Source organism: Paraburkholderia steynii, from assembly GCF_900100565.1.
Taxonomy (GTDB): domain Bacteria; phylum Pseudomonadota; class Gammaproteobacteria; order Burkholderiales; family Burkholderiaceae; genus Paraburkholderia; species Paraburkholderia terrae.
The window spans coordinates 593,153-650,823 of sequence record NZ_FNDI01000001.1 but is presented as its reverse complement, the minus strand read 5'-3'; the positions used below and the strand labels follow the sequence as shown (position 1 = coordinate 650,823).

Here is a 57,671-nt window from a genome sequence, read left to right as displayed (position 1 = left end):
AGACGCGAACCGCTTCGCGTACAAGCTGTGGGCCGATACGAAAACGGGGCTGCTGCTACGCGCGCAGACGCTCGATCCGAGCGGCCAGGTGCTCGAGCAGATGTCGTTTTCGCAGATTCGCATCGGTGTGCCCGTGGACAAGGCGCCGATCGCCAGCGGCATCAAGAACACGTCGGGCTGGACGGTGGTACGCCCGCCCGTCGAGCCCGTCGATATGGAAGCGCAGGGCTGGCAGGTCACGTCGCCCGTCGCGGGTTTCCGCAAGATTCGTGAGCTGCGCCGGCCGATGGCGGCGCACGATCCATCCAATCCGCCCATTCCTGTCGACCAGATGGTGTTCTCCGACGGTCTCGCCGCGATCTCGATCTTCGTCGAGCCGGTCGAGAAGAGCACCCGCAAGGAGGGCGCGGGAAACAGCGGGGCAACGCACGTGCTGGTCAAGCGGCGCGGCGATTTCTGGATCACCTTGCTCGGGGAAGTGCCTCAGACCACGTTGCAGCAATTTGCGGCTGCCATAGAATACAAGCCTTCCAGGTAATCCTTCGGTCCCCTACGACATGACGATTCTTTCGGTGCGCAAATTCTTCGCGGCCGCAGTGCTGGTGGCTTGCCTGCCCCTCGCGCCGCATGCGGCGTCGGCGGCGCCTGCTGCCAATCTGCCCGATTTCACCGATCTGGTCGACAAGGTCGGGCCGGCCGTCGTCAACATCCGCACCACGGCGCGCGTGTCCAATAGCACGCGCGGATTGCCGCCAGGCATGGACGACGGCGACATGTCGGAGTTTTTCCGGCGTTTCTTCGGCATTCCGATGCCTAACTCCCCGCAGTCGCCGCAATCGCCGGGTACGCCGAATTCTCCCAATTCCCCGCGTGGCGGCAACAACGACCAGGACCAGTCGCCGGATAGCGGCGGCAGCGATTCCGAGCAGAACAGCGGCGTCGGCTCGGGCTTCATCCTGTCGGCGGATGGCTACGTGATGACCAACGCGCACGTGATCGACGACGCGGACACGATTTACGTCACGCTCACCGACAAGCGCGAGTTCAAGGCCAAGCTGATTGGCGTCGACGACCGCACGGACGTGGCCGTCGTGAAGATCAACGCGACGAATCTGCCGACCGTGCCGATCGGCGATTCGAACAAGGTGCGCGTCGGCGAATGGGTCGTCGCGATCGGTTCGCCGTTCGGTCTCGAGAACACGGTGACGGCGGGCATCGTCAGCGCGAAGGGGCGCGACACGGGCGACTATTTGCCGTTCATCCAGACCGACGTCGCGGTGAATCCCGGCAACTCGGGCGGCCCGCTGATCAACATGCAGGGCGAGGTGATCGGTATCAACTCGCAGATTTATAGCCGCACGGGCGGTTTCATGGGCATCTCGTTCGCGATTCCCATCGACGAAGCGATGCGCGTGGCCGAGCAGCTGAAAACGTCGGGCAAGGTCACACGTGGCCGGATTGCCGTCGCGATCGGCGAAGTGACGAAGGACGTGGCTGATTCGCTCGGTCTGCCGAAAGCGCAGGGCGCGCTCGTCAGCAGCGTCGAGCCGGGCGGTCCGGCCGACAAGGCTGGCGTGCAGCCGGGCGACATCATCCTGAAGTTCAACGGTCACAATGTGGATACGGCGACGGACCTGCCGCGCATGGTCGGCGACACGAAGCCGGGCACGAAGGCGACGATCACGCTGTGGCGCAAGGGCCAGACGCGCGAATTGCCTGTGACCGTGGCCGAAATGCAGCCCGACAAGACGGCGAAGGTCGACCCGAAGAAGGCGCCGACGCCGAAGCCGCGTGCGTCGAACGCGCTGGGCGTGGCCGTCAGCGACATTCCGGCCGACCAGATGAAGACGCTCAAGCTGCGCAACGGCGTCCAGGTCGACGCCGTCGACGGTCCGGCCGCGCGTGTTGGCCTGCAGCGCGGCGACATCATTCTGCGTGTCGGCGACACGGACGTCACGAGCGCGAAGCAGTTCGACGAAGTAACCGCACATCTCGACCCGTCGAAGATGGTCGCGTTGCTGGTCCGTCGCGGCGAGAACACGCAGTTCGTGCCGGTTCGCCCGCGCGCGCAGAAGTAAGCAAGGTGGTCAACGCGATGGCATCGCTCACGCTCTATGGACGCGCGTGGTGCCACCTCTGCGACGACATGCGCACCGCGCTCGCGCCTTTGCTGGTCGAGTACGGCGCGCAACTCGAAGTGATCGACATCGACGCCGATCCTTCGCTCGAAGCGCGTTACAACGATTGGGTTCCCGTGCTGGTTCATGAGGGCGTCGAGTTGTGTCATTACCATCTCGACGAAGCGCGGGTCCGTGCGGCGCTGGCGGGGCATCACGCAACGCCGCCCCGTTGAACGCAGTCGACGCGCCATCGAACCTGCAGGCCGAAAGCGGGCGGCCAGATAGCATGAATAACGCCCGCTACCCGTAAGTCCCGCCCGCCGACCCCCTTTTCGGCTAAAATAAATAGGTTTTTCACTTACTTACAAGGCGTGCTCCGCTATCGTCAGAGCGCGCCTTTTTCGCTTGATCGGCACTGAATGGATCATATTCGTAACTTTTCGATCATTGCGCACATCGACCATGGCAAGTCGACGCTCGCCGATCGCATCATCCAGCTTTGCGGCGGTCTGTCGGACCGCGAGATGGAATCGCAGGTCCTCGACTCGATGGACCTCGAACGCGAGCGTGGCATCACCATCAAGGCACAAACTGCCGCGCTGTCGTACCGCGCGCGCGACGGCAAGCTGTACAACCTGAACATGATCGACACGCCCGGGCACGTCGACTTCTCGTACGAGGTCAGCCGCTCGCTCTCCGCGTGTGAAGGCGCGCTGCTGGTCGTCGACGCGAGTCAGGGCGTCGAGGCGCAAACGGTCGCCAACTGCTACACGGCCATCGAACTTGGCGTGGAAGTTGTGCCCGTGCTCAACAAGATCGACCTGCCGGCCGCGAACCCCGAAAACGCAATCACCGAGATCGAAGATGTCATCGGCATCGACGCCACCGACGCGACGCATTGCAGCGCGAAGACGGGCTTGGGCGTCCAGGATGTGCTCGAAGCGCTGATCGCGAAAGTGCCACCGCCGAAGGGCAGCCCGGACGAGCCGCTGCAGGCGCTGATCATCGACTCGTGGTTCGATAACTACGTCGGCGTCGTGATGCTGGTGCGTATCGTCAACGGTACGCTGCGTCCGAAAGACAAGATCCGGATGATGGCGACGGGCGCGGAATATCCCGTCGAACACGTCGGCGTGTTCACGCCGAAATCGAAGAATCTGGAAGAACTGTCGGCAGGGCAGGTGGGTTTCATCATCGCCGGCATCAAGGAACTGACGGCGGCGAAGGTCGGTGACACCGTCACCATCGTCAAGCGTCCCGCGGCCGAACCGCTGCCCGGCTTCAAGGAAGTGAAGCCGCAGGTGTTCGCCGGTCTCTACCCTGTTGAAGCGAACCAGTACGACGCGCTGCGCGAATCGCTGGAAAAACTCAAGCTCAACGACGCATCGCTGATGTACGAGCCGGAAGTGTCTCAGGCTCTCGGCTTCGGTTTCCGTTGCGGCTTCCTTGGTCTGTTGCACATGGAGATCGTCCAGGAACGTCTCGAGCGCGAGTTCGACATGGACCTGATCACCACCGCGCCGACCGTGGTCTATGAAGTCGTGCAGCGTGACGGCTCGATCATGACGGTCGAGAATCCGGCGAAGATGCCGGACCCGTCGAAGATCGAAGAAGTGCGCGAGCCTATCGTCACCGTGAACCTGTACATGCCGCAAGATTATGTCGGCTCGGTGATCACGCTGTGTACGCAAAAGCGCGGTTCACAGATCAACATGCAGTATCACGGCCGCCAGGTGCAGCTGACGTACGAAATCCCGATGGGCGAAATCGTGCTCGACTTCTTCGATCGGCTGAAGTCGGTGTCGCGCGGTTATGCGTCGATGGACTATGAGTTCAAGGAATATCGCGCGTCGGACGTCGTGAAGGTCGACATGCTGATCAACGGCGACAAGGTCGACGCGTTGTCGGTGATCGTTCACCGTTCGCAGAGCCAATATCGCGGCCGCGAAGTCGCTGCGAAGATGCGTGAAATCATTCCGCGTCAGATGTATGACGTCGCCATTCAGGCAACCATCGGTGCGCACATCATTGCGCGCGAGAACATCAAAGCACTTCGTAAGAACGTTCTGGCAAAGTGCTACGGCGGCGACATTACGCGTAAGAAGAAGCTGTTGGAAAAGCAGAAGGAAGGTAAGAAGCGGATGAAGCAGGTCGGCTCCGTCGAGATTCCGCAAGAAGCTTTCCTCGCGATTCTGCGCGTCGAAGACAAATAAGACTAAGAACTGGAACCTTATGAATTTTGCGCTGATTCTTTTTGTGCTCGTGATCATTACGGGCGTGGCATGGGTCGCGGACAAACTGGTTTTCCTGCCAAAGCGGCGCCGCGCAGCGGAAGCCGCCGTAGCCGAGTTCGACAATCAGCAGGCGCGCGTCGGCGAGCGCTTCGCCGATGAGAATGCGCCCGCCACACGCGCGCGCCTGCGTGACGAAAAACTGCGCCAGCCGTGGTGGCTTGAATATACGGCGAGTTTTTTCCCGGTGATTCTCGTCGTGTTCGTCGTGCGTTCGTTCGTCGTCGAGCCGTTCAAGATTCCGTCGGGTTCGATGGTGCCGACGCTGCTCGTCGGCGACTTCATCCTCGTCAACAAGTTCGACTACGGCATCCGTCTGCCCATCACGAATACGAAGGTCACGGAAGGCCGTCCGCTGCAACGTGGCGATGTCGTTGTGTTCCGCTACCCGAAGGACGAATCGGTCGACTACATCAAGCGCGTGATCGGCCTGCCTGGCGACGTCGTCTCGTACGAGGACAAGCAGCTCACGATCAACGGCAAGCCCGTGCCCGAGACGGCGCTGCCCGATTACTTCGATGAAGAGCGCATCGGCTACGCGAAGCAGTTCGAAGAAGACCTCGACGGGCGCAAGAACCGCATTCTCAATAACCCGGCTGTGCCGCCGTTCATTGTCGGCGCGGAAGACTTCCCTTATCGCGATAACTGCAAGTACGACGCACGCGGTGTCACGTGCAAGGTGCCGCCGGGCAACTACTTCATGATGGGCGATAACCGCGACAACAGTGCCGACAGCCGCTACTGGGGCTTCGCGCCGGACAAGAACATCGTCGGTCGCGCGTTCTTCATCTGGATGAACTTCAGCAATTTGAAACGCATCGGCGGCTTCCATTGATCGCCACTCGCGCATCGCAAGACGATGCGCGCTGAACCCGCGCAACACGTCGCGCATTGAGCGCGACGTGTTATCACGCTACTTTAACAACGCGCGGTAACGTCGCTACAACACGCTTTTTCGGCGCCGGGGCTGCCAGACTCGCACTCTCCGCCCCGTGGTGCGCCCGCGTTATACTCTGCACATGCCCCTATCTCCGTTGGAAAGCCGTTTGCGCTACGAATTTCGCAATGCGGAATTGTTGCGTCAGGCTTTAACTCACCGCAGTCACAGTGCCACGCATAACGAGCGGCTGGAATTTCTCGGCGACTCCGTTCTGAACTGCGCGGTGGCTGCGCTTTTGTTCCAACGTTTCGGGAAACTGGACGAGGGTGATCTGTCCCGCGTTCGCGCGAATCTGGTCAAACAACAGTCGCTGTACGAGATTGCTCAGGCCCTGAATATTTCCGAGAGCCTGCGGCTCGGCGAAGGCGAATTGCGCAGCGGCGGTTTCCGCCGCCCGTCCATTCTCGCTGACACGCTGGAAGCCATTCTGGGCGCGATCTTTCTCGATAGCGGGTTCGAGGCGGCGCAGACGGTCATCAAGCGCCTGTACGTGCCGATTCTCGATCACATCGACCCGCGCACCCTCGGCAAGGATGCCAAGACCTTGCTGCAAGAGTATCTGCAGGGCCACAAGATTCCGCTGCCTACCTACACCGTGGTCGCCACGCATGGTGCGGCGCACAATCAGCAGTTCGAAGTCGAATGCACCGTGCCGAAACTGGACGTGAAGGTCTCCGGTTCTGGCGCGAGCCGCCGTGCGGCCGAGCAGGCTGCGGCAAAGAAGGCGCTCGACGAGGTGATGGCGGCGGCGCCCGCCATGGTGGCCAAGCCGAAGCGCTCGAAGAGCGCGCGCGCGGCCAAGCAGGCCGAGACCGAAATCGTGCCGGGCGTGACAGGCGTTCAGGCGGCGCTCGATCTGCGCGCGCCCGATACGCGCAGGTCCGATCGAGCGTCACGCGCCGCCGAGGCGAAGCTGATGACGCCCGAGGTGCCGTCGGCGGGACAGGTGGCTGCGGCGGCGCCGCTCGCGGTCATACGCGCGGCGCATGTCGAGTACAGCCAGGAATCCGCGGGCGGCGACAAGACCGAGCGCGCCACGCGCGTGGCAGACAAACCAGAAACGGTACTGAAACTGGCCGACCGTCCGGCAGAGCGCCAGAATCAGGACAGGCCCGATACGCCGGCGCGTGCAGCGGAAAAGACATCTGAGAAGCCTGTCGAAAAACCGGCTGACAAGGCGTCGGACAAACCCGCCGACAAATCTGCGGAAAAGCCCGCCGAAAAACCCGACACCAACACTCGCGGCACGGACAAAACCGCGTCGCGTGCCCGCGAGGCCGCTCCCGGCGCAAGCGCGGGCGATCTCGAACCCGGCGTCGCTGGCGCGGTGCATAGCCGCGTGGCCGATGCCGGTCATTGAACGCTATACGACGTGGATGCGCTCGACCTGACGCGCGTCCACACGAACCTGCCGTAGTACGAATATGAACGCTCCCACTCCCACTGGTTTTCGCTGCGGCATGGTCGCAATCGTCGGCCGCCCGAACGTCGGCAAGTCGACGTTGATGAACGCGCTGGTCGGCCAGAAAGTCAGCATCACGTCGCGCAAGGCGCAGACGACCCGCCACCGCATCACGGGCATCAACACGATCGACGACGCGCAGTACATTTTCGTCGACACGCCCGGCTTCCAGACGCGTCACAGCACCGCGCTGAACCGTTCGCTGAATCGCGCGGTGACGTCTACGCTGTCATCTGTCGATGCCGTGCTGTTCGTGATCGAAGCCGGCCGCTTCGGTCCTGACGACCAGAAGGTGCTGGACCTGATCCCGAAGTCCGCGCCGACGCTGCTCATCGCGAACAAGCTCGACCGCGTGAACGACAAGGATTCGCTGTTCCCGTTCATGCAGCAGATGAGCGCGCTGCGCGAGTTCAGGGAAATCGTGCCGCTGTCGGCGAAGAATCCCGACGACATCAAGCGCCTGCTGGCGACCGTCAAGCCGTATCTGCCCGAAGGCCAGCCGATCTACGGCGAAGACGATCTGACCGATCGCAGCGAGCGCTTCCTCGCCGCCGAAATCCTGCGCGAGAAAGTGTTCCGGTGGACGGGCGATGAACTGCCGTACACGAGCACGGTGCTGATCGACAAGTTCGAGACGGAAGGGCGTTTGCGCCGCATTTTCGCGACGATCCTCGTCGAGCGCGATATGCACAAGGCGATGATCATCGGCCAGAAGGGCGCGAAGCTGAAGCAGATCAGCACGGAAGCGCGCCTCGACATGGAGAAGCTGTTCGACGGCCCCGTGTATCTCGAGACGTTCATCAAGGTGAAGAGTGGCTGGGCCGACAATGAAGCCGGACTCCGCGCCTATGGTTACGAATGACGGCGCACTGGACACCCAATCTGACGCGTGGATGACGCCGCCGAACGAAACTCACCCTGACGCCGATCCCGACGACGCCTCCGCTCACGACGAGCAGCCGGCTTCGTTCGCGCCGCCGCCACGCGCAAAGCCGGCGCGTCCCGCACGTTCGACGAAACGCAGCGCACCGCGCCAGGACGGCGACGACTTCGGCGAAGGCGGCGATCACGCCGAAGCCGCGTTGCGCAAGACATCAGGCCGTCGTTCGACGTCGCGCGTGCCGCGTGCGCCAGCTTCCGACTTCCGCATCTCCGAGCAGCCCGCGTTCGTGCTGCATAGCTATCCGTATCGCGAGACGAGCCTGATCGTCGACGTGCTGTCGCGCGATCACGGCCGCATTGCCCTCGTCGCGAAGGGCGCGAAGCGTCCGCATTCCGCGCTGCGCGGCGTGCTGCAGACATTCCAGCCGTTGTCGCTCGCGTGGTCCGGCAAGTCTGAGATGCGTACGCTGACGGGCGCCGAGTGGGTCGGCGGCATGTTGCCGCTCGGTGGCGACGCGCTGCTGTGCGGCTTCTACGTGAACGAATTGCTCGTCAAGTTTCTCGCGCGCGAAGATCCGCATCCGCAACTGTTCCATCACTACGTCGTCACGCTGACGCGCCTTGCGCACGACGAGCCGCCCGTGCAGGTGCTACGTTCGTTTGAGCGCGTATTGCTGCGCGAAACCGGCTACGCGATGTCGCTCAACCGCACGGTGGCGCGCAAGGCCGTGGTGCCGGAGGGCCGCTACGTGTTCGATCCCGAGCGCGGCGTGCGCGAAGCATCCGACGAGTATCCTTCGAACTGGCCTGTGATCAGCGGACAGACCTTGCTCGACATGGAGCAGGACGATTACCATCGAGCGCAGACCGTCGCGCAAAGCAAGACGCTGATGCGCTTTTTGCTCAACACCTATCTGGGCGGCACGCCGCTCGCGACCCGCCAGATCCTGATCGACCTGCAGAATCTATGAGCTTCTTTCTGACTTCTCCGACTGTGATCGACCTCGGCGTGAACATCGATCACGTTGCCACGCTGCGCAACGTGCGCGGCACGTCCTATCCCGATCCGATCCGCGCCGCGTTGCAGGCTGAAGAAGCGGGCGCCGATGCGATCACGCTGCATCTGCGCGAAGACCGCCGCCATATCGTCGATGCCGACGTGCGCGCGCTGCGCTCGCAACTGAAGACGCGCATGAACCTCGAATGCGCGGTGACGCAGGAAATGCTCGACATCGCGTGCGAAGTGCAGCCGCACGACGTCTGTCTCGTGCCGGAAAAGCGTCAGGAACTGACGACGGAAGGCGGCCTCGACGTCGTCGGGCACTTCGAGGCAGTGCGTGCCGCTTGCAAGCAACTGGCTGACGCTGGCTCGCGCGTGTCGCTCTTCATCGATGCCGACGAAACGCAGATTCGCGCCGCGCACGAAGCGGGTGCGCCCGTGATCGAACTGCACACGGGTGCTTACGCGGAAGTGCATGACGCGAGCGAACAGCAGCGCGAGTACGAGCGCATCGTACGCGGCGTGGAGTTTGGCGCGTCGCTGGGGCTGAAGGTCAACGCGGGTCACGGCCTGCATTACACGAACGTCCAGCAGATTGCGGCGATCGAAGGCATCGTCGAACTGAACATCGGCCACGCGATCGTTGCGCACGCGATCTTCGCGGGCTGGGACAACGCCGTGCGCGAGATGAAGGCGATCATGGTCGCCGCGCGTCTCGCAGCGCGTGCTTAACCAGACACGGCAACACTGATAAACGGATAGCGACGGTACACGTATGGCGATCTACGGCATTGGCACCGACGTCGTTCAGGTAAGCCGCGTCGCGGCGGTGATGCAGCGCACCAACGGACGCTTCGCCGAGAAAGTGCTCGGCCCCGATGAGTTGCGCATCTATCACGCGCGTAATGCACGCTCGCAAGTGCGTGGCCTCGCGTTTCTCGCGACGCGTTTCTCCGTCAAGGAAGCGTTCTCGAAAGCGATCGGACTCGGCATGCGCTGGCCGATGACATGGCGCGCGTTGCAGACGCTGAACGAACCGAGCGGCCGTCCGATGTGCGTCGCGTCGGGCGAACTCGCCGACTGGCTGGCCGAGCGCGGGATCACGTCGAAAGTGACTTTGTCCGATGAGCGCGATTACGCGGTGTCGTTTGTGATTGCCGAGACTGCTGACCCTTCTGCCTGATTCTTTCTACGCGGCGCGAAAACTGCGCCGCGTTCTTCCTTTTCCTTCACGAACCCGATGAAACTGACTCCTGGCCCGGTGATGCTCGACGTCGTCGGCAAGACCTTGAACGCCGACGACGAGCGCCGCCTCGCACATCCGATGACGGGCGGCGTGATCCTGTTCGCGCGCCACTTCGAGAGTCGCGCGCAACTCGTCGCGCTGACGGACGCGATCCGAAACATACGCGAGGATCTCCTGATCGCCGTCGATCACGAAGGCGGCCGCGTGCAGCGCTTTCGCACTGACGGCTTCACAGTGCTGCCCGCGATGGGCAGGCTCGGCGCGCTGTGGGACGACGACGTGCTGCGCGCGACCAAGGTGACGACGGCCGTCGGCTACGTGCTCGCGTCCGAGCTGCGCGCGTGCGGTATCGACATGAGCTTCACGCCCGTGCTCGATCTGAACTATGGCCACTCGCAGGTGATCGGCGACCGCGCGTTCCATCGCGATCCGCGCGTCGTGACGATGCTCGCGAAGAGCCTCAATCACGGTCTCGCGCTTGCGGGCATGTCGAACTGCGGCAAACATTTTCCGGGACACGGGTTTGCTTCGGCGGATTCGCACGTCGCCGTGCCCGTCGACGAACGCACGCTCGACGAGATTCTCGGCGAAGACGTCACGCCCTACGACTGGCTCGGCTTGTCGCTCGCGTCGGTGCTGCCGGGGCACGTGATTTATCCGAAGGTCGACAGCAAGCCGGCGGGTTTCTCGCGCGTGTGGATTCAGGACATTCTGCGCACGAAGCTCGGCTTCGAAGGCGCGATTTTCAGCGACGATCTGTCGATGGAAGCGGCGCGCCAGGGCGGCACGCTGACGCAAGCCGCGACGGCCGCGCTCGAAGCCGGTATCGACATGGTGCTGATCTGCAATCAGCCCGACGAGGCAGGCAAGGTGCTCGACGCGCTGCGCTTCATGCCGTCGGAGGAATCGAGGCAGCGTCTCGAACGGATGCGGCCGCGCGGCGACGCGCTGTCGTGGACGCAGTTGATGGAGGAGCCGCAGTATCAGCAGGCGCAGGCGTTGTTGCGCGAGGCGTTCGCGGGCTGATCTTCGCTTCGCGGTCGAAATAAAAAAGGACGGGTCCAATCGGAGCCCGTCCTTTTGCTTTTGTGACTCGCGACTTCAGTTCAGACGCATGCGCTGCAGTTTGTTGTACAGCGTCTTCGGACTGATGCCGAGCAGCGACGCCGCGCGATGCCGCGTGCCGCCGACAGCGTCGAGCGTCGCGCGAATCAGCATTTCCTCGACGTCGGCGAGCGGCGTGCCCACGGTGACCTGCACGCGGCCCCCGTTCAGATCGCGGCCGCCTGCGCCGTTGCCTTCGTCGGCGCGCAGCGTCTCCAGCACGTCGCCGGATGCGTGATACGCGCGCCGCACGCGGTCCTGCAATTCCCGCACGTTGCCCGGCCATTCATACGCCAGACATTCGCGGACGAAATTCGGCCCGACCAGCTTGGTCGCATCCGCAACGCCGCGCGCGTTGGCTTCGTCGTTCAGTTCGTCGACGAGCGCCTGCGCGAAGAGAGCAGGGTCTTCGCCGCGCTCGCGCAGCGGCGGCAACGACAGCGCGGCCGCTTCAAGGCGCAAGCCGAGATCCTGATGCAGCGTGCCTTCGGCGACAGCCGAGCGCGGTGCCTTGCGTGTCGATGCGATCAGCCGGAAATCGGTCGCCACCTGATTCGTGCCGCCGACGCGCATGAACGTTTGCGAATCGAGCGCGCTCAGCAACGCTTCCTGCTGCGCGCGCGGCAGCATCGTGATCTCGTCGATGAAGAGCGTGCCGCCGCTCGCCTGTTCGAAGAGACCGGGCTCGCGTTGCTCCGCGCCGCCGAACGCGCCACGTTCGTGGCCGAACAGCAGACTGTCGAGCGGCCGGCCGCCCGCGACGGCTTGCGCCGAGCGGCAGTCGAGCACGACGAACGGGCCTTTGCGGCGCCGGCTCATCTCGTGCAGCGTGCGCGCGGCGACTTCCTTGCCGGCGCCCGCTTCGCCCGAAATCAGCACGGCCGCTTCTGTCGGCGCGACGTGCTCGATCGAATCGTAGATATGCTGGATCGCGCCGCTGCGACCGATCATCGGCCCAAAGCGGCCCATGCGGCGCAGCTTGGCGCGCAGCGTCTGTACTTCCTCGGTGAGTTCGTACGGACGCGGAATGCGCGCCAGCAGGCTGCGCAGGCGTGGAATGTTGACGGGCTTGAGCAGGTAGTCCCAGATGCCATGGCGCAAGCCTTCGATCGCGCTTTCGACCGTCGCGTTGCCCGTCATCACGATCACGGGCAATGCGCCGCCGGGCGGCTGCGCGGGCAGATGCTGGAGCAGGTCGAGGCCGCCGCCGTCGGGCAGATTCAGGTCGACCAGCACGACGTCGGGGATGAAGCGTGTCAGGGCTGCGCGTGCTTCGGAGAGCGTGATCGCGGTGTCGACTGAGAAACCGTCGGCGGCGAGAATCGCGGACAGGCCTGACAGGCTATTAGGATCGTCTTCGACAATCAGGGCATGTGGCATATCGAGCGCAACTGTTCAGATGGACGGATGCCCGACGCACGCGGCTCGCCGTAGGCGGCGCCGCACGCACGGACGCTTGATGAGTGAGCTTGAAGCGGCCAATGCTCCCTCCCGGTAGACGTGGCGGGCTGGACGCGACCCCGATCAGAAGGGCCGGTTGCTGTCGAAGAAACGGCGCACTTCGAGTTCCGCTTCGTCGCGGGTCTTGCCATAGCGTTCCTGGATCAGACCCGCCAGCTTGTCGGCGCGGCCTTCCGCCTTGGTCAGTTCGTCGTCCGTGAGTTCGCCCCACGCGGTTTTCGCCTTGCCGATCATCTGTTTCCACTTGCCTTCAGCGATATCGTTGTTCATGAAACCTCCCGTTTTCGAATGTACGAAAGCCTTATAGGCCTGAACTATTCCGTAAGCAGAAGGCGTGCCCAACCGGACTTTCCTGAAAAACCGACGTGAGCGCGGGCTAAAAACACCGGCCGCGCGAGCCGACCTGGCAAAATTGCATGACTGGCCGGTAAAGTTTTCCACCACCATACACGGTCGCGAAAAAAAGAAAAAGCGCCCCGAAGGGCGCTTTTTAATTCAAAAACCCTGAGTTGACTCAGGGCTTAAGACGAATGCAATGCGGCGCGATTCAAATTTATGCGCGGCTGCGATATTCGTTGGTACGCGTGTCGATTTCGATCTTGTCGCCGATGTTGCAGAAGAGCGGCACTTGCAGTTCGAAGCCGGTGTTCAGCTTGGCCGTCTTGAGCACCTTGCCCGACGACGTATCGCCCTTGACAGCCGGTTCCGTGTAGATGATTTCGCGGACCAGCGTGGTCGGCAGTTCGACCGAGATCGCCTTCTCGTTGTAGAACACGACTTCGCAAGCCATGCCGTCTTCGAGGTAGTTCAGCGCGTCGCCCATCATTTCGGCTTCGACTTCGAACTGGTTGTAGTCCGCGTCCATGAACACGTACATCGGGTCGGCGAAGTACGAGTACGTGACTTCCTTGCGGTCCAGCAAGACGACGTCGAACTTGTCGTCCGCCTTGTACACGCTTTCCATGCCCGCGCCCGTCAGCAGGTTCTTGAACTTCATCTTGACGACGGCGGAGTTACGGCCCGACTTGTTGTATTCGGCCTTCTGCACGACCATCGCGTCGGTGCCGATCATCACCACGTTGCCGGTGCGGAGTTCTTGAGCGATCTTCATAAAACTGTCCTGTACGAAATAAGGTGCTTCAACTTTTGCTCAACGGCATACGGCGTAAGCAGGTTCGGCGCCCGGCGCGCGCTTGACATCTCGTTCAGCAGCCTGAAGGCAGATCGAGCTGGAGTGCGCGGTGAGCGGGGCCGGTGCGTGCCGGAGTGGCGCCGATGTTCCCTGACGCCTTGTTCCGTGCTTCGTCCGTCTGCTTCTTTTACCCGAAGCGGGCGCGTACGCGTGTGACACTGGCTGACACAGCCGTGAAGGCAGACTTTCGATCCGCCGCCGGTCTGGCCGCTGTGCCGCGCTTGCGTCGTCGGCCGTTGGATAACCGCTTATTTTAACTGACTTTTTGCGAATCCGGCTAGATTTCCGGCGAGATCGCCGATCGACGCGAGTTCGCGAGCCCAGTCGGCTGCGCGTGCGTCGAGCAGCTGACGGTGGCGTTGCAGATCGGTCCAGTCGGGCGTGCCGTTGCCGTTCCATGCATGCCAGAAACGGCCGAGCGCAGCGCGGGCGGCGGCGGGAAGGCCGTGCGCGTAGTGCGCGAGGGCGGCGTCGAGCTTCGGCAGATGGGCGTCATCGGCCTGCGGGTAGATGTGCCAGACGAACGGCCGTGCGGCCCATTGCGCGCGCACGAACGAATCCTCGCCGCGTACGAAATTGATGTCGCTCGCCCACAGCAGTTCGTCGTAGCCGGGCTGGTCGGTGAACGCGAGCGCGTGCGCGCGCAGGCTGCCGCGCGACGTATGCGTGCCCCCCGCGAACGACGGCAGGCCGAAAAACCGCGCAACGGCGCCCGAAATGCGGCCTTCGGGCACGAGCAGCACGACTTCGCGTTCGGCGTCGCGCCATTGCTCGAGCAGGCTGTCGACGGCAGGGTTCTCGTAGGCGAACAGCGAGACGACGGTGGCGTCCCTGGATGGCGGCGCGCTGCCTGTCGTCGCTTGCCACCAGGCGGCGCGCACGTCGGGTGACGCTTCGAAGGCGGCGCGGCGCGTGTCGAGATCGCGCTCCTTCAGCACGCCGCCCGTGCCCTTGCCGAGCCCCGGGAAGAAGAACGTTTTGTTCAACGCGTGACGCGGATGCGGCGACGGCCGCAAATGAAAGTCCGCGACCCAGTCCTCGCCGCTCAGATACTCGAGGTTGAACCAGACGGGCACGCGCTCGCGCCGCGCCATCGCCTCCACATACACGTGCGGCAGCTCGCATGCGAACGCTTCGATCACGACGTCCGCCACCTGCAGGGTATCGCCAGCGTGCGCCGGTTCGTGCCAGTGCTCGACGACGATGCCGTCCACCGTCTGTCGCGCGCTTTTCACATCGACGGATGCATTGAGCTTGTGAAACGCATGCAGATCATCGACGAAGACGCGTACCTGCCAGCCATGCTCGCTCGCGAGCTGCCGCGCGAGCCGCCAACAGACGCCGATGTCGCCGAAGTTGTCGATCACCGCGCAGAAAATGTCGCACGCGATCGTCGACGGCTGCAACGCTTGAGGGGGAGCGGAAGACATGATGGCGGCGCCTGGGTTCGGGCGTGAGCGGAATGTTCTAAACTGGCGATTCTAAAGCACATCACCCACATGACGCGCCGTGCGTACGCGGCGTCCAATCCGATTCTGCATGACCCGATCCGATCCCACTCCCGCAGCCGGTTCCGTCGCGAAGCCCGGCGTGCCCGAAGTCGTCGCCGAAGACTTCGACCCGAAGAAGGTGTTGCGCCAGTTGCCGCACATGCCGGGCGTCTATCGCTATTACGATGCACAGGGCGCGGTGCTGTACGTGGGCAAGGCGCGCGATCTGAAGAAACGCGTGTCGAGCTACTTCACGAAGACGCTGCTGTCGCCGCGCATCGCGATGATGGTCACGCGGATCGCGAAGATCGAAACGACGGTCACGCGTTCCGAAGCCGAAGCGCTGTTGCTCGAGAACAATCTGATCAAGGCTTTGGCGCCGCGCTACAACATCCTGTTTCGCGACGACAAGTCATATCCGTATCTGAAGCTCACGGGCCATCAGTTTCCGCGCATGGCGTATTACCGCGGTTCGGTCGACAAGAAGAACCAGTACTTCGGACCGTTTCCAAGCGCGTGGGCAGTGCGTGAGAGCATTCAGATCCTGCAGCGCGTATTCCAGTTGCGCACGTGCGAAGACTCGGTGTTCAACAACCGCACGCGGCCGTGTTTGCTGCATCAGATCGGACGATGCACGGCCCCATGCGTCGCCGCGATCAGCGAAGAGGACTACGCACGCGATGTGTCGAACGCGTCGCGCTTCCTGCTCGGACGGCAGTCGGAAGTGATGAACGAGCTCGAGCAGAAGATGCACGCTTTCGCCAGCGAACTGAAGTTCGAGCAGGCAGCGGCTGTGCGCAATCAGATGAGCTCGCTGTCGACGGTGCTGCATCAGCAGGCCATCGAAGTGGGCGGCGAGAGTGACGTCGACATTCTGGCCGTCGTCGCGCTTGGCGGGCGCGTGTGCGTGAACCTCGCGATGGTGCGCGGCGGCCGGCATCTTGGCGACAAGGCGTATTTCCCGACGCATGTCGAAAGCGCGTTGACAGCGGAAGAGGGCGGTTTCGACGATGGCGATGAAATCGTGCGGGCTGAGCCTGCGACAGTGATCGATGTCGAGGCGGAATTGGGCGAGGAGTCCGATGAAGTCGTGAGTGTCGACGAAGGCGCGCCGGAGGAAAGCAGCGAAGAACCCGAAGTCGCTACTGGCGCAGATGCAGATGCAGATGCCGACTCCGGCAAGAAGCCGCGCCGCACGCTGGGCATCGAATCGGAAGTGCTCGAAGCGTTTATTGCCCAGCATTATCTGGGCAATCGCGTGCCGCCCGTGCTCGTGGTCAGCCACGCGCCCGCGAGCCGCGAACTCGTCGATCTGCTAATCGAGCAGGCCGGCCACAAGGTCACGCTGTTGCGCCAGCCGCAAGGCCAGAAGCGCGCCTGGCTCGCGATGGCCGAGCAGAACGCGAAGATCGCGCTCGCGCGGCTGTTGTCGGAGCAAGGCTCCCAGCAATCGCGTACGCGCGCGCTCACCGACACGTTGTCGCTCGAATTCGAAGACCTCGCGCATCTGCGCATCGAATGCTTCGACATCAGTCATACGATGGGCGAAGCGACGCAGGCGTCGTGCGTCGTTTATCACCATCACAAGATGCAGTCGTCCGAGTACCGGCGTTACAACATCACGGGCATTACGCCTGGCGACGACTACGCGGCCATGCGTCAGGTGCTCACGCGGCGCTACGAGAAGATGGTCGCGCAGGCCGCGGCAAACGCGAACGACGAAGCGGCCGAGCTGCAACCCGAAGCCGCCGCCGATCCGGCCGTTACGCCGGAAGGCGCGGAACCCGTTGCCGCGGGCGGGCTGTTGCCGAACATCGTGCTGATCGACGGCGGCAAAGGGCAGGTCGAGATCGCGCGCCAGGTATTCAACGAACTCGGGCTGGACCTCGGCATGCTGGTTGGCGTCGCAAAGGGAGAAGGGCGTAAGGTTGGCCTCGAGACGCTCGTCTTCGCGGACGGCCGGTCGTCGCTCGAACTCGGCAAGGAAAGCGCGGCGCTGATGCTGGTCGCGCAGATCCGCGACGAAGCGCACCGTTTCGCGATCACGGGCATGCGCGCCAAGCGCGGCAAGACGCGCCAGACGTCGCGGCTCGAGGAACTGGAAGGCGTCGGCGCGAAGCGGCGTCAGCGGCTGCTGGCGCGCTTCGGGGGCTTGCGCGGCGTGGTGGCCGCGAGTATCGACGACCTCGCGAGCGTCGAGGGCATTTCGCGCGCGCTTGCCGAGCAGATTTATCGTCAGTTGCATTGAACGCGTCGACATCTGCGTATGTCGCTGCGCCGTGCGCCCGGGCCTTGCTTGTGGCTCGCCCGGTGAAGCGGCACAATTGCATCTCTTATCTCAGAACGTAGCGCCTGCCCATGCCGTTTAATTTCCCGATCTTCCTGACGTGGCTGCGGATTGTGTTGATTCCGCTCGTCGTGGGCGTGTTCTATTTGCCGGACATGATGCTGAGTCCGGCGCACCGCAATCTGGCCGCCGCGACGATTTTCATCCTCGCCGCGCTGACCGACTGGTTCGACGGCTTTCTCGCGCGTAAGTGGAACCAGACGTCCGCGTTCGGTGCGTTTCTCGATCCCGTCGCCGACAAGCTGATGGTGACAGCTGCCTTGCTCGTGCTCGTGCAGTTGTCGCGTCTCGATTCGGCGATCGCGCTTGTGATCGTCGGTCGCGAAATTGCGATTTCGGCACTGCGCGAATGGATGGCGCAGATCGGCGCATCGAAGAGCGTCGCGGTGAACTCGCTCGGCAAGTTCAAGACGGCCTGCCAGATGACTGCGATTCCGATGCTGCTGTTCTATGGTCCGTTATCGCTCGGCGTGTTCTCGATCGACACGCGCGTGTGGGGTTTGTGGCTCATCTATCTTGCCGCGTTCCTCACGATCTGGTCGATGCTGTACTACATGAAGCTTGCGTGGCCGCAGATCCGCGAGCGCGGTGGTATGGCGTGACGTAGCGGTTGATGTCGCGGCGTCAGCGCGATGTGTCAGTAGATTTTTCAATCTCTCGTACAAAAAGAGTTGACACGATTCGGCGGCTTCTACATAATCTCGTTTCTCCGGTGAACGCGATGCTAATAAACAGCGCGAAACACTAGGAAGCAGTAGAAGCAAAACGCGGGAGTAGCTCAGTTGGTAGAGCGCAACCTTGCCAAGGTTGAGGTCGCGAGTTCGAGACTCGTCTCCCGCTCCAGATTTCGAAGCAGCGTTTTGCAGCAAGCAGTCAGCAGGGCGTTGTGAAGCAGTAAAGCGCAGGTTCATGCGGGAGTAGCTCAGTTGGTAGAGCGCAACCTTGCCAAGGTTGAGGTCGCGAGTTCGAGACTCGTCTCCCGCTCCACACATAGGGGGAAGCCAAGCTTCCCTTTTTGTTTGATGCTTCGGTAGAAGCGTCGAGCGCAGATGGCCGTGATGTCGTGTTTTTCAGGCCATCGCACAAAATCTGCGAGCCGTTGCAACTGCAACAAAGTACGGTTCGGTAGTCCGCTTTTGGCGCGATAGCAAAGCGGTTATGCAGCGGCCTGCAAAGCCGTTTAGACCGGTTCGACTCCGGTTCGCGCCTCCAGAAGCAAAGAAAAGCCCCGAGATTTCGGGGCTTTTCTTTTTTCAGCGCGTGGTTTCGCGCCCGAGCAACGTCACGACTGGACGGCAACGTATGCAAAGCAAAGAGACTTCTTCTATCGAATGGCGCTGGAAGGCTTTCGACGATCTGACGAACGTCGAGGTCTACGACATGCTCGCCGCTCGCGCAGCCGTCTTCGTGATCGAGCAGAACTGCTTGTATGGCGATGTCGATGGACTCGATATCGGCGCATGGCATCTGTTCGCGTACGGCTCGCAGCAGCCGTCCGGCACGCGCGCGAAACTGGCGGGCTATCTGCGCGTGCTGCTGCCTGATAACGAGGACGCCGATATCCGCATCGGCCGCGTGCTGACGACGGCCGATTTCCGCGGACAAGGCCTCGGCAGCGCGATGCTCGAAACGGTGCTCGGCCATATCCATGCGCAGTGGCCCCGCACGTCCATTCGTCTGCATGCGCAGGCGCATCTGCAGCCGTTCTATGGCGCGTTCGGCTTCGAGCCGATTTCAGACGTACACGAAGAGGACGGCATCCCGCATATCTGGATGCGTTCTGCCTGACGCTTGCTCTTGCTGCGTCTGAATGCAGATCAACGGTCGGCGTGCGCGACGATCTGCGCTCGCTCAGACGCAGGCACATGCGCATGGCGCTCATCACGCAGACGCGCTCGAGCCGACAGTCTCATCCAGTGACGCAGCGCGAGCACGGCGCCGATCACGCTCATCATCGAACCTGGAATCCATAGCAACAGTCCGCCGATCTGCTGATCGCGCATCGGACTGAGCCATGTGAATGCGCGTCCGCAGATCGAATAGACAGGATAGAGTTCGCGCGGCGAAAAGAAGATGAACGCGCCGAGCATGATCTGCGGCGGAATCGCAGCGACGACCAGCAGCACGCGTTTGCCGGGCGATAGCCGCGCGGGCGGCGCGGGCCGCGCATCGAGCACGAGCCACCAGAACATCAACCCGTCGATCACCATGCTCCAGTTCATCACGCGATACAGCCGCCAGTCGAGCATCGCGACGAAGTGAATCGGCGAGAGCAGCCAGAAATAGATCAGTCCAACGAACAGAACGACGGCGACGACGGGATGAAACAGAACATCGAGCGTCGTGCGCGCGTAACGCGTCTGTAGCGCGGGCCGCACGTAGCGTTGCCGCCACGCGAATGGAATGCCCGCACGCAGCGCCGCGCCGGGATAGGACAGCGCGATGAAGAACGGCCCGAGATGATGCAGCACCAGATGCTGCGCGCGATGCATGAAGAACTCATGCTCGAAGAAATAATCGAGCCGTGTGTGAAGCGCGACATAGAGCGCTGCCAGCCCGAACCAGAACGACAACTGTCGCGCCACCGACACCTTCGCCTTGCGCACGCCGCGCGCGAACAGCAGCGCGGCGAGCAGCATCACGATCACCACGGTCGGCGACGGCTCCCAGGGTTCGAGCCAGTAGAGCGAAGTCATCGCGGGTTCATCACCCGCCGTTACTTGGTCTGCGAAGGCGACTTGACGGCGAACGGCGCATCGAGCGTTTCGCCGTCGGAGAACTGCAGCTTCAGATGCACCGTGTCGCCCGGCGCGATCTTGCGCTTCGCTTCTTCGAGCATCACGTGATAGCCGCCCGGCGCGATCGACGCCTGGCCGTGTGCCGGCACCGTCAGCTTGTCGACCATCACCATTTTTTGCGTCGAACCATTCGACACTGTCTGATGCAGCATCGCGCTGCCGTAATCGGCGCTCGACACGTCGACGAGATCGATCGGCTTGTCGCTCGAGTTGGTCAGCGTGACGTACGCGGCGGCGGGCAGATTGTTCGGCAGCCAGCGGACCCATGCGTTCTGCACGGCGATGGCCTGCTTGCTGTCGGCAGCGTGCGCGGCGATGCTGCCCGTGGCGACGAACGCGAAAGCGACGGCGCAAACCAGCGTGTGAATCCTCGAAAGTGTTTTGATTTGTTGTGTCATGGCGAACCTGTGAGAAATCAGGATTGGTCTTCAATGATACGGCGCACGTCTCGCGCGATGACGTCGGGCGAGTCGTGGTCCGTGGCGAGCAGGCGCGCGCGATTGCGTGCGTCGAAGATGTAGACGGCCGAACTGTGCGTCACCTCGTAATTGCCGTTCGGGTCGCGCTTTTCCATCTGATAAGCAACGCGGTAATGCCTTGCCATCTGCTCGATCTGTGCATCCGTGCCCGTCAGGCCGAACGCGTGCTGCGAATCGAATGCGCCGACGTAGTCGTGCAACGCGCTGGGCGTGTCGCGCGCGGGATCGACGCTGACGAACAGGATGCGAACATTCTGCGCGTCCGGCCCGAGCTTGCCGATGACCTGCATCAGACGCCCCATCGTTTCCGGGCACACATCGGGGCAATGCGTATAGCCGAAGTACACGAGCGACACGCGTCCCTTGAGCGTATCCGCCGCGACGGGCCGGCCGTCGTCGCCCGTCAGCGTGAAATCGAGGTCGGGCAGATGGCCGCTCACGTCCGTCAACTGCCACGGTTCGCCTTGATGCGAGCATCCGGCGCTGCCGAGCGCCGCGTACAGCACGACGCTCAACGCCGCGACGCGCATTGACGTAGAAGCGTGCGGAGCGAGGAAGCGGGAGATGGACACCAGTGCTTTCGGGAACAAAGGCAGTTTCGACGACTCGATTCAGAACAGGGCGCAGCGTAATGCAAGCGCCGCGATTGGCATGACTCGATGGCGGCCCATGCTATTCCATGTCCACGGCGGGCGCCGTTGCGACTCTATCGCAATTTCATACGCATCGTTGTACCGTGGCCCTGTGAGGGAAAAAGCGAGTCAATATGCCGCAGCGCGTTGAAAGCCGGCTGTAGCCGGATCGTGCGGAGTTTGCATTCCGTTCGTCGGGGCGACAGCCCGGAACGCCCGCCCGCGCGGCACGAAAACTTACTTTCTCGAAAAAACGACCGATGCGCGGTAAGATGCGCACACTTTTCCGGCTGCAAGCGGCTGAGAGGCAACGTACACCGATGCAAGCACTTCCGGCTTTTCTGTCTCCGACGGAGACGGCATTTTTCTTCGATTTCGACGGCACGCTCGTCGATCTGGCACCGACGCCCGACGGCGTGCTGGTCCAACCCGAGGCGATCGCCTTGCTCACCGAACTCCGGCGTCTGACGAACGGCGCCGTGGCGATCGTGTCGGGACGCGGGATCGACAGCATCGACCAGTTTCTCGGCATGCCCGATATGCCTATCGCCGGACTGCACGGCGCCGAGCGGCGCGACGCGAACGGCGACACGCAGCGTATCGGCTTCAACGACGACCGGCTGCTGCGCATGGAGCAGGTGCTCGCTGAAGTCGTCAACGCGAATCCCGGCATGCTGCTCGAAATCAAGGGCGCGGCGCTCGCGATGCACTATCGCAACGCGCCCGACCGCGAACCGGTGGCGCGCGAAGCGACGACCCGGCTGGTCGCTGAATACCCGGGCGCCTATGTGCTGCAGCCGGGCAAGATGGTCTATGAAATCAAGCCGAAGGACGTCGACAAAGGCCGCGCGCTGCGCGCCTTTCTGGACGAGCCGCCGTTCACGGGCCGCACGCCCGTGTTCGCGGGCGACGATCTGACTGACGAGAAGGGCTTCGTGGTCGTCAACGAAAAGGGTGGTCTGTCGATCAAGGTCGGCGGCGGCGATACGATCGCGCGCTCGCGCATCGGCTCGGTGAGCGCGCTGCTCGCGTGGCTGTCGGAAATCGTCGCGGCGGCGCGCAAGGCATGATGGCATCCGTTCATCCGCGCCTCGCTCCTGTTCAGCACGGAAATCTCGCGTCATGAGCCGACTGATCATCGTATCGAACCGCGTCGCGCCGATTTCGGAGGGCGGCCCCGCGGCGGGCGGCCTGGCCGTCGGCGTCTACGACGCGTTGAAGGAAACGGGCGGCATGTGGTTCGGCTGGAGCGGCGACGTGCTCGGTTCCGGCCAGCCGCAGATCAAGCTCGAAGAGCGCGGCCCGGTGACGTTCGCGACCATCGGCCTCGTACGGCGCGATTACGATCAGTATTACCGCGGTTTCTCGAACGCGACGCTGTGGCCCGCGTTTCATTACCGGCCCGATCTGCTGCAGTATGACCGGCACGATTTCGAAGGCTATTGCCGCGTCAATACTTGGCTCGCGCAAAAGCTGGTGCCGCTGCTGCGCGACGATGACGTCATCTGGGTCCACGACTACCATCTGATTCCGTTCGCGCAGGCGCTGCGCGCGGCGGGCGTGAAGAACCGCATCGGCTTCTTCCTGCACATTCCGTTTCCGGCGGCGCAGGTGCTGCTCGCCGTGCCGCCGCATCGCGCGCTGGTCGAGGCGCTGTGTTCGTTCGATCTGCTCGGCTTCCAGACCAAGCCAGATCTGCGCGCGTTCTGCGATTACATCGTCAACGAGGCGGACGGTTCCACCGAAGCCTCGGCGCAAGGGCCGACGGTGGTACACGGGTTCGGCCGCACACTGCGTGCGGCAGCCTATCCGATCGGCGTGTATCCCGACGAAATCGCCGAGCTGGCGAAAGCGGGCGAGGGCGACAAGCCGGTTCGCACGATCGAAGCGACGCTGCACGCGCGCAAGCTGATCATGAGCGTTGACCGGCTCGATTATTCGAAGGGACTGGTCGAGCGATTTCGCGCGTTCGAGCGGCTGCTCGAGCATTCGCCTTCGTATCGCGACAAGGTGTCGTTCCTGCAGATCGCGCCGCCGACGCGTTCCGATCTGCACGCGTACCAGGAAATCCGCCTGCAACTCGAAGGCGAGTCGGGGCGCATCAATGGCCGCTTTGCGGAGCTGGACTGGACTCCTATTCGATATATCCATCGACAGTACGAACGGCCCGTGCTCGCGGCGCTGTTTCGCACTGCGCATGTCGGCTACGTGACGCCGTTGCGCGACGGGATGAATCTCGTCGCGAAAGAGTATGTGTCGGCGCAAGATCCGGAAGATCCCGGCGTGCTGGTGCTGTCGCGTTTCGCGGGCGCCGCCCAGGAGCTGACGGGCGCGCTGATCGTCAATCCCGTCGATATCGACGGCATGGCCGATGCGCTCGGCACGGCGCTTTCGATGCCGCTTGCCGAACGCAAGGCGCGCTACAACGACATGATGGTGCAACTGCGCGAGAACAACGTGTCCGTGTGGCGCGATAACTTCATGCGCGACCTGCAGCAGATGCCGAGCGCGCAGCCGGTGGTGGGCGAAGCCGCTGAGGATTGATCGGTTTCTCGCGGTCGTGGCAAAAGAAAAAGCCGCTTCTTCGAAGCGGCTTTTTTCATGGCGTGTCAGTTCGGAAGCGCGTTATGCAACATGCTGCTCGTCGAACTTCTTGCCACCGACATGCAGTGTCGAATGCTTGCCGAACTGCTTCGACAGCAGGTCGCGATACAGGCCCGGACGGTTGCGCAGTTCTTCGGGGCTACCGTCGTCGATCACCTTGCCCGCGCTCATCACGATGATGCGGTCGAAGTTGTGCAGCGTCGACAGGCGGTGCGCGATCGCGACCACCGTGCGGCCCACCATCAGCCGGTCGAGGGCTTTCTGGATCGCTTCCTCGGACGCGCTGTCGAGCGCGGAGGTCGCTTCGTCGAGCAGCAGGATCGGCGCGTTCTTCAGGATCGCGCGCGCAATCGCGATGCGCTGACGTTGACCACCTGACAGCTTCACGCCGCGGTCGCCGACGATCGTATCGAAGCCCTCCGGCATCGCCTCGATAAAGTCCGAGCAGCGGGCTTCGCGCGCGGCGGCGAGCACTTCGTCGCGCGTCGCTTCGGGCCGGCCGTACGCGATGTTTTCATAGACCGAGCGGTGGAACAGCGAGATGTCCTGCGGCACCAGCGCGATCGAGTGGCGCAGGCTGTCCTGCGAGATCGACGAGACATCCTGACCGTCGATCAGGATGCGTCCGGCCTGGGTTTCATAGAAGCGTTGCAGCAGCGCGAGCACGGTCGACTTGCCCGCGCCCGACTTGCCGATCAGGCCCACGCGTTGGCCCGCCGGAATGTCGAGATCGAAATGATCGAGAATCGGGCGGCGTTTGGGATACGCGAACGTCACCTTGTCGAAGGTCACGCGGCCGCCTTGCGGCACGAGTTCGACGGCGTCGTTGTGGTCAGGCATGCCGTGCGGCTCGAGCAGCGTCTTAACGGCTTCCGCGAGACGTGCGACGTGCTGCGTCACGTCGACGAGCGCGACGGCCAGATCGCGCGTGCCGTGCAGGATCGTAAAACCAAGCGAGCTGACCAGCACGATGTCGCCCGAGGTCGCCTTGCCCTGATCCCAGAGCCACAGCGCCCAGCCGAGCAGCCCCGCCGACAGCAGCGCCGTGATGACCGCGTGCAGCAGACGCAGCTTCTCCAGATACAGCAGGCTTTGCTGGCGCGCGACCATTTCCGACTTCACGGTCGCGCTGAAGCGTTTCTGCTCGCGGAACGTCATGCCGAACGCGCGCACGAGGCCCATGTTGCCGATCACGTCGACGAGTTCGCCGTCGACGGCGGCCGCCTTGCTCGCGAAGGTGTGATGGCGAGCCGAGCCACGGCCAGCCAGCTTGAACAGCACGACCGACAGAATCGCCGAGCAGGTCAGCAGGCCGAGCGCCATCAACGGATTGACGGCGGTGATCATCACGATCGCGCCGACCACCGCGATGCATGGCGGCAGCACGTTCCACGCAGTCGTGTTTTCGGCTGTATAGACGGCGTTCGACGTCGCCGTGATCCGGCTCGCCAGCGTGCCCGGTTGTTTCTCCGCGTAATAGGTCGGCGAGTGGCCCGTCAGATACTGGAACAGGTCTTTACGAAGATCGCCCGTGACGGCCACGAACGTATGCGCGGCGACCCAGCCGCCGACGCGCCACAACAGGTTGTCGGCGGCGATCAGGCCGACCAGGATCGCGAACGCGCCCCACAGCGGCCCCGGATGATGGCGGCCCGCGCCGAGCACGTCGATCAGATGTTTGATCGCGTATTGCGAAGCGAGCGCACAGCCCACGGCCGCGAACACGCTACCCAGCACGATCAGATGAGCGACCGGATGGCGGCGGATAAAGCGGAAAAGGAACGCAAGCGGCCGGTGCGCATAGCTCGCAAGCTTTGCGTTATGGGCGTTTCGCTGGGCAATGGTCAGATGTTCCAATTGTTCGTTTGGTCTGTCAGTGTCGGTTTGAGACGTCTGAAACGGGTTCAGGTCGTGCAACGGCCGTGCCTGGGAACGGCCCGTAACACCAGCGTAGGCCTCGCATTGTAAACATGCAAAAGCCATTTCGCATGGCGGTACAGCCAATGGGGGCGCGATTATTTTCGCGACACGTACCGGTAAGGTTTCCCAGCCTTGACCCGCGAGCGGGCAAGGGGTTCACGACAGCGCCGTGAATTTTCGAGATATAATTACAGATTGCATACGAGCCGGCGAGGCGGAATTTGATTGAGTTCCAGCCGTCGCAGACGGGTCAACGATGACCGCGGTCGAACGGCTTGCGACGCCAGTGCCGAAGCAGGGCTCCCACTGTAAAACACCTTGAGAAAACAAGGGTTTGCGAAGTGTTTCGCGTTTGTAACAACGTAAAGACTTTGAAATGTAGGGGCCGGTCCGCGAGACAGGCATCGATAATGCATGCTCGGTCGCGTCAGGAAAAAACTGACAGTTTGTCAACGTTCGTTCGTTAGCCGCGTTTATGGCTTTGAGCACAGACTTTGACATCGACCAAGCTGGCGTCTTACCAAGCGATCCATCGCAGGAATTTCTCGAAAGAATCAGGCTCGTGTCCGGTGCAGCTTCAGGCTGCATGCCGAACCGGGCGCCCTGGCGAGCAAGCGAAGTCGCTTTTTCCAAACTGCAGTCTTTTTGCCTGATTTTTTACGAGGAGTTCTCCCTATGCGAATCGCTCAAATCGCTCCCTTGCACGAGGCGGTTCCTCCCAAGCTCTATGGCGGCACGGAACGCGTCGTGTCGTACCTGACGGAAGCGCTCGTCGAGCTGGGACATGACGTGACGCTTTTTGCCAGTGGCGATTCGCAAACCTCCGCGAAGCTCGAAGCTTTCTGGCCGCAGGCGTTGCGTCTGGACCCGACCATTCGCGACGTGATGGCGCCGCACATGCTGCTGCTCGAAGAAGTCCGCCGCCGCGCGGAAGAATTCGACGTGCTGCATTTCCACATCGACTACTACCCGTTCTCGCTGTTCGCGCGCCAGCCGGTGCCGTTCCTGACGACCATGCACGGCCGTCTCGATCTGCCCGAACTGCAGCCGGTCTTCAACACGTTCAGCGACGTGCCCGTCGTGTCGATCTCGGACAACCAGCGCCAGCCGCTGCAACAGGCTCACTGGCTGTCGACGGTCTATCACGGTCTGCCGGAAAACGTGCTCACGCCGATCCCCAACGTCGAGCCGGGCTACCTCGCATTTCTCGGCCGCGTCTCGCCGGAGAAGGGCCTCGACCGCGCGATCCGCATCGCCGGCCAGGCTGGCATGAAGCTCAAGGTCGCCGCCAAGATTGACAAGGCCGACCGCGCCTATTACGAAGAAGTGATCAAGCCGCTGATGGCGCTGCCGCACGTCGAGTACATCGGCGAAATCGGCGAAGCCGAAAAGCGTGAGTTCCTCGGCAACGCGCATGCACTGGTGTTCCCGATCGACTGGCCGGAGCCCTTCGGTCTGGTGATGATCGAGGCGATGGCTTGCGGCACGCCTGTGATCGCGTTCAAGCGCGGCTCGGTGCCGGAAGTGATCGAAAACGGCGTGTCGGGCTTTGTCGTCGAAGACGAAATCAGCGCTGTTGCCGCGCTCAAGCGTCTCGACCAGCTGCCGCGCGCGCAAGTGCGCAAGGCGTTCGAATCGCGCTTCACGTCGAAGGTGATGGCTCAGAACTACCTGAAGACCTACGAAGAACTGCTGCACGCAAAGCGCCGCACGGTGCTGCGCGAAGTCAACGCAGGCTGATCTCCGTCGAAGCAGGCCGCGAGAGGGTTGTTTAACTCCTGCGCGGTCCGTTGGATGGGCCGACAACGCCCCGCATGTGTCGAACATGCGGGGCGTTGTTGCATTTGCGCTGCACGCCGATGCGAAACGCGCGCGGAATGTACCGAAAGTGTGCGTTCGTGGTCCTGTAACCGTGAGACGAATCGGTAATATCCCTATAATGGCCGTGCCGCAAATCCGGCGCAGCCGGTCGATATGAGGAGATAGCTTTGGCGAGAACGAAACAGACGCGTGCGAGCGCGGCGCCCGGCGCCGGCACGATGTTCGCGCTTCGCGCCATCGGTCTCGTGATACTGGCGCGCTGGCTCTTCTCGATGGGTGAGATGGACCCGCTGACGGCACTGCAGGCGATGGCCTCGTCGCCATGGGCGTGCATCAATCTCGTCTTTCTCTTTCTGCTGATCTTCCTGCCGGGCGCGAAGGCGCGCGCCGAGCGGCCGTTCCATCCGTTGCCGCAATGGTTGCGTCAGGCGCTGCGCGTGTTTGCGTTCCTGGGCTTGCTGTTCGCGGTCTGGTCGGTGGGCGCGTTCGTCTGGGCGGCCGGCTGGCGGCGCGCGTTCAACACGGTCGCCGCGACCAACGGCTGGCTGCTTGCAGCGCCGACGCTGTACGCCGTGGTCGTGTGGATCTGCCGTCCGCGGGCGCTGTGGCGCACGAATATCGCTGCGCGCCGCTTTGCGATCGGCCGTTTTGCCATTTCGATCGATGCCGTCACCCGTACCGCCATCGTATGGGCTGAAAGCCGCAAGCTCGGCCAGTACGACGCACGCGAGTTGTCGTTGCGCTGGCACGACGGGACTGAGCGCGCGGCCGGTATGCCGCGCGCGGCACAGGCCGTCGATCTGTCGGGCGCGCAGCCGGCGACCATGCCACCCATTTCGAACGGGCACGCGACGCTCGAGCGTGCGGGTGTCGGTGGCTTGCTGCGCCGTCCGAAAGTCGAGTTGATGTGGGATTCGCCTGCTGCCGCAGGCCACAACCGGCAGACCGTGTTCAGGACGCCGCTCTCAACGGAAGGCGATCGCGTCGCAGCGCGAGCGCTCGACGCGAGTCTGCGCCAAGCCTGAATTTACTTTCCGGGTGCGGTCCTCGCGACCCGGCACCCTCGGCCCGACATGGGCCTGAAGCGCCAACCGCTTTGTATCGTTCATGGAGGTGTCCATGTTGATCCGCTGGTTGCTGGCCGCTGTCCATCTGCTGGGTTATGGCTTCGCGCTCGCCGCGATCATCGGGCGCACGCGCGGGCTGCGCCGGCTGTCCGGTCCGGCTGGTCTGCAACGCGTCTTCGTCGCGGACAATGTCTGGGGCATCACGGCCGTCGTTCTGATCGTCACTGGCTTGATGCGCGTGTTCGGTGGCTTTGAGAAGGGCGCGGACTACTACCTGCACGAGCCGCTCTTTCACGTGAAGATGGCGGCGCTCGTGCTGATCCTCGCTTTTGAGATCGCGCCGATGATGACCTTGATCCGCTGGCGTCTCGCCGTCAGAAACGGCGAGACGCCGGATCTCGCCCGCGCCCGCCGATTTGCCCGAACGGGGCACTGGCAATCCATTCTGCTGGTCGTGATGGTGTTCGCCGCGTCGGGCATGGCGCGCGGCATTGGCGCGTAGTCGTCGACGGATGGCTTTCAGTGCGGGCTAATGCGGCACCACTGCCACGCGAGCACGCCCTTGCCGATCCCGGCTTCCTATGGTGTACAGGAGGCGGCGTCGAGGTCGAAGCCGGCGCGCTCGCCTCGACGAAGCGAACCCGCGTTGTGCTGGAACCTGACAATCCATTGGTTGAAGACCATCCGCTGCATGGCGAAGCTCGAAGGCGCGCGAGTGTGGAAATCGGCGGGAGGACCTGCGCATTTAGTCGGCAGCAGGCCACGCTGTGCGCTGCGCCTATCTTGGTGGTAACGAAACAAGAGCCGCACCCGGGTAATCCGGATCAAGATGAACTCAACCAGCCGAACACAGAACCGAGGGGACGCGTGAGGGACGAAGCGGGCAACAGAGCGGAGCGCAGAAAATGAAAAAGGGCTTAGGTCGTTAAACCTAAGCCCTCTATTCTTCGGTGTTCGTCTTTACCAACACCAGAAATTCTGGTGGGTAGTACTGGGATCGAACCAGTGACCCCTGGCAGTAACGCAAGACGAGGTTATCCCGAATCAATAAATCACCGCGCCATCCTCAGTTAGCTTTTCCTTTGTTTCGAAAGGAAGTCTTCCCATAATTCAGTGATCGTTGTGCCGTTTGCCTTCGCCCAGTGTGAGGGGCCGCGAACCGAATCACTCATATAGCCTTCCTTTTGGAGCAACTCCCTTGCAAGGCTGCTCATGGAAAACGTCCTTCCTTCGAATTGAAGATCTTTCCCATCCACGCTCGCTTGATAATTCTTGACGCGGGTATTTTGATAATCGACCAGATAAAGCAGTTCCCTGTCCTGAAGTCGGCCGGAGCGTACCAGTTTTAAAAGATCGGCCTTTGGCGCTTTCGTTCGATTAATTGGATTAGGCATCGCGTCTATTTCGGCAAGCAGGTCGTCGATTGTCGGGTCAGTGGCAGGTATCTTCTCGCCAATCTTCTCTGACGCGTCCCCAGCGTTATTTTCCATGGCTGCGTTTCCGGTAATTGCAGTTACCGTCGTGTTGCGCATCGCAATGGTGCTGTCTGGCCTAGTTCCTTGCGTAGGCCTATCCAGTCCAAGCATGCGCCGCAAGGTGGAATTCTCGGTATCCACGAAAGGCTTCGCGTTCGCTTGAAGTAGGGAATAGACCTCATCATCAATCTTTATCACGTGCATGGCTTCCTCATAAGCTTAACCTCATTCTTGTTTGTAGATTAAGGTTAAGAATAAGTTTAGTCAAGAAAATTTGAAGAGGAATGCGGCCGGGACTGTTGCGGCAGGATGGAGGACTCTCCAGGGTGCTGCATGCGGCGTGGCGGCGTTTGTCCGTGATAGGCGTTCCGCTAGATTCCCCGTCCGGGCTAAAGCTAGACGCGCGAACCCATGCACAGTGTTTAAACATGTCCGGTTCGGCTCGCGGATTGGTCCCGATAGCGCGGGAAGGGCGCGGAACACCGTCCGCACCTAGGCGCTCCGTTCTCTACCTTGTGTTCGGGCCACAGGCGCGTGTGTTCGACACTAGAACAGCGTTCCGTTTGCCGCGTTCTAGCCTGTGCGCTAGGGACTCGGATGAGGGCCGCAGGGGCTGTAAGAACAATGAAAGGAAACTGCCGTACCAAGTATAATAGAGCCAGGTCTGGGCGTGGGGTCCGGGCCGCAACGCGGGACGCGCACGAGGGACTCCAGAGGGACTCGAAGGGACGCGGGAAGGGACTTTATGAGGTTCGCGGAAATGAAAAAGGCTTACGGGGGTTAGCCGTAAGCCTTTGATTCTTCGGGAATTTCTACCCTAAATTCTGGTGGGTAGTACTGGGATCGAACCAGTGACCCCTGCCGTGTGAAGGCAGTGCTCTACCGCTGAGCTAACCACCCGAAGAGCTGTGCATTATGTCAGCTCCTTTGAACTTCGACAAGTACTTTTTAAGCGATTTGCGCATCCGCTGTCGCGGAGACATCTTCGGCAGCCGCTTGGGTGCGCCACACGCTCGTTCCCTTCACCGATTTGTCGAGACCATCGAGCAGTGCTTCGTGTTCGGCCACTTCGTCGTCCGTCGCCGTCAGCACGACGAGTTCGAGCGTGTCGAGCTTCACGCGCTTCGCGCCGCCTGCATGGCCCGCTGCCGCCTCGCCGATCATGTCGATCACGAGGCTTTCCTGACCGCGCGTCATCGCGAGGTACACCTCGGCGAGCAGTTCCGAGTCGAGCAGTGCGCCGTGCAGCGTGCGGTGCGCGTTGCTGATGCCGAAGCGGTCGCACAGCGCGTCGAGCGAATTGCGCTTGCCCGGGAACATCGACTTTGCGCGCACAAGCGTGTCGATCACCTCGCCGCAATGTTCAGTGAACGGCGGCAACCCCAGCAGCGAGAACTCGGCGTTGAGAAAGCCAATGTCGAAGGGCGCGTTGTGAATGATGAGCTCCGCGTCCGTGACGAAATCGCGCAGCGCGTCGGCGATCTCCGCGAATTTGGGCTTGTCGCGCAGGAATTCCGTCGTCAGTCCGTGTACGGCCAGCGCGCCCGGATCGCTGTCGCGCTCGGGATTGACGTAGAAGTGCAGGTTGTTGCCCGTCAGCCGACGGTTCACCAGCTCGACGCAGCCGATTTCGATGATCCGGTCGCCGCTCTTCGCATTCAGTCCTGTCGTTTCCGTATCGAGGATGATTTGACGCATGTCGGTGTTGCCTGTCTGTGTTGATGCGTGAAAAGAATGGAGCGTTCTTAAATGCGCTGGTGAAGATCAAAGCTGCGTCAGCGAGGCCACGCCGCGATTGGCGAGCGCGTCCGCGCGTTCGTTCTCCGGATGCCCCGCATGCCCCTTGACCCAGCGCCACTCGAGTTCATGCTGCTGCGTGAGCGCATCGAGCCGCTTCCAGAGGTCCGAGTTTTTCACGGGCGCCTTGGCGGCCGTCACCCAGCCTTTCTTCTTCCAGCCGTGGATCCATTCGCTGATGCCTTTCTGCACGTACTGCGAGTCCGTATGGACGATCGCCTTGCATGGGCGCTTCAACGCTTCGAGCGCGGCAATCACGGCCATCAGTTCCATGCGGTTGTTGGTCGTGTTCGCTTCGCCGCCGAACAGTTCTTTCTCCTGCGCGCCGTAGCGCAACAGTGCGCCCCAGCCACCGGGTCCGGGATTGCCCTTGCAGGCGCCGTCGGTGAAGATTTCGATCAGATCAGAACTCATTTTGCCTTGTTGCGGGTGTTGGGCGTGGCAGCGGGCGCGAGGCCGGCGGCCAGCACGGGCTTCTTGACTTTCAGCGGACCGATGAGGCGCATGCCGCGCACGCGCTTGATCGCCGTGACCATGTAGACGGCGCCGAAAATCGGCCACCAGCGGTCGCCGGCGGCTTCCATGAATTCATAGCGCGACAGCCATTTTTCGCCGACGAGGGGCGGACGATAGCAGCCGAAGCGTCCGCGTTCAAGGTCGAAACCGAGCAGCTTGATCCAGTCCTTGAGGCGCGTGAACGCGATCAGATCATGCGCCGCGGGCACGAACGGCCGCCCCGTGACCTTGCCGACCGATTGCCGCGCGCCCCATAGCGACAGCGAATTGAAGCCGAGAATGATCAATTGGCCTTCGGGCATCAGCACGCGCTCGGCTTCGCGCAGCAGCCGGTGCGGATCGCGTGTGAACTCCAGCGTGTGCGGCATCACGATCAGATCGACGCTTTGCGCCTCGAACGGAAGATCGAGCAGGTCGCACCAGACGGCGCTGCGTCCGGACGGCGCGTGTCGCTCGGGCAGCCCTCCCGCGACGCCGCGCGGAAACGTGTACGGCGCGCTCGCGCCGCTCTCGGCGTCGAGCACGAGGCCGCGGCAGGGCATGCGGTTCTCGCGGAGCGCGTCGAGTTGCGGCAGACCCAACTGGAGCGCGTGATAGCCGAATACGTCGGACACGACGCGGTCGAGCTGCGCCTGCTCCCACTCCAGCACATAGTGCCCGGGAGGGGATGTGGTCCAGGCAGGCCAGTCTATAATCGATCGGTCAGACATGTTGAAGAATGCGTCGCCTATGAATTCGCTCGAGTACGTACCTGTCCCGGCGTTTGATGACAATTACATCTGGGTCGTGTCGGACGGCCATCACGCCGTCGTCGTCGATCCGGGCGACGCCGCCCCGGTGAAGGCTTATCTGGCAAAACGGGGATGGCGGCTGAGCGCTATTTTACTCACGCACCATCATGCCGACCACGTCGGCGGAGTGGCCGATCTGCTGGATGGCCAGGTTGTGCCCGTCTATGGGCCCGCCGGAGAAGCGATTCCGTACCTGACGGAGCGCCTCAAACAGGGCGATGAGGTGCGCATCGTGGCGCCCGCGCTCGATTTCACCATTCTCGATGTGCCCGGTCACACGAGCGGCCATATCGCGTATTTCCAGGCAGCCGATTCGCGCGGCACGCCGCACGTGTTCTGCGGCGACACGCTGTTCGCCTGCGGGTGCGGCCGGCTGTTCGAAGGAACGCCCGCGCAGATGCTGAATTCGCTCGATGCGCTCGCCGGCTTGCCCGGTGAAACGGAAGTGCATTGCGCGCACGAATACACCCTGTCGAACATCCGCTTCGCGCTCGCGTGCGAGCCGGACAATGCAAAGCTACAAGCCTGGCGCGACGAAGCGACGGATTTGCGCGCGCGCCAAGTGCCGACGCTACCCACGACGATCGCCCACGAGCGCGCCGTCAACCCGTTCTTGCGCGCGGGCGAGCGGTCTGTTCAAGCGACGCTCGCCGAGCAGTTGCATGAATCGGTGCCGGATCGGTTGGCCGCTTTCACGTTGATGCGGGAATGGAAGAACAGGTTCCGCTGACCAGGTAAACTATGGGGGCATGCTCATCCCAATCGTAGAAACAAACGCCAAGCCTCAGATTTGGCTACGTTTTTCACATTATTCTGATTGACGGAAAGGGCGGTCTTTCGTACTATCGGCTGCAAATTCCAGCCCCTTTGGAAGCCGAGACGTTCATGAGATTTATCTTCAGCGCGTTGTTGGTCCTGACGCTCGCCGCCTGCGCGAGTCAAGGGCCAGCAACGAACAGCCTTTCCACTGCTTCCGATCCCGCTAGCCAGCAAGCCGTAGCCGACGCCCTTCGCAAGACTGCCACCGCCAAAGAAACGATCAACGTCGACCAGGGTTCCGTCGATCAGTTGACGAGCGCGGACAGCGATCTCTGGGGCCGTATCCGCCGTGGTTTTCAGATGCCCGACCTGCAGACCGACCTCGTCGACATGCAGGTCAACTGGTATGCGCAACGCCCGGACTACGTCCAGCGCATGACCGAACGATCGCAGAAGTACCTGTATCACATCGTCGAAGAACTGGAAGCGCGCCATATGCCGACCGAGCTGGCGCTGCTGCCGTTCATCGAATCCGCGTATAACCCGCAGGCGTTGTCGGTCGCGAAGGCGGCGGGCATGTGGCAGTTCGTGCCCGGCACGGGCCGCACGTACAACCTCAAGCAGAACATGTGGCAGGACGAGCGCCGCGACGTGCTCGCGTCGACCAGCGCCGCGCTCGACTACCTGTCGCGTCTGCACGATATGTTCGGCGACTGGTATCTGGCGCTCGCCGCGTATAACTGGGGTGAGGGCAACGTGCAGCGCGCGATCGCGCGTAATGAGGCGGCCGGTCTGCCGACGGACTATCAGAGCCTGCGCATGCCGATGGAAACGCGCAATTACGTGCCGAAGCTGCAGGCCGTCAAGAACATCGTGATGAACCCGCAGGTCTATGGGCTCGCGCTGCCGTCCATTCCGAACCACCCGTACTTCGTAACGGTCACGACTTCGCACGATATCGACGTCGACACCGCGGCGAAGCTCGCGAACATGACACCGGACGAATTCCGTTCGCTTAATCCGTCGTTCAAGAAGCCGGTGATTCTGGGCGCGACGCAGCCGCAAATCCTGCTGCCGTTCGACAACGCCAGCGCATTCGAGCGCAATCTGAAGTCGTACACGGGTTCGCTGTCGTCGTGGACGACCTATACGGTCACCGAGCGCTCGCGTCCGGCCGCGATTGCCGAGAAGATCGGCGTCGATCCCGACACGCTGATGGCCGTCAACAAGATTCCCGCCGGCATGCGCCTGAAGCCGGGCTCGACGATCGTCGTGCCGCGCGCCGATGACGACGACGAAGACATCAGCGCCGACGTCGCCGAAAGCGCGGTGCTCGCGATCGAGCCGGACGTACCCGACACACGCAAGATGCTGATCCGCGTGCGCCGCAAGCAGTCGATGGCGATGATCGCCGACCGTTACGACGTATCGATTGGTCAGTTGAAGGCTTGGAACCGCACGAAGCGCGATCTCGTGATGCCGGGCCAGGTCGTCGTGCTGCACGTTCCTGTCGGCAAGGCGATGCCGAGTGAGCCGGGTCCGCAGAAGCTGGCGACGGTGCCCGTCGGCGGCGGTGTCGAGAAGGCCAGCGCCCAGGTCGCAGACACGCGGTCCGAATCGCGCTACGATAAGAAACGAGGCCGCGGCCAGACTGGCGTGGTGAAGGTGTCGGAGCCGGTTGCCAAGCCCGCCGCAGCGAAAGGCAAGGTGACGAAGGTTTCGACGGAAGCGGCCGGCAAGGCGTCGAAGGCTGATACCACTAGCCGCCATAAGGTCTCGGCCAACGCGAAGAAGGGCAAGTAAACAACAGCGGCCTTCTCGAGGATGACCGAACATGCGCTGCGGGGGCAGCGTATGAAGTGCGCTCCGATCTCTCCTCGTTTTCCTTGACGCCGTCACCTGAGGTGACGGCGTTTTTCATTTCGACCGACGTTTCCCTACGGAAACCCATACGCGGACCCATACGGGAGCCCGTACGCGATGCGCGGTCTTGCACCACGATGGACATGATTGGGCTATCGTTCATCCTCGGGCCCGCCGGGCCAACTCGCTGACGCCTCATGTTCTCGACGCCGCTTCGTGTTTTTCTCCTGTTCTCCGCCGGATACTTCGTCTCGTACGTGTTTCGTGGCGTGAATCTCGGTTTCGCACCGCTGATCACGCACGAACTCGGCTTGACGGCCGCCGATCTAGGTCTGCTGACGAGCCTTTACTTTCTCGGCTTCGCAGGCGCGCAACTGCCTGCCGGTGTATTGCTTGATCACTATGGCGCGCGTCGTGTGACGGCGGGGATGCTGCTGATCGCCGCCGCAGGCATTGGCGTATTCGGCACGGCGCACGGCGTCGGGACAATGATGATCGGGCGGCTGCTGATTGGCGTCGGCGTGTCGGTGTGCCTCGGGGGCGCGTTCAAGGCGCTGGCGCAGCATTTCCCGGCGGCGCGTCTGCCGCTGATCAACGGGCTCGTGATGGCCGTCGGTGGTCTGGGTGGCGTCGTGGTCGGTTCGCCGCTGACGTGGCTGCTGACCTTTGCAAGCTGGCGCACCGTCTGTTTCGGGCTCGTAATTCTTACGATCATCGTTGCGGCGATGCTATGGGCGTTCGCGCCCGAAACCAGGGAGACGCACCATCAGGCCAGCCTCGTCAGCCAGTTCAAGGGCACGTGGCATATCCTGCGCAGCGCGGCGTTCTGGAAGATCGCGTCGTTCTCGGTCGTCACGCAAGGCGTGTTCTACGCAATGCAGTCGCTGTGGGTCGGCGCCTGGTTACGCGACGTGTCGGGTTTCCAGTCGCATCAAGCGGCCGCGTTCGTGTCGGTGCTTGGTTTCGCAATGATGGCCGGCTGCGTCGGCTTCGGCGCGGCGGCGCGCAGCATGGAGCGGCGCGGGCTGTCGCTGTATGCGTTTTGCGGCGTCGGCATGGTGCTTTTCGTCATCACGCAGCTGCTGATCATGTTACGTGCGCCGCTGCCCGCGGGATTGCTGTGGGCGGCTTACGGGATTTTCGGCGGCGTCGGCATTCTGAGTTATGCGGTGCTCGCGCGCCATTTCCCGCCGCATCTGATCGGACGCGCGAATACGACGCTGACGCTGATCATTTTTCTGCTGATCTTCGGCTTCCAGATCGGCGTCGGCGCGGTGCTGTCGCGGTGGACACCCGTTGACGGACACTATCCGCCCGCCGCGCATCTGACTGCGTGGGGCATTCTCGTTGCGCTGCAACTGGCGAGCGCCATCTGGTACGTGCTGCCGAGCCGTGTGCTGGCCAGAAGTCCGGCGCGCGTGCATGCCGAACATCAGCCGTAAGCTGCCGGGCATATCCTGATAGACGGTGAAGGGTCCGCCAGGCGGGCTGCGTAGCAAGCTGATTGCACCCCGAGCGCCTGACGGCGCCAGCTTCGCCGCGCTATCGCCCATCTCGGATTTGAAGAGAAGGGTCATTTCAGGCTATAATTTCAAGGTTTGAGCTTATCAACCCGCACCCTAGCGCCTACCTCTCCCATACCGTTCATCCGCCGCGTTTCGTTGTAGTCCCGGTTGTTTTTCATGAGTGAAACTTCCCGGCTACTGTCGCCAGCGGCCCGCAACCAGCCAGTTCGCCTACACAATGGGCCGACTGCGAGCTCCGCGGCGCCCGATGCGACCCTCCGCGAACAGCGACAACGCGAGCGAGCCTGCGCGCGCATCGAATGATGCGCCTCGCCGCGGCCCGCACGGTCGGATAGACAGGTCGGCAACAGGGTGCTCCCCAAGGAGTCTCCCGTGTTGCCGTCATTTTCTCCCGCTCTGCTCGCGCTCGCCGACGGCACGGTCTTTCGTGGTTACTCGATCGGCGCGCCCGGTCATACGATCGGTGAAGTCGTCTTCAATACGGCCATCACCGGCTATCAGGAAATCCTGACCGACCCCAGCTACGCGCGCCAGATCGTCACGCTGACGTATCCGCACATCGGCAATGTTGGTGTGAATGCCGAAGATGTCGAAGCCACGAAAGTCCATGCCGCCGGCCTGATCATCCGTGATCTGCCTGTTCTCGCGTCGAACTTCCGCATGGAGCGCACGCTCCCGGATTACCTGAAAGCGGAAGGCGTCGTCGCGATCGCCGGTATCGACACCCGCAAGCTCACGCGCGTGCTGCGCGACAAGGGCGCGCAAAACGGCGCGATTCTCGCAGGCTCGGATGACGAGGCGAAGGCAATCGAACTCGCGCGCTCGTTCCCCGGTCTCGCGGGCATGGACCTCGCGAAGGTCGTGTCGACGCAAAAGCCGTATGAATGGAAGCAGACGGAATGGCGTCTGGGCAGCGGCTACGGCATGCAGAACACGCCGCGCTACCGCGTCGTCGCGTTCGACTTCGGCGTGAAGTACAACATTCTGCGCATGCTCGCGGAACGCGGTTGCCAGGTCACGGTGCTGCCGGCGCAAGCCACGGCTGCAGACGCGCTCGCGCTGAATCCGGACGGCATCTTCCTGTCGAACGGCCCCGGCGACCCGGAACCGTGCGATTACGCGATCGCCGCGACGCGCGAATTCATCGAGCGCGGCATTCCGACGTTCGGCATCTGCCTCGGTCATCAGATCATGGGTCTCGCTGTCGGCGCGAAGACGATGAAGATGAAGACGGGCCACCACGGCGCGAATCATCCCGTGAAGGACCTCGGCGACGGCCGCGTCGTGATCACGTCGCAGAACCACGGCTTTGCGGTCGACGCCGACACGCTGCCCGCCAATGCGAAGGTGACGCACGTGTCGCTGTTTGACGGCACGCTGCAAGGCTTCGCGCTGACGGACAAGCCGGCATTCTGCTTCCAGGGTCACCCGGAAGCATCGCCCGGTCCGAATGACATCGCCTATCTGTTCGACCGCTTCACCGCGTTGATGGACGAGGCGAAGGGCAACAAGTCGGCAGCGGCGTAAGCAGGCGCTCGTAAAAGCAGCGACGGAAGAAAGCGCGCCCCGCGACGCCGTTCGGCTGGCCCATTTGGGTACAGCCTTCGCGGCCGGTCCGAACGGCACACCGCCGGCGCGCCAACAGTAAGAACTCAGGAATACATTAGCGAGAGCGTTATGCCCAAGCGGACAGACATTAAAAGCATCCTCATTATCGGCGCGGGTCCGATCATCATCGGCCAGGCGTGCGAGTTCGACTACTCGGGCGCGCAGGCGTGCAAGGCGCTGCGTGAGGAAGGCTACAAGGTCATTCTCGTCAACAGCAATCCGGCGACGATCATGACCGACCCGAATACGGCCGACGTCACTTACATCGAGCCGATCACGTGGGAAGTGGTGGAGCGCATCATCGCGAAGGAGCGTCCGGACGCGATCCTGCCGACGATGGGCGGCCAGACCGCGCTGAACTGCGCGCTCGATCTGCATCACCACGGCGTGCTGGAAAAATACAAGGTCGAACTGATCGGCGCGTCGCCGGAAGCGATCGACAAGGCTGAAGACCGTCAGAAGTTCAAGGACGCGATGACGAAGATCGGCCTTGGCTCGGCGAAGTCGGGCATCGCGCATTCGATGGAAGAAGCGTTGCAGGTGCAAGCGGAAATCGCGGCGTTCACGGGCGGCGGCGGCTACCCCATCGTGATCCGTCCGTCGTTCACGCTCGGCGGCTCGGGCGGCGGCATCGCGTATAACCGCGAAGAATTCGAAGAAATCTGCAAGCGCGGTCTCGATCTGTCGCCGACGCGCGAACTGCTGATCGAAGAATCGCTGCTCGGCTGGAAAGAGTACGAGATGGAAGTGGTCCGCGATAAGAAGGACAACTGCATCATCGTCTGCTCGATCGAAAACCTCGACCCGATGGGCATCCACACGGGCGACTCGATCACCGTCGCGCCGGCGCAGACGCTCACCGACAAGGAATACCAGATCCTGCGTAACGCATCGCTCGCGGTGCTGCGCGAGATCGGCGTCGATACGGGCGGCTCGAACGTGCAGTTCTCGATCAATCCCGTCGATGGCCGGATGATCGTGATCGAAATGAACCCGCGCGTGTCGCGTTCGTCTGCCTTGGCGTCGAAGGCAACGGGCTTCCCGATCGCGAAGGTCGCGGCGAAGCTCGCCGTCGGCTACACGCTGGACGAACTGAAGAACGAAATCACGGGCGGTCAGACGCCGGCTTCGTTCGAACCGACCATCGATTACGTCGTCACGAAGATTCCGCGTTTCGCGTTCGAGAAATTCCGCGAAGCCGATCCGCGTCTGACCACACAGATGAAGTCGGTCGGCGAAGTGATGGCGATCGGCCGCACGTTCCAGGAATCGTTCCAGAAGGCGCTGCGCGGTCTGGAAGTTGGCGTCGACGGTCTGGATGAAAAGACCACGAGCCGCGACGAAGTGATCCGCGAAATCGGTGAAGCCGGTCCGGACCGCATCTGGTATGTCGGCGACGCGTTCCGCCTCGGTCTGACGCAACAGGAAATCTTCGAGGAAACGGCAATCGACCCGTGGTTCCTCGCGCAGATCGAAGAGATCATCCGCAAGGAAAAGGCGCTTGAAGGCCGCACGCTCGCGAGCCTCACGAAGGAAGAGCTGATTTATCTGAAGCAGAGCGGCTTCTCGGATCGCCGCCTCGCGAAGCTGCTCGGCGCGACGGGCGCCGACGTGCGCAAGCGCCGGATTGAACTGAACGTGCGCCCCGTGTACAAGCGCGTCGACACCTGCGCGGCCGAGTTCGCGACGAAGACGGCGTACATGTACTCGACGTACGAAGAAGAGTGCGAAGCGAACCCGACGAACAACAAGAAGATCATGGTGCTGGGCGGCGGCCCGAACCGGATCGGCCAGGGCATCGAGTTCGACTACTGCTGCGTGCATGCCGCGCTCGCCATGCGCGAAGACGGCTACGAAACGATCATGGTCAACTGCAACCCTGAAACCGTTTCGACCGACTACGACACGTCTGACCGTCTGTACTTCGAGCCGCTGACGCTCGAAGACGTGCTCGAAATCGTCGACAAGGAAAAGCCGCTCGGCGTGATCGTCCAGTACGGCGGCCAGACGCCGTTGAAGCTCGCGCTCGATCTCGAAGCGAATGGGGTGCCCATCGTCGGCACGTCGCCGGACATGATCGATGCGGCGGAAGACCGCGAGCGTTTCCAGAAGCTGCTGCAGGACCTCGGCCTGCGTCAGCCGCCGAACCGCACCGCGCGCGCCGAAGACGAAGCGCTCAAGCTCGCCGACGAAATCGGTTATCCGCTTGTCGTGCGTCCGTCGTACGTGCTCGGCGGCCGTGCGATGGAAATCGTCCACGAGCCGCGCGACCTCGAGCGCTATATGCGCGAGGCCGTGAAGGTGTCGAACGATTCGCCCGTGTTGCTGGACCGCTTCCTGAACGACGCGATCGAATGCGACGTGGATTGCATCTCGGACGGCGACACGGTGTTCATCGGCGGCGTGATGGAGCACATCGAACAGGCGGGCGTCCACTCGGGCGACTCGGCTTGCTCGCTGCCGCCGTACTCGCTGTCGAAGGAAACCGTCGCCGAGCTCAAGCGCCAGACGGGCGCGATGGCGAAGGCGCTGAACGTGATCGGCCTGATGAACGTGCAGTTCGCGATCCAGCAAGTGCCGCAGGCGGACGGCTCGAAGCTGGACGTCATCTACGTGCTCGAAGTGAACCCGCGCGCTTCGCGTACGGTGCCGTACGTGTCGAAGGCGACCAGCCTGCCGCTCGCGAAGATCGCGGCACGCGCGATGGTCGGCCAGAAGCTCGCGCAGCAAGGCGTGACGAAGGAAGTCATCCCGCCGTACTTCAGCGTGAAGGAAGCGGTGTTCCCGTTCGTCAAGTTCCCGGCTGTCGACCCGGTGCTCGGACCCGAAATGCGTTCGACGGGCGAAGTGATGGGCGTTGGCCAGACCTTCGGTGAGGCGCTCTTCAAGTCGCAGCTCGCAGCGGGTTCGCGTCTGCCGGAGTCGGGCACGGTGCTGCTGACCGTGATGGACGCCGACAAGCCGAAGGCCGTCGAAGTCGCGCGTATGCTGCATGAGTTGGGCTATCCGCTCGTCGCGACGAAGGGCACGGCGGCGGCGATCGAAGCGGCGGGTGTGCCCGTGCGCGTCGTCAACAAGGTGAAGGACGGCCGCCCGCACATCGTCGACATGATCAAGAACGGCGAGATCGCACTCGTCTTCACGACCGTCGACGAAACGCGCGCAGCCATCGCCGATTCGCGTTCGATCCGCATGAGCGCGCAGGCGAACAAGGTCACGTACTACACGACGATGTCGGGCGCGCGTGCCGCCGTTGAAGGCCTGCGTTATCTGAAGGACCTGGAAGTCTATGATTTACAAGGCCTCCATGCTCGCCTAAACTAAGGCTTCAGTTTCCTGTCCAAGTCGTAAGTGCCGCGGTTAAGCGGCGTCCCTAAGGTGTCAGATCGGGCTTTGTGCCACGTTTGCGCACCGTAGCGGGATGCACTTAACCGCGGTGATTTTTTTTGTGGCTGTCTTTTGCCAAAGAGTTGTTTATGAGCACTATTCCATTGACGAAGCGCGGCGCAGACCAACTGCGCGACGAATTGCAGCGCCTGAAATCGGTTGAGCGTCCGTCTGTCATCAATTCGATCTCGGAAGCGCGCGCCCAGGGCGATCTGTCGGAAAACGCCGAGTACGACGCTGCGAAAGAGAAGCAGGGCTTTATCGAAGGCCGCATCGCTGAAATCGAATCGAAGCTGGCGGGCGCGCAAATCATCGATCCGTCCGCACTCGACGCAGAAGGCCGCGTTGTGTTCGCCGCGACGGTCGATCTGGAAGATCTGGATTCGGGTGCTTCGGTTACCTATCAAATCGTCGGCGATGACGAAGCCGATCTCGAGCACGGCCTGATTTCCGTCAGCTCGCCGATCGCGCGCGCGCTGATCGGCAAGACGGAAGGCGATGTCGCGTCGGTGCAGGCGCCGGGCGGCGTGCGCGAGTACGAAATCATCGCGGTCCGTTACATCTGAGGCGGCTGCCGTGTCTTCGATGCCGCATCGCCTGTTCCGCCTGTTGACGGTCGTTTGGATCGGCAGCTTGCTGACCATTGGCTACGCCGTGGCGCCCGTGCTGTTCACCTCGCTTGACCGGGTGACGGCGGGCGCGGTCGCGGCGCAACTGTTTCGCATCGAAGGCGTGATTGGCGTGGTGTGCGGCGTGCTGCTGCTTGCGCTGTGCAACGTCCTGGTCCGCCGTGGCGGCGATGCGTATCGGCGTCTGCGCTGGCTGATTGCCGGCATGCTGGTGTGCGTGCTGGTCGGCTACTTTGCGCTGCAACCGTTCATGAATGCGCTGCGCATCGCCGCGCAGGAAGCGGGCACGGATGTCGGCCACTCCGTTTATGCAAGCCGCTTTGGCATGCTGCACGGCGTGTCGAGCGTGTTCTATCTGATCGAAAGCCTGTTGGGCATCGTGCTCGTGTGGAAGCTGCCGGCGGGAACGGGCATCGCCGTGGAGCGGGGCGCGGGACGCGTCGCTGGCCGGACGGCGGGATAGCGTATCGACACTGATCGCGTCCGCGTGGGCGAGTCGCTTGGCTCAACAGCACTCAAGTACGCGACGGATCGCCGCACGAGGCGCGGCGCCCGGTAAATTCTCTTCGGTCGGCGCGGCCCAGTCCAAATGGCCCAGTCCAAATATCAAACCGGTTTTCCGCGCCACGCCCGTCTTACTTCGACGTCTGATGCATGCGCTTTGCGCTGGTCTGGCGTTTCTTTGCTTTCTTGATGTTGCCGCCCGCGGTGACGCGCTCGTTGCCGCGCACCACCAGTTTCTGCGCTTTTGGCTTGCGCATCGGATTTTCGGACGGCTTAACGACTTTCACGACGCGAGGCGCGCGTCCCTTGCCCGCCGGTGCATCGCCGAGGGCCTCACGGACGCTCGGCAGCGCGCCGCGCTTCGCTTTCGTGGCGGCGGGAGCGCGCTCGGTGGCCACCTTTTCCGGCTTCCAGATGACGAGTAGCTTGCCGATATGCTGGATCGGCGCCGCACTCAGGCGATCGCAGATATCGTCGTAGATGGCGATGCGCTCTTCGCGCTCGTCGCCGAACACGCGGATCTTGATCAGTTGGTGCGCTTTCAGATGGACCTTGATTTCAGCCAGCACGGCATCGGTCAGCCCTTCGGCGCCGACGATCACGACCGGCTTGAGCACGTGAGCCTGGGAGCGCAATTCGGCGCGTTGTTCGGAAGAAACTTTGAGGGCTGGCATGAGAAGTAGAGGACTCGACTAAAATGGCGACGCCCGCGAGCAGGGACCGGTGGTCCGGCAATCCGGCGGAACAGCAGGCGGTGCGCGAAAAATCAGGAAACTGCGGTTAGGAAACTGCGGGCGATGAGTCCGGCATCAAAGACGGCGCCAGGTGCGATGGCAGCGGCGACGCGGACTACAAGCAGAATCACGAGCGCGGAAGGCGGTCTTTGGCTGCAGCCGCGCGAATTAAACGCGTATTATCCGCTAAAAGCGCGGTATTACGTAGCAAGAGTTCAACGTTTAATGGCAAAAAACAAGTTCAACACGTCGTGGCTGCACGACCACATCAACGATCCGTACGTGAAAATGGCACAGCGGGAGGGCTATCGCGCCCGCGCGGCCTACAAGCTGAAGGAAATCGATGAGCAGGACAAGCTGATCCGCCCGGGTCAGGTGATCGTCGATCTGGGCGCCGCGCCCGGCAGCTGGAGTCAGTACGTACGCAACAAGCTCGCGCAGGGCAAGCACCGCGACGCACAGCGGGACGGCGGGATCGACGGCACAATCATCGCGCTCGACCTGCTGCCAATGGAGCCGATCGCCGACGTTTATTTCATTCAGGGCGACTTCCGCGAGGACAATGTTCTCGAACAACTGGAAGAAGTGGTCGGAGAGCGCGATGTCGATCTTGTAATTTCGGATATGGCGCCCAACCTGTCGGGAGTGGGGGTGGCGGATGCCGCGCGAATCGAGCATGTGTGCGATCTCGCGCTGGAGTTTTCGCAAAACCACCTCAAACCCGATGGTGCCCTTTTAGTCAAATGCTTTCACGGTAGTGGTTACAGCCAGATTGTTGAGAAGTTCAAGCATCAGTTTAAGACGGTGGCCGCTCGCAAACCGAAGGCGTCCCGGGACAAATCCTCCGAGACGTTTATTCTGGGAAGGCATCTGAAGCGACCCCGTTAAAAACGGGTGCAGTGATATGTAGGCCCGCATTTCCGGCACGCCGGAAAATAAGAGCGCTGAGGTTGCGCGGTACGCTATTTATGCGGTAGCGAATGCTTATGGCAGGGGTCTTCGGACTGGATTAGAATGCCTGAGTGGTGCCGCAAGGCAAATGTAGGCGCTTGTCTATGAGTGAAGGAGTGGTGCTTTGAACAACAACATGTTTTCGAAAGCAGCAGTGTGGCTGGTGATCGCACTGGTGCTGTTTACGGTGTTCAAGCAGTTCGACAAGCCCCGTGTCCAGGAAGGCGTTTCGTATTCGCAGTTCATGGACGACGCGAAAAGCGGCAAGGTCAAGAGCGTGATCGTTCAGGGGCGCAACCTCACGGTGACGCCGGCCGACGGTCAGAAGTATCAGATCGTGTCGCCGGGCGACATCTGGATGGTCGGCGACCTGATGAAGTATGGCGTGCAGGTCAGCGGCAAGGCGGATGACGAGCCGAACGCGCTGGTGTCCGCGTTGTATTACCTCGGGCCAACCATCCTGATCATCGGGTTCTGGTTCTACATGATGAGACAGATGCAGGGAGGCGGGAAAGGCGGTGCCTTCTCGTTCGGTAAATCCCGTGCGCGTCTGATCGATGAGAACAACAACGCAATCAATTTCTCGGATGTAGCCGGCTGCGACGAGGCGAAGGAAGAAGTGTCCGAACTGGTCGACTTCCTGCGCGATCCGCAGAAGTTCCAGAAGCTGGGCGGTCGCATTCCACGCGGTGTGCTGCTGGTTGGTCCGCCAGGAACCGGTAAGACGCTGCTCGCGCGCGCTATCGCTGGTGAGGCGAAGGTGCCGTTCTTCAGCATCTCGGGTTCGGACTTCGTCGAAATGTTCGTCGGCGTTGGCGCGGCTCGTGTGCGTGACATGTTCGAGCAGGCGAAGAAGCATGCACCTTGCATCGTGTTCATCGACGAAATCGACGCGGTCGGCCGTCATCGCGGTGCAGGCATGGGCGGCGGCAACGACGAGCGCGAACAGACGCTGAACCAGATGCTCGTCGAGATGGACGGCTTCGAAGCGAACTCGGGCGTGATCGTGATCGCCGCGACGAACCGTTCGGACGTGCTCGACAAGGCGCTGCTGCGTCCGGGCCGTTTCGACCGTCAGGTGTATGTCGGTCTGCCGGATATCCGTGGCCGCGAGCACATCATGAAGGTGCATCTGCGCAAGGTACCGATCTCGAACGACGTCGACGCGGCAGTGATCGCGCGTGGCACGCCGGGCTTCTCGGGCGCCGATCTGGCGAACCTCGTGAACGAAGCGGCGCTGTTCGCCGCGCGTCGCGGCAAGCGCATCGTCGAAATGCAGGACTTCGAGGACGCCAAGGACAAGATCTTCATGGGTCCGGAGCGCAAGTCGGCCGTGATCCGCGAAGATGCGAAGCGCGCGACGGCTTACCACGAGTCCGGCCATGCGGTGATCGCCAAGTTGCTGCCGAAAGCGGACCCGGTACACAAGGTCACGATCATCCCGCGCGGTCGTGCGTTGGGCGTGACGTGGCAGTTGCCGGAGCACGACAACGAGACGTATTCGAAGGATTACCTGCTCGACCGTCTGGCCATCCTGTTCGGCGGGCGCGTGGCGGAAGAGCTGTTCCTGAACCTGATCAGCACGGGCGCATCCGACGACTTCAACAAGGCGACGGCCACCGCGCGTGCGATGGTGGCTCGCTTCGGCATGACGGACGCGTTGGGACCGATGGTCTACGTCGACGACGAGAACGATGCGTCGCCATTCGGCCGGGGCTTCACGCGCACCATTTCGGAAGCGACGCAGCAGAAGGTCGACGCCGAAATCCGTCGCGTGCTGGACGACCAGTACAACCTCGCGAAGCGCTTGCTCGACGCGAACCGCGACAAGGTCGAGGCGATGACCGCAGCGCTGATGGAGTGGGAAACGATCGACGCCGATCAGATCAACGACATCATGGCTGGCCGTCCGCCGCGTTCGCCGAAGAGCTCGCCGTCGCCTACCGATGCATCGGGCGGCAGCAGCCCGGGCACGGAAGTGAAGCCGGGCAGCGCGACCGCGCCGGCTACCTGATGATCGGTTAAAGGTGTTTTACGGGCCGGTGTGTTTTCACACCGGCCCGTTTTCATTTCTAATGCTGCTCGGATCGCGATACAGACGTTTCGCGGTCGTTCTTAACCCTTCGCCTATGCAGTACGGTCCTGTCTCGTGTCGAACGCCCAATCCCCGCTTTATCCCATTCCCGAGCCGATGCAATGCGGTCGGTTCACCTTTACGTTCGAACGCCCGCTTGTGATGGGCATCCTGAATGTCACACCCGATTCGTTTTCCGACGGCGGTCTGTACGCAGAGCCCAGCAAGGCGCGGCTGCAGGCGGAGCTGATGTTGGCCGACGGCGCCGACATCATCGACATTGGCGGCGAGTCGACGCGGCCCGGTGCGCCGCCCGTACCGCTCGAAGACGAACTGGATCGCGTGATACCCCTCGTCAAGGAACTGAGCGACGCTGGGATTCCCGTATCCGTTGACACGTATAAGCCTGAAGTTATGCGCCATGCGCTGGCGGCCGGCGCTGATCTGATTAATGATATCTGGGGCTTCAGGATGCCCGGCGCGATCGACGCCGTGAAGGACAGCCAGTGCGGTCTGTGCGTGATGCATATGCTCGGCGAGCCGCAGACGATGCAGGTCGGCGCACCCGCCTACGCGGACGTCGTCGCTGAGATTCGCGCCTTCCTCGACGAACGTGTCAATACGATGATGAGCGCAGGTGTTGCAAAAAATCGCATCAGCGTCGACCCAGGATTCGGATTTGGCAAGACGGTCGAGCATAATTACGCGCTGCTCGCTCACCTGTCTCAGACCGCGCCGATTGTCGGCACGCCGCTGCCCATTCTGGCCGGCATGTCGCGCAAGTCGATGCTGGGTGCTGTCGTGGACAGGCCCGCGCGGCAACGCGTAGCGGCGAGTGTCGCGGCGGCCGTATGCGCGGCTGAACGGGGGGCCGCGATCATCCGAGTGCATGACGTAGAGCAGACGGTGGATGCACTAAAAGTATGGGCGGCGACGCGCGACGCAGCGCGGCGCGCCTGATCACCACGCTTGGGAGGAAAATTCCAATATGGCACGTCGATATTTCGGAACAGATGGGATTCGAGGCAAGGTCGGCGAAGCGCCGATCACGCCTGACTTTGTGCTGCGGCTCGGCTATGCAGCCGGCAAGGTGCTCGCAGGCGCCGACACCTGGGCGAATACGGGCAAGCGGCCTACGGTGCTGATCGGCAAGGACACACGCGTGTCCGGCTACATGCTCGAAGCGGCGCTGGAGTCGGGCTTCTCGGCGGCGGGCGTCGACGTGATGCTGGCGGGGCCGATGCCGACGCCGGGCGTCGCCTATCTGACGCGCGCGCTGCGTCTTGCGGCGGGTGTCGTGATCAGCGCGTCGCACAATCCGTACTACGACAACGGTATCAAGTTCTTCTCCGCCGACGGCAACAAGCTGCCGGACGAAGTCGAGTTACAGATCGAAGAGCAGCTGGACAAGCCGCTCGATTGCGCGCCGTCCGAGCGCCTCGGCAAGGCGCGACGTCTGGACGACGCGGCAGGCCGTTACATCGAATTTTGCAAGAGCACCTTCCCGCAGGCGTTCGATCTGCGCGGCATGAAGCTGGTCGTCGACTGCGCGCACGGCGCGGCGTACGACGTTGCGCCGCAAGTGTTCCATGAGCTCGGCGCGGACGTGATCACGATCGGCGTCTCGCCGAACGGCTTCAACATCAACGACGGCGTCGGCGCGACGGCGCCCGACGCGCTCGTGCGCGCGGTGCGCGCGAACAAGGCGGATCTCGGCATCGCGCTCGACGGCGACGCCGACCGTCTCCAGGTCGTCGACGCGAACGGGCGGCTCTACAATGGCGACGAACTGTTGTACGTGCTGGTGCAGGACCGGATCGCGACGCAAGGCAAGGTCGAAGGCGCAGTGGGCACGCTGATGACCAACATGGCCGTCGAAGTGGCACTGAAGAAGGCGGGCGTGCAGTTCGTGCGCGCCGCCGTGGGCGACCGCTACGTGCTGGAACAACTGCGCGAGCATGGCTGGGAGCTCGGCGCGGAAGGCTCGGGCCACATCCTGTCGCTGGATCGCCATTCGACCGGCGACGGCATCGTCTCCGCGCTGCTGGTGCTGGCGGCGATGCAGCGCAGCGGCCGTTCGCTCGAGCAACTGCTCGACGGCGTCAATTTGTTCCCGCAGAAGCTGATCAACGTGCGGATGCAGCCGGGCGCGGACTGGAAGGGCAGCGACGCGATCCGCCGCGCGATCAGCGAGGCGGAAGGCGCGCTCGACGGCAGCGGTCGCGTACTGATCCGCGCGTCGGGCACCGAGCCCGTCCTGCGCGTGATGGTCGAGGCCGCGCAAGAAAAGGACGCCGTGCATCATGCGGAAACGATCGCGGCTGTCGTGAAGCAAGCGACGACCTGATCACGCCGGTAGCGTTTCGACGAGAAGGGCGGCGCTATGCCGCCCTTTTTTTCGCGCAGCCGTCTCATTGAGCGCCTGAGCCCGCAAACGTTCGCAACGGCCCGATTTCGACCGTAAAACCGCCTATCCGAAGCACATCTGCTTGCGCAGTAGAAACCCTGACATAGCGCCTTTCACGGCCGTAATAGAACTGTCACAGGAAGTTCACGATTAGTCATGTGACTGTCACAATTGGCCACTATTCTTCGCGGTGTCGTTGCACACGCTCATAACCACGGAGAAAACATGAAACTGATGCAAACCGCGTTCGCTGGCATGGCTGGCGCTCTCTTCGCGATCGCAGCGCAAGCCGCCGATATCACTGGCGCGGGCAGCACCTTTGCAGCACCGATCTACACGAAGTGGGCAGATGCTTACCAGAAGACGGGCGGCGGCAAGGTCAACTATCAGGGCATCGGCTCGTCGGGCGGCGTCAAGCAGATCGTCGCGAAGACGGTTGACTTCGCAGGCTCGGACGCTCCGCTGAAGGACGACGAACTCGCGAAGGAAGGCCTGTTCCAGTTCCCGACGGTGGTCGGCGGCGTGGTGCCCGTCATCAACGTGCCGGGCGTCAAGGCTGGCGAAATCACGCTGTCGGGCGAAGTGCTCGGCGACATCTACCTCGGCAAGGTCAAGAAGTGGAACGACCCGGCTATCGCCGCGCTGAACCCGAAGGTCAAGCTGCCGGATACGGACATCGCCGTGGTTCGCCGCGCTGACGGCTCGGGCACGAGCTTCATCTGGACGAACTACCTGTCGAAGGTCAACCCCGAGTGGAAGTCGAAGATCGGTGAAGGTTCGACGGTCAACTGGCCGACGGGTACGGGCGGCAAGGGCAACGACGGCGTCGCGGCATTCGTGCAGCGTCTGCCGGGCGCGATCGGCTATGTGGAGTGGGCGTACGCGAAGCAAAACCACATGACCTACGTCGACCTGAAGAACTCGGCAGGCACGGTGGTCGAGCCGAAGACGGAAACGTTCAAGGCAGCGGCAGCTGGCGCTGACTGGTCGAAGTCGTTCTACCAGATCCTGACGAACGAGCCGGGCAAGAACGCATGGCCGATCGTCGGCGCGACGTTCGTGCTGCTGCACACGACGCAGGACAAGGGCCCGCAAGGCGCGGAAACGCTGAAGTTCTTCGACTGGGCGTTCAAGAACGGCGGCCAGGCTGCAAACGATCTGGACTACATCACGCTGCCGGAATCGGTCGTGTCGGAAATCAAGACGCAGTGGAAGGCAAAGGTCAAGGACGCATCGGGCAAGGCGCTCGCCGAGTAATCCTCGGCTTGCAGCAACAGCAGCAAGCACCGCGCGCATGACAGCTGGATGATGCGCGCGGCCGGCCGCCCGGCTTCGATGAAGCCCGGCGGCCATCGTTCTGGCCGTCTGGCATACGCCATGCGGCAACCGGAAACAGGTTTATCAGCTCCCATGTCCGACCTCCCTCTCACTTCTGACGGCGCCCGGTCGACTCCGCCCGGTAGTACGACGCAGAAAGCGCCCAGCCGCGCGGGCGACGTCATTTTCGGCGGCATTGCGCGGCTTTCCGCCATCGTCACGCTACTGCTGCTCGGCGGCATTATCGTGTCGTTGCTCGTCGCTTCGTTGCCGACGATCCAGAAATTCGGCCTCGCCTTCCTGTGGACGGCCGACTGGGATCCACCTTCCGAGCAGTTTGGCGCGCTGGTGCCCATCTACGGCACGATTGCGACGTCGATCATTGCACTCATCATCGCGGTGCCCGTGAGCTTCGGCATCGCGCTCTTCCTGACCGAACTGTCGCCCGCCTGGCTGCGCCGGCCGCTCGGCATCGCGATCGAGCTGCTCGCCGCGATTCCGTCGATCGTCTACGGCATGTGGGGCCTGCTCGTGTTCGCGCCGATCTTCGCGCAGTATTTTGAAAAGCCGCTCGGCACGCTGCTCGGCGGCATGCCGATCATTGGCGCGCTGTTCAAGGGTCCGCCCATCGGCATCGGCATTCTGTGCGCGGGCGTGATTCTCGCGATCATGATCATTCCGTACATCGCGTCGGTGATGCGCGACGTGTTCGAAGTCACGCCCGTGCTGCTGAAGGAATCGGCGTACGGCATCGGCTGCACGACCTGGGAAGTGATGTGGAAGATCGTGCTTCCTTTCACGAAGACGGGCGTGATCGGCGGCGTGATGCTCGGCCTTGGGCGCGCACTCGGCGAGACGATGGCCGTCACGTTCGTGATCGGCAATACGAACCTGCTCGACAATGTGTCGCTCTTTTCGCCGGGTAACAGCATCACGTCGGCGCTCGCGAACGAGTTCGCGGAAGCCGCGCCGGGCCTGCATACGGCCGCGTTGATGGAACTCGGCCTGATCCTGTTTGTGATTACTTTCATCGTGCTGGCGATTTCGAAGATCATGTTGCTTCGCCTCGAGAAAGGGGAGGGCGCGAAATGAGCCAGTCCTCGATGAACATGCCGGGCAGCACCGACAGCGTCGCGCTCGAAGCGATGCGCACCCGGCTGCAAAAGCGCCGCAAAGTCACCAATGCGATCGCGCTGACGATGTCGCTCGCGGCAATGGCATTCGGCCTCCTCTGGCTGGTGTGGATTCTCTATACGACGCTGCGCCTGGGCATCGGCGGTTTGTCGATCGAGCTGTTCACGCAGTCGACGCCGCCACCGAACACGGACGGCGGCGGTCTCGCGAACGCGATCGTCGGCAGCCTGATGCTGGTCGTGATCGCGACGTTCGTCGGCACGCCGATCGGCATCATGGCGGGCGTGTATCTCGCCGAGTACGGTCAGAAGGGCTGGCTCGCGAGCATCACGCGCTTCATCAACGACATTCTGCTGTCGGCGCCGTCGATCGTCGTCGGTCTGTTCGTGTACGCGCTGGTCGTCGCGAAGATGGGCCACTTCAGCGGCTGGGCGGGCGTGATCTCGCTGGCGCTGCTGCAGGTTCCCATCGTGATCCGCACGACGGAGAACATGCTGAAGCTCGTGCCGAACGCGCTGCGCGAAGCGGCTTTCGCGCTCGGCACGCCGAAGTGGAAGATGGTGCTGTCGATTACGCTGAAGGCGTCGGTGGCGGGCATCGTGACGGGCGTGTTGCTCGCCATCGCGCGTATCGCCGGTGAAACGGCGCCGCTGCTCTTCACGGCGCTGTCCAATCAATTCTTCACGCTGGACATGAATCAACCGGTTGCGAACCTGCCGGTCACGATCTTCAAGTTCGCGATGAGCCCGTTTGCGCAGTGGCAATCGCTCGCGTGGGCTGGCGTCTTCCTGATCACGCTCGGAGTGTTGGGACTCAACATTCTCGCGCGTACGATCTTCTCGAAAAAGTAAGGGCGGAGCGATCCGATGAACATGGCAGAAAGTCACCTGAATCCCGTCGAACGCCCGGCGGCACCCGCCGGTTTCGACCCGGCGCAGAGCGGTCAAGCGGCCGCGCCCTCGCGCCCGAAGATCGAAGTCAACAACCTGAACTTCTTCTACAACAAGTATCACGCGCTGAAGAACATCAACCTGCAGATTCCCGAAGGCAAGGTGACCGCGTTCATCGGTCCGTCGGGTTGTGGCAAGTCGACGCTGCTGCGCACGTTCAACAAGATGTATGCGCTTTATCCGGAGCAGCGCGCCGAAGGCGAAATCCTGATGGACGGCGAAAACCTGCTCACGACGAAGCGCGACATTTCGCTGCTGCGCGCGCGCATCGGCATGGTGTTCCAGAAGCCGACGCCGTTCCCGATGTCGATTTACGACAACATCGCGTTCGGCGTGAAGATGTTCGAAACGCTGTCGCGCTCGGAGATGGACGATCGCGTCGAATGGGCGCTGACCAAGGCAGCGCTGTGGAACGAAGTGAAGGACAAGCTCGGCCAGAGCGGCTACGGTCTGTCGGGCGGCCAGCAGCAGCGTCTGTGTATCGCGCGCGGCATTGCGATCCGTCCGGAAGTGCTGCTGCTCGACGAACCGTGCTCGGCGCTCGACCCGATTTCGACGGGGCGCATCGAAGAACTGATCGCCGAACTGAAGAGCGACTATACGGTGGTGATCGTCACGCACAACATGCAGCAGGCCGCGCGTTGTTCGGACTACACTGCGTATATGTACCTGGGTGAGCTGATCGAATTCGGCGACACCGAGAAAATCTTCATCAAGCCGGTCCGCAAGGAAACGGAAGACTACATCACGGGCCGTTTCGGCTAATCGCTGAGCGCACGAGCTTAGGGAGTACGACATGACCGACAAACACCTGTCCAGCCAGTTCGACGCCGATCTGAACGCCGTGTCTTCGAAGGTGCTCGAAATGGGCGGCCTCGTCGAGGCGCAGATCGTCGCTGCGATGAACGCGTTGAACGAATTCGACACCGGTATCGCCGATCAGGTGATCGCCGCAGAAGAACGTCTGAACCAGATGGAAGTCGAGATCGACGAAGAGTGCAGCAACATCATCGCGCGGCGTCAGCCGACGGCGCGCGACCTGCGCCTCGTGATGGCGATCTCGAAGACCATCACGAACCTCGAACGCGCCGGCGACGAAGCGGAGAAAATCGCCAAGCGTACCAAGCGTCTGTCGGAAGACGGCGCGTCGCGCACGATCAACATCGCCGAGATCAAGCTGTCGGGCGATATGGCCGTGAGCATCCTGCGCCGCGCGCTCGATGCGTTCGCGCGCCTCGACACCGTGGCCGCCGCGCAGATCGTGCGCGACGACAAGGCGATCGACGAGGAATTCCGCGCATTTGTGCGCAAGCTGATTTCGTACATGACGGAAGATCCGCGCCTGATCTCCGTCGGGCTCGACTTCCTGTTCATCGCGAAGGCGATCGAGCGGATCGGCGACCACTCGAAGAACATCGCCGAGTTCATCATCTACGTGGTGAAGGGCACGGACGTGCGCCACATGGGCCGCGACGCGCTCGAACGCGAGGCGCTCAGCTGATCGCTGAGTTGATTCGTGAGCGGATGCGTTTATCCGCTCACGCGAACCGTTTTCATCGCATTTCGTTTATCAAGAGGCGCCGATGCCCAGCAGTATTCTCGTTATCGAAGATGAACCCGCTATTTCCGAGCTGATCTCGGTCAACTTGCAACACGCGGGCCATTGTCCGATTCGTGCGTACAACGCCGAACAGGCGCAGAACCTGATCAGCGATGTGCTTCCCGATCTCGTGCTGCTCGACTGGATGCTGCCGGGCAAATCGGGTATTGCGTTCGCGCGCGACCTGCGCAACAACGAGCGCACCAAACACATTCCCATCATCATGCTGACGGCGCGCGGCGACGAGCAGGACAAGGTGCTGGGCCTCGAGATCGGCGCCGACGACTACGTGACGAAGCCGTTCTCGCCGAAGGAACTGATGGCGCGCATCAAGGCGGTGCTGCGCCGCCGCGCGCCGCAGCTGACGGAAGACGTGGTTGCGATCAACGGGCTGAAGCTCGACCCGGCTACGCATCGCGTCGCGGCTCATGCGGAAGGCAGCGAGATCAAACTCGATCTCGGTCCGACGGAATTCCGTCTGCTGCACTTCTTCATGACGCACCCGGAGCGTGTCCACAGCCGCACGCAACTGCTCGATCAGGTGTGGGGCGACCATGTGTTCGTCGAAGAGCGCACGGTCGACGTTCACATCAAGCGTTTGCGCGCCGCTCTCAAGCCGGCCGGCTGCGATGCGATGATCGAGACGGTGCGGGGCAGCGGGTATCGCCTGGCCAAGAGCGCATAAGGTAAACTGATTGAAAAACACGAAGCGCGCTGCGGCATGTCATCGCAGCGCGCTTTGTTGTCTCTGTAGTCTTCAGATTTGTCTTCAAGGTTGCAGGAACACATGAACATCATCTGGGCGCGCTCCCTGGTATCGCTTGTGCTCCTCGCTGTGCTATGCGTGGCAGTCGGTGTTTTCGTCAGCACCAAGGCGGCGTTGACGCTTGCCGTGCTCGCGCTGCTCGCGCAAGGCATTTTCAGCACGTTTCACAAGCAGCGCCTGTGGCGTCTGCTCGACGCGCCTGTGTATGGCGAGGTGCCGAGCGCGCCGGGCATCTGGGGCGAAATCTACTACCGGCTGCACAAGCTCGCGAAGCGCTGGCACGCGCAGGTGCGTCAGGTCGAGCAGCAGCACTCGCGCTTCATTCAGGCGATCCAGGCGTCGCCGAACGGTGTTGCGATGCTCGACGATCATGATCAGATCGAATGGTGCAACGCGATCTCCGAAGAGCACTTCGGCCTCGATGCGAAACGCGATCTGCGCCAGCACATCACGCATCTCGTGCGTCATCCCGACTTCGTCCGCTACCTGAACTCGCATCACTATGAAGAGATGCTGATCATGCGCGGGATGGGCGACAAGCGCCAGAACGTGATTTCCGTGCAGGTGTTTCCTTACGGCGAGAATCGCAAGCTGGTGCTGTCGCAGGACATTACGGAGCTCGAACGTACCGACGCGATGCGCCGCGATTTTGTCGCGAATGTATCGCACGAGCTTAAGACGCCGTTGACCGTGCTATCCGGTTTTCTCGAAACGATGCGTGAGTTGCCGCTCGACGAGAGCGAGCGCGTGCGTTATCTCGATCTGATGATGCAGCAGGCGCAGCGGATGCAGCATATCGTCAGTGATTTGCTGGTGCTTGCGACGCTGGAAGGCGATAACAAGCCGCCGAGCAGCCAGATGGTCGATATGCGCGCGGTGGTGCGGCATTTGCAAGACGATGCGCAGAGTCTTTCTGGCGGACGTCATCGGATTACGTTCGATGCCGACGAGGCGCTTACTGTGACGGGCGTCGAGACTGAGATCCTCAGCGCGTTTGGCAATCTCGTTACGAATGCAATTCGGTATACGCCTGACGGCGGGTCGATTAGTGTGAGCTGGCATGCTCAAGGCGGGCAGGCCACGTTCTGTGTGACCGATAGCGGGCTCGGGATTCCTGCTGCGGATATTCCGCGGTTGACTGAGCGGTTTTATCGCGTTGATCGGAGTCGGTCGCGGGATACGGGTGGCACCGGGCTTGGGCTTGCTATCGTCAAGCATGTGCTGCAGCGGCATGATGCGCAGCTCGAGGTTAAGAGTGAGGAAGGGCGGGGGAGTGTGTTTACCGTGCGGTTTCCTGTAGCGCGGACTGCGCGGTTGCAGTCGACTGCGGCGTAAGGGTTTGGTTTTTTTGTGTTGTCTGCGACGCTTTGGGTGGATTTGGTTTTTTCGCTGGCATCCGCGTTTTGCCTTCGCGCTTCACGCGTCGCCCCTGTGCGGGGCGGCACCTACTTTTCTTTGCCGCCGCAAAGAAAAGTAGGCAAAAGAAAGCGGCTAACACCGCCAGTTCTAGTGTTTGCCTGAGGGACGCCAACGGGTCTTACGCTTCACACGGCAATCAAGTGACCCATGTTCGTTGCCAACGCTCTTGCGCTGCGCATCACCCGCTTCACATCCCCGCATTACAGCATGCCGTGCCAGATAGTCCACCGCCGCCCAGGTGGCAAACTGTGTGTAGGCCGTAGTACCTCACACACGCCCACTCCGGACCGATAGCGCAGGCGTCTCACCCTGTAAGAGCGCTTACGCATACGACGCGACAACCTACACACAGTTTGCCACCTGGGCGGCACATACCATTCGCTGCCGCTGGCCCGAGTACGGGTATTCGAAGCGGGTGAGGCGTTCATTCGAAGCGTTGGCAACGAACGCGAACAGAGATGCCGCCGTGTGAAGCGTAAGACCCGTTGGGGGCCCTCAGGCAAGAAGAAATGTTGGCGGTGTTAGCCGCTTTCTTTTGCCTACTTTTCTTTGCGGCGGCAAAGAAAAGTAGGTGCCGCCCCGCACAGGGGCGACGCTTGAAGCACGAA

Annotated in this window: 51 protein-coding genes and 4 tRNA genes (1 of these 55 cut by a window edge); 41 read left to right on the top strand and 14 right to left on the bottom strand. The window is 62.3% G+C overall.

Translation table 11 applies throughout. The annotated features are described in order from the left end of the window. The 11 genes from BLT65_RS02870 to nagZ all read left to right on the top strand — a co-directional run. Positions 1-538 carry the 3' portion of a MucB/RseB C-terminal domain-containing protein gene (locus BLT65_RS02870; protein ID WP_091774567.1) on the top strand. It extends 503 nt beyond the left edge of the window, so only the last 538 of its 1,041 coding nucleotides appear in the window; its start codon lies off the left edge, out of view; it ends in the stop codon at positions 536-538. Positions 539-557: 19 nt separating this feature from the next. After that, positions 558-2,078 (top strand): DegQ family serine endoprotease, encoded by a 1,521-nt coding sequence (locus BLT65_RS02865; RefSeq protein ID WP_042306889.1) that lies wholly within the window; start codon positions 558-560, stop codon positions 2,076-2,078. A gap of 17 nt (positions 2,079-2,095) precedes the next feature. Continuing rightward, a complete protein-coding gene (locus tag BLT65_RS02860; RefSeq protein ID WP_208545723.1) occupies positions 2,096-2,353 on the top strand; it encodes a glutaredoxin family protein in 258 nt (85 codons plus the stop codon). Positions 2,354-2,539: 186 nt separating this feature from the next. Further along, complete coding sequence (lepA, locus tag BLT65_RS02855) at positions 2,540-4,333, top strand: translation elongation factor 4 (protein WP_042306892.1); 1,794 nt, start codon at positions 2,540-2,542, stop codon at positions 4,331-4,333. Between the two features lie 19 nt (positions 4,334-4,352). Further along, positions 4,353-5,246, top strand: coding sequence for a signal peptidase I (gene lepB / locus BLT65_RS02850; RefSeq protein ID WP_042306894.1), 894 nt, complete (start codon positions 4,353-4,355; stop codon positions 5,244-5,246). 184 nt (positions 5,247-5,430) lie between these two features. Further along, entirely contained in the window at positions 5,431-6,711 is a 1,281-nt protein-coding gene (rnc, locus tag BLT65_RS02845; RefSeq protein ID WP_091774563.1) for a ribonuclease III, read from the top strand. 64 nt (positions 6,712-6,775) lie between these two features. Next, complete coding sequence (gene era / locus BLT65_RS02840; RefSeq protein WP_042306896.1) at positions 6,776-7,675, top strand: GTPase Era; 900 nt, start codon at positions 6,776-6,778, stop codon at positions 7,673-7,675. After that, on the top strand, positions 7,662-8,666 hold the full coding sequence (gene recO / locus BLT65_RS02835) for a DNA repair protein RecO (protein WP_248555548.1): 1,005 nt from the start codon (positions 7,662-7,664) through the stop codon (positions 8,664-8,666). The genes era and recO overlap by 14 nt, the downstream gene beginning before the upstream one ends. After that, positions 8,663-9,427, top strand: coding sequence for a pyridoxine 5'-phosphate synthase (pdxJ, locus tag BLT65_RS02830; protein ID WP_042306898.1), 765 nt, complete (start codon positions 8,663-8,665; stop codon positions 9,425-9,427). The genes recO and pdxJ overlap by 4 nt, the downstream gene beginning before the upstream one ends. Before the next feature lie 43 nt (positions 9,428-9,470). Next, positions 9,471-9,878: a holo-ACP synthase gene (gene acpS / locus BLT65_RS02825; protein WP_091774561.1), complete on the top strand. Its 408-nt coding sequence runs from the start codon at positions 9,471-9,473 to the stop codon at positions 9,876-9,878. 57 nt (positions 9,879-9,935) lie between these two features. Next, complete coding sequence (gene nagZ, locus BLT65_RS02820) at positions 9,936-10,967, top strand: beta-N-acetylhexosaminidase (protein WP_091774559.1); 1,032 nt, start codon at positions 9,936-9,938, stop codon at positions 10,965-10,967. Positions 10,968-11,042: 75 nt separating this feature from the next. Here the strand turns inward: nagZ and BLT65_RS02815 are convergent, their stop codons facing one another. Both BLT65_RS02815 and BLT65_RS02810 read right to left on the bottom strand, forming a co-directional pair. Continuing rightward, positions 11,043-12,425 (bottom strand): sigma-54-dependent transcriptional regulator, encoded by a 1,383-nt coding sequence (locus BLT65_RS02815; RefSeq protein ID WP_091774557.1) that lies wholly within the window; start codon positions 12,423-12,425, stop codon positions 11,043-11,045. 144 nt (positions 12,426-12,569) lie between these two features. Continuing rightward, positions 12,570-12,776 (bottom strand): CsbD family protein, encoded by a 207-nt coding sequence (locus tag BLT65_RS02810; protein ID WP_007741080.1) that lies wholly within the window; start codon positions 12,774-12,776, stop codon positions 12,570-12,572. A gap of 64 nt (positions 12,777-12,840) precedes the next feature. On the opposite strand from BLT65_RS02810, the gene BLT65_RS47105 reads away from it, so the two are divergent. Then, complete coding sequence (locus tag BLT65_RS47105) at positions 12,841-13,014, top strand: hypothetical protein (RefSeq protein ID WP_156132281.1); 174 nt, start codon at positions 12,841-12,843, stop codon at positions 13,012-13,014. Positions 13,015-13,059: 45 nt separating this feature from the next. Here the strand turns inward: BLT65_RS47105 and efp are convergent, their stop codons facing one another. Further along, complete coding sequence (efp, locus tag BLT65_RS02805) at positions 13,060-13,617, bottom strand: elongation factor P (protein ID WP_007741081.1); 558 nt, start codon at positions 13,615-13,617, stop codon at positions 13,060-13,062. A gap of 329 nt (positions 13,618-13,946) precedes the next feature. Next, positions 13,947-15,128, bottom strand: coding sequence for an elongation factor P maturation arginine rhamnosyltransferase EarP (earP, locus tag BLT65_RS02800; protein ID WP_091774555.1), 1,182 nt, complete (start codon positions 15,126-15,128; stop codon positions 13,947-13,949). A gap of 109 nt (positions 15,129-15,237) precedes the next feature. Here earP and uvrC point away from each other — a divergent pair, with 109 nt between their 5' ends. From uvrC to BLT65_RS02770, 6 genes are all read left to right on the top strand, one after another. Then, positions 15,238-17,436, top strand: a complete 2,199-nt coding sequence (gene uvrC / locus BLT65_RS02795; protein ID WP_091774553.1) for an excinuclease ABC subunit UvrC — start codon at positions 15,238-15,240, stop codon at positions 17,434-17,436. Between the two features lie 110 nt (positions 17,437-17,546). Beyond that, positions 17,547-18,137: a CDP-diacylglycerol--glycerol-3-phosphate 3-phosphatidyltransferase gene (gene pgsA, locus BLT65_RS02790; protein WP_007741090.1), complete on the top strand. Its 591-nt coding sequence runs from the start codon at positions 17,547-17,549 to the stop codon at positions 18,135-18,137. Positions 18,138-18,302: 165 nt separating this feature from the next. Further along, positions 18,303-18,378, top strand: a tRNA-Gly gene (locus BLT65_RS02785). 68 nt (positions 18,379-18,446) lie between these two features. After that, positions 18,447-18,522: transfer RNA gene (locus BLT65_RS02780), tRNA-Gly, on the top strand. Positions 18,523-18,673: 151 nt separating this feature from the next. Continuing rightward, positions 18,674-18,747: transfer RNA gene (locus BLT65_RS02775), tRNA-Cys, on the top strand. Between the two features lie 90 nt (positions 18,748-18,837). Then, a complete protein-coding gene (locus tag BLT65_RS02770) occupies positions 18,838-19,323 on the top strand; it encodes a GNAT family N-acetyltransferase (RefSeq protein ID WP_091774551.1) in 486 nt (161 codons plus the stop codon). 29 nt (positions 19,324-19,352) lie between these two features. On the opposite strand, the gene BLT65_RS02765 is transcribed toward BLT65_RS02770, so the two are convergent. The 3 genes from BLT65_RS02765 to BLT65_RS02755 are packed head-to-tail and all read right to left on the bottom strand — an operon-like array spanning position 19,353 to position 21,342. Continuing rightward, entirely contained in the window at positions 19,353-20,231 is an 879-nt protein-coding gene (locus BLT65_RS02765) for a cytochrome c oxidase assembly protein (protein ID WP_091774549.1), read from the bottom strand. A 20-nt stretch (positions 20,232-20,251) separates the two neighbouring features. Further along, on the bottom strand, positions 20,252-20,731 hold the full coding sequence (locus tag BLT65_RS02760) for a copper chaperone PCu(A)C (RefSeq protein ID WP_091774547.1): 480 nt from the start codon (positions 20,729-20,731) through the stop codon (positions 20,252-20,254). 17 nt (positions 20,732-20,748) lie between these two features. Beyond that, entirely contained in the window at positions 20,749-21,342 is a 594-nt protein-coding gene (locus BLT65_RS02755; protein WP_091774545.1) for an SCO family protein, read from the bottom strand. Positions 21,343-21,764: 422 nt separating this feature from the next. On the opposite strand from BLT65_RS02755, the gene otsB reads away from it, so the two are divergent. After that, the gene (gene otsB, locus BLT65_RS02750; RefSeq protein ID WP_042306916.1) at positions 21,765-22,514 is read left to right on the top strand and encodes a trehalose-phosphatase; all 750 of its coding nucleotides are present in this window, start codon (positions 21,765-21,767) and stop codon (positions 22,512-22,514) included. 52 nt (positions 22,515-22,566) lie between these two features. Then, positions 22,567-23,988 carry an alpha,alpha-trehalose-phosphate synthase (UDP-forming) gene (gene otsA / locus BLT65_RS02745; RefSeq protein ID WP_091774543.1) on the top strand — a complete coding sequence of 474 codons (1,422 nt, stop codon included), beginning with the start codon at positions 22,567-22,569 and terminating at the stop codon, positions 23,986-23,988. An 81-nt stretch (positions 23,989-24,069) separates the two neighbouring features. On the opposite strand, the gene BLT65_RS02740 is transcribed toward otsA, so the two are convergent. Beyond that, complete coding sequence (locus BLT65_RS02740) at positions 24,070-25,905, bottom strand: ABC transporter ATP-binding protein (protein WP_042306919.1); 1,836 nt, start codon at positions 25,903-25,905, stop codon at positions 24,070-24,072. A gap of 738 nt (positions 25,906-26,643) precedes the next feature. Between BLT65_RS02740 and BLT65_RS02735 the strand changes: the two genes are divergently transcribed. The 3 genes from BLT65_RS02735 (at position 26,644) to BLT65_RS02725 (ending at position 29,358) form a co-directional block, all read left to right on the top strand. Continuing rightward, positions 26,644-27,708: a glycosyltransferase family 4 protein gene (locus tag BLT65_RS02735; protein WP_042306921.1), complete on the top strand. Its 1,065-nt coding sequence runs from the start codon at positions 26,644-26,646 to the stop codon at positions 27,706-27,708. 248 nt (positions 27,709-27,956) lie between these two features. Next, on the top strand, positions 27,957-28,814 hold the full coding sequence (locus BLT65_RS02730) for a hypothetical protein (RefSeq protein WP_042306923.1): 858 nt from the start codon (positions 27,957-27,959) through the stop codon (positions 28,812-28,814). Between the two features lie 94 nt (positions 28,815-28,908). After that, on the top strand, positions 28,909-29,358 hold the full coding sequence (locus tag BLT65_RS02725; protein ID WP_091774541.1) for a DUF2214 family protein: 450 nt from the start codon (positions 28,909-28,911) through the stop codon (positions 29,356-29,358). Between the two features lie 568 nt (positions 29,359-29,926). On the opposite strand, the gene BLT65_RS02720 is transcribed toward BLT65_RS02725, so the two are convergent. The 5 genes from BLT65_RS02720 to BLT65_RS02700 all read right to left on the bottom strand — a co-directional run bounded on the left by BLT65_RS02720 (position 29,927) and on the right by BLT65_RS02700 (position 33,354). Continuing rightward, positions 29,927-30,529: a hypothetical protein gene (locus tag BLT65_RS02720; RefSeq protein ID WP_143036473.1), complete on the bottom strand. Its 603-nt coding sequence runs from the start codon at positions 30,527-30,529 to the stop codon at positions 29,927-29,929. A gap of 627 nt (positions 30,530-31,156) precedes the next feature. Next, positions 31,157-31,231, bottom strand: a tRNA-Val gene (locus tag BLT65_RS02715). Positions 31,232-31,279: 48 nt separating this feature from the next. After that, a complete protein-coding gene (gene dnaQ / locus BLT65_RS02710; protein WP_091774537.1) occupies positions 31,280-32,029 on the bottom strand; it encodes a DNA polymerase III subunit epsilon in 750 nt (249 codons plus the stop codon). A 66-nt stretch (positions 32,030-32,095) separates the two neighbouring features. Further along, entirely contained in the window at positions 32,096-32,542 is a 447-nt protein-coding gene (gene rnhA, locus BLT65_RS02705) for a ribonuclease HI (RefSeq protein WP_007748049.1), read from the bottom strand. Then, the gene (locus BLT65_RS02700; RefSeq protein WP_091774535.1) at positions 32,539-33,354 is read right to left on the bottom strand and encodes a class I SAM-dependent methyltransferase; all 816 of its coding nucleotides are present in this window, start codon (positions 33,352-33,354) and stop codon (positions 32,539-32,541) included. Before BLT65_RS02700 ends, rnhA begins: the two co-directional genes overlap by 4 nt. 19 nt (positions 33,355-33,373) lie before the next feature. Here BLT65_RS02700 and gloB point away from each other — a divergent pair, with 19 nt between their 5' ends. The 7 genes from gloB to BLT65_RS02665 all read left to right on the top strand — a co-directional run bounded on the left by gloB (position 33,374) and on the right by BLT65_RS02665 (position 43,670). After that, positions 33,374-34,165, top strand: a complete 792-nt coding sequence (gloB, locus tag BLT65_RS02695) for a hydroxyacylglutathione hydrolase (protein ID WP_091774917.1) — start codon at positions 33,374-33,376, stop codon at positions 34,163-34,165. 155 nt (positions 34,166-34,320) lie between these two features. Continuing rightward, on the top strand, positions 34,321-35,997 hold the full coding sequence (locus BLT65_RS02690; protein WP_091774533.1) for a transglycosylase SLT domain-containing protein: 1,677 nt from the start codon (positions 34,321-34,323) through the stop codon (positions 35,995-35,997). A 257-nt stretch (positions 35,998-36,254) separates the two neighbouring features. Beyond that, entirely contained in the window at positions 36,255-37,499 is a 1,245-nt protein-coding gene (locus BLT65_RS02685) for an MFS transporter (protein ID WP_091774531.1), read from the top strand. Between the two features lie 456 nt (positions 37,500-37,955). Continuing rightward, a complete protein-coding gene (carA, locus tag BLT65_RS02680; protein WP_042306929.1) occupies positions 37,956-39,110 on the top strand; it encodes a glutamine-hydrolyzing carbamoyl-phosphate synthase small subunit in 1,155 nt (384 codons plus the stop codon). A gap of 150 nt (positions 39,111-39,260) precedes the next feature. Further along, positions 39,261-42,515 carry a carbamoyl-phosphate synthase large subunit gene (gene carB, locus BLT65_RS02675; protein WP_091774529.1) on the top strand — a complete coding sequence of 1,085 codons (3,255 nt, stop codon included), beginning with the start codon at positions 39,261-39,263 and terminating at the stop codon, positions 42,513-42,515. A 152-nt stretch (positions 42,516-42,667) separates the two neighbouring features. After that, the gene (gene greA, locus BLT65_RS02670) at positions 42,668-43,144 is read left to right on the top strand and encodes a transcription elongation factor GreA (RefSeq protein ID WP_042306933.1); all 477 of its coding nucleotides are present in this window, start codon (positions 42,668-42,670) and stop codon (positions 43,142-43,144) included. A 19-nt stretch (positions 43,145-43,163) separates the two neighbouring features. After that, positions 43,164-43,670: a DUF4149 domain-containing protein gene (locus tag BLT65_RS02665; RefSeq protein WP_091774914.1), complete on the top strand. Its 507-nt coding sequence runs from the start codon at positions 43,164-43,166 to the stop codon at positions 43,668-43,670. Between the two features lie 172 nt (positions 43,671-43,842). On the opposite strand, the gene BLT65_RS02660 is transcribed toward BLT65_RS02665, so the two are convergent. Further along, the gene (locus tag BLT65_RS02660) at positions 43,843-44,385 is read right to left on the bottom strand and encodes a YhbY family RNA-binding protein (RefSeq protein ID WP_091774527.1); all 543 of its coding nucleotides are present in this window, start codon (positions 44,383-44,385) and stop codon (positions 43,843-43,845) included. 285 nt (positions 44,386-44,670) lie between these two features. Between BLT65_RS02660 and BLT65_RS02655 the strand changes: the two genes are divergently transcribed. From BLT65_RS02655 to phoR, 11 genes are all read left to right on the top strand, one after another. Then, positions 44,671-45,333: an RlmE family RNA methyltransferase gene (locus BLT65_RS02655; RefSeq protein WP_091774525.1), complete on the top strand. Its 663-nt coding sequence runs from the start codon at positions 44,671-44,673 to the stop codon at positions 45,331-45,333. 187 nt (positions 45,334-45,520) lie between these two features. Continuing rightward, complete coding sequence (gene ftsH / locus BLT65_RS02650; RefSeq protein WP_007748092.1) at positions 45,521-47,410, top strand: ATP-dependent zinc metalloprotease FtsH; 1,890 nt, start codon at positions 45,521-45,523, stop codon at positions 47,408-47,410. A 177-nt stretch (positions 47,411-47,587) separates the two neighbouring features. Continuing rightward, entirely contained in the window at positions 47,588-48,430 is an 843-nt protein-coding gene (gene folP, locus BLT65_RS02645) for a dihydropteroate synthase (protein WP_091774523.1), read from the top strand. 28 nt (positions 48,431-48,458) lie between these two features. Next, positions 48,459-49,817 carry a phosphoglucosamine mutase gene (glmM, locus tag BLT65_RS02640; protein ID WP_042306941.1) on the top strand — a complete coding sequence of 453 codons (1,359 nt, stop codon included), beginning with the start codon at positions 48,459-48,461 and terminating at the stop codon, positions 49,815-49,817. 285 nt (positions 49,818-50,102) lie between these two features. Then, positions 50,103-51,134 (top strand): phosphate ABC transporter substrate-binding protein PstS, encoded by a 1,032-nt coding sequence (gene pstS, locus BLT65_RS02630; protein WP_042306942.1) that lies wholly within the window; start codon positions 50,103-50,105, stop codon positions 51,132-51,134. A gap of 153 nt (positions 51,135-51,287) precedes the next feature. Then, positions 51,288-52,286, top strand: coding sequence for a phosphate ABC transporter permease PstC (pstC, locus tag BLT65_RS02625; RefSeq protein ID WP_091774521.1), 999 nt, complete (start codon positions 51,288-51,290; stop codon positions 52,284-52,286). Beyond that, positions 52,283-53,179 (top strand): phosphate ABC transporter permease PstA, encoded by an 897-nt coding sequence (gene pstA / locus BLT65_RS02620; protein WP_042306946.1) that lies wholly within the window; start codon positions 52,283-52,285, stop codon positions 53,177-53,179. The genes pstC and pstA overlap by 4 nt, the downstream gene beginning before the upstream one ends. Positions 53,180-53,194: 15 nt before the next feature. Next, positions 53,195-54,043, top strand: coding sequence for a phosphate ABC transporter ATP-binding protein PstB (gene pstB, locus BLT65_RS02615; protein ID WP_028367729.1), 849 nt, complete (start codon positions 53,195-53,197; stop codon positions 54,041-54,043). A gap of 31 nt (positions 54,044-54,074) precedes the next feature. Next, on the top strand, positions 54,075-54,779 hold the full coding sequence (gene phoU, locus BLT65_RS02610) for a phosphate signaling complex protein PhoU (protein WP_042306948.1): 705 nt from the start codon (positions 54,075-54,077) through the stop codon (positions 54,777-54,779). A gap of 82 nt (positions 54,780-54,861) precedes the next feature. Further along, positions 54,862-55,563 (top strand): phosphate regulon transcriptional regulator PhoB, encoded by a 702-nt coding sequence (gene phoB / locus BLT65_RS02605; protein ID WP_006051991.1) that lies wholly within the window; start codon positions 54,862-54,864, stop codon positions 55,561-55,563. Positions 55,564-55,665: 102 nt separating this feature from the next. Beyond that, positions 55,666-56,979 carry a phosphate regulon sensor histidine kinase PhoR gene (gene phoR / locus BLT65_RS02600; protein WP_042306949.1) on the top strand — a complete coding sequence of 438 codons (1,314 nt, stop codon included), beginning with the start codon at positions 55,666-55,668 and terminating at the stop codon, positions 56,977-56,979. Positions 56,980-57,671 lie beyond the last annotated feature (692 nt).

Bases quoted from the DNA above. Each gene is read 5' to 3' on its own strand.
- BLT65_RS02755 (WP_091774545.1), bottom strand. From the start codon at position 21,342: ATGCGCGTCGCGGCGTTGAGCGTCGTGCTGTACGCGGCGCTCGGCAGC.
- era (WP_042306896.1), top strand. From the start codon at position 6,776: ATGAACGCTCCCACTCCCACTGGTTTTCGCTGCGGCATGGTCGCAATC.
- BLT65_RS02685 (WP_091774531.1), top strand. From the start codon at position 36,255: ATGTTCTCGACGCCGCTTCGTGTTTTTCTCCTGTTCTCCGCCGGATAC.
- earP (WP_091774555.1), bottom strand. From the start codon at position 15,128: ATGTCTTCCGCTCCCCCTCAAGCGTTGCAGCCGTCGACGATCGCGTGC.
- folP (WP_091774523.1), top strand. From the start codon at position 47,588: ATGCAATGCGGTCGGTTCACCTTTACGTTCGAACGCCCGCTTGTGATG.
- BLT65_RS02725 (WP_091774541.1), top strand. From the start codon at position 28,909: ATGTTGATCCGCTGGTTGCTGGCCGCTGTCCATCTGCTGGGTTATGGC.
- phoB (WP_006051991.1), top strand. From the start codon at position 54,862: ATGCCCAGCAGTATTCTCGTTATCGAAGATGAACCCGCTATTTCCGAG.
- pstS (WP_042306942.1), top strand. From the start codon at position 50,103: ATGAAACTGATGCAAACCGCGTTCGCTGGCATGGCTGGCGCTCTCTTC.
- rnc (WP_091774563.1), top strand. From the start codon at position 5,431: ATGCCCCTATCTCCGTTGGAAAGCCGTTTGCGCTACGAATTTCGCAAT.
- gloB (WP_091774917.1), top strand. From the start codon at position 33,374: ATGAATTCGCTCGAGTACGTACCTGTCCCGGCGTTTGATGACAATTAC.
- BLT65_RS02865 (WP_042306889.1), top strand. From the start codon at position 558: ATGACGATTCTTTCGGTGCGCAAATTCTTCGCGGCCGCAGTGCTGGTG.
- pgsA (WP_007741090.1), top strand. From the start codon at position 17,547: ATGCCGTTTAATTTCCCGATCTTCCTGACGTGGCTGCGGATTGTGTTG.
- pstB (WP_028367729.1), top strand. From the start codon at position 53,195: ATGAACATGGCAGAAAGTCACCTGAATCCCGTCGAACGCCCGGCGGCA.
- pdxJ (WP_042306898.1), top strand. From the start codon at position 8,663: ATGAGCTTCTTTCTGACTTCTCCGACTGTGATCGACCTCGGCGTGAAC.
- BLT65_RS02860 (WP_208545723.1), top strand. From the start codon at position 2,096: ATGGCATCGCTCACGCTCTATGGACGCGCGTGGTGCCACCTCTGCGAC.
- nagZ (WP_091774559.1), top strand. From the start codon at position 9,936: ATGAAACTGACTCCTGGCCCGGTGATGCTCGACGTCGTCGGCAAGACC.
- BLT65_RS02700 (WP_091774535.1), bottom strand. From the start codon at position 33,354: ATGTCTGACCGATCGATTATAGACTGGCCTGCCTGGACCACATCCCCT.
- otsB (WP_042306916.1), top strand. From the start codon at position 21,765: ATGCAAGCACTTCCGGCTTTTCTGTCTCCGACGGAGACGGCATTTTTC.
- BLT65_RS02765 (WP_091774549.1), bottom strand. From the start codon at position 20,231: ATGACTTCGCTCTACTGGCTCGAACCCTGGGAGCCGTCGCCGACCGTG.
- recO (WP_248555548.1), top strand. From the start codon at position 7,662: ATGGTTACGAATGACGGCGCACTGGACACCCAATCTGACGCGTGGATG.
- phoU (WP_042306948.1), top strand. From the start codon at position 54,075: ATGACCGACAAACACCTGTCCAGCCAGTTCGACGCCGATCTGAACGCC.
- carB (WP_091774529.1), top strand. From the start codon at position 39,261: ATGCCCAAGCGGACAGACATTAAAAGCATCCTCATTATCGGCGCGGGT.
- greA (WP_042306933.1), top strand. From the start codon at position 42,668: ATGAGCACTATTCCATTGACGAAGCGCGGCGCAGACCAACTGCGCGAC.
- otsA (WP_091774543.1), top strand. From the start codon at position 22,567: ATGAGCCGACTGATCATCGTATCGAACCGCGTCGCGCCGATTTCGGAG.
- BLT65_RS02655 (WP_091774525.1), top strand. From the start codon at position 44,671: ATGGCAAAAAACAAGTTCAACACGTCGTGGCTGCACGACCACATCAAC.
- BLT65_RS02690 (WP_091774533.1), top strand. From the start codon at position 34,321: ATGAGATTTATCTTCAGCGCGTTGTTGGTCCTGACGCTCGCCGCCTGC.
- glmM (WP_042306941.1), top strand. From the start codon at position 48,459: ATGGCACGTCGATATTTCGGAACAGATGGGATTCGAGGCAAGGTCGGC.
- lepA (WP_042306892.1), top strand. From the start codon at position 2,540: ATGGATCATATTCGTAACTTTTCGATCATTGCGCACATCGACCATGGC.
- lepB (WP_042306894.1), top strand. From the start codon at position 4,353: ATGAATTTTGCGCTGATTCTTTTTGTGCTCGTGATCATTACGGGCGTG.
- efp (WP_007741081.1), bottom strand. From the start codon at position 13,617: ATGAAGATCGCTCAAGAACTCCGCACCGGCAACGTGGTGATGATCGGC.
- uvrC (WP_091774553.1), top strand. From the start codon at position 15,238: ATGACCCGATCCGATCCCACTCCCGCAGCCGGTTCCGTCGCGAAGCCC.
- BLT65_RS02810 (WP_007741080.1), bottom strand. From the start codon at position 12,776: ATGAACAACGATATCGCTGAAGGCAAGTGGAAACAGATGATCGGCAAG.
- BLT65_RS02665 (WP_091774914.1), top strand. From the start codon at position 43,164: ATGCCGCATCGCCTGTTCCGCCTGTTGACGGTCGTTTGGATCGGCAGC.
- phoR (WP_042306949.1), top strand. From the start codon at position 55,666: ATGAACATCATCTGGGCGCGCTCCCTGGTATCGCTTGTGCTCCTCGCT.
- pstA (WP_042306946.1), top strand. From the start codon at position 52,283: ATGAGCCAGTCCTCGATGAACATGCCGGGCAGCACCGACAGCGTCGCG.
- BLT65_RS02735 (WP_042306921.1), top strand. From the start codon at position 26,644: ATGCGAATCGCTCAAATCGCTCCCTTGCACGAGGCGGTTCCTCCCAAG.
- BLT65_RS02815 (WP_091774557.1), bottom strand. From the start codon at position 12,425: ATGCCACATGCCCTGATTGTCGAAGACGATCCTAATAGCCTGTCAGGC.
- dnaQ (WP_091774537.1), bottom strand. From the start codon at position 32,029: ATGCGTCAAATCATCCTCGATACGGAAACGACAGGACTGAATGCGAAG.
- pstC (WP_091774521.1), top strand. From the start codon at position 51,288: ATGTCCGACCTCCCTCTCACTTCTGACGGCGCCCGGTCGACTCCGCCC.
- rnhA (WP_007748049.1), bottom strand. From the start codon at position 32,542: ATGAGTTCTGATCTGATCGAAATCTTCACCGACGGCGCCTGCAAGGGC.
- BLT65_RS02660 (WP_091774527.1), bottom strand. From the start codon at position 44,385: ATGCCAGCCCTCAAAGTTTCTTCCGAACAACGCGCCGAATTGCGCTCC.
- acpS (WP_091774561.1), top strand. From the start codon at position 9,471: ATGGCGATCTACGGCATTGGCACCGACGTCGTTCAGGTAAGCCGCGTC.
- BLT65_RS02770 (WP_091774551.1), top strand. From the start codon at position 18,838: ATGCAAAGCAAAGAGACTTCTTCTATCGAATGGCGCTGGAAGGCTTTC.
- BLT65_RS02760 (WP_091774547.1), bottom strand. From the start codon at position 20,731: ATGACACAACAAATCAAAACACTTTCGAGGATTCACACGCTGGTTTGC.